58 protein-coding genes (1 of these 58 running past the window's edge) are annotated in these 57,671 nt (G+C 36.3%); 46 read left to right on the top strand and 12 right to left on the bottom strand.

Translation table 11 applies throughout. The features are described 5' to 3' along the window. The 13 genes from RCJ95_RS11010 to RCJ95_RS10950 all read left to right on the top strand — a co-directional run. A protein-coding gene (locus tag RCJ95_RS11010) for a hypothetical protein (RefSeq protein ID WP_446722281.1) crosses the window boundary here: on the top strand, positions 1 to 2,341 show its 3' portion. It extends 2,219 nt beyond the left edge of the window; only the last 2,341 of its 4,560 coding nucleotides appear in the window; the start codon falls outside the window, past its left edge; its stop codon occupies positions 2,339 to 2,341. 12 nt (positions 2,342 to 2,353) lie between these two features. Next, a complete protein-coding gene (locus tag RCJ95_RS11005) occupies positions 2,354 to 3,274 on the top strand; it encodes a phage tail domain-containing protein (RefSeq protein WP_446722280.1) in 921 nt (306 codons plus the stop codon). Positions 3,275 to 3,285: 11 nt separating this feature from the next. Then, a complete protein-coding gene (locus RCJ95_RS11000) occupies positions 3,286 to 5,112 on the top strand; it encodes a hypothetical protein (RefSeq protein ID WP_446722279.1) in 1,827 nt (608 codons plus the stop codon). A 15-nt stretch (positions 5,113 to 5,127) separates the two neighbouring features. Next, positions 5,128 to 5,463: a hypothetical protein gene (locus tag RCJ95_RS10995; RefSeq protein WP_446722278.1), complete on the top strand. Its 336-nt coding sequence runs from the start codon at positions 5,128 to 5,130 to the stop codon at positions 5,461 to 5,463. Further along, complete coding sequence (locus RCJ95_RS10990; protein WP_446722277.1) at positions 5,460 to 5,639, top strand: hypothetical protein; 180 nt, start codon at positions 5,460 to 5,462, stop codon at positions 5,637 to 5,639. The genes RCJ95_RS10995 and RCJ95_RS10990 overlap by 4 nt, the downstream gene beginning before the upstream one ends. A gap of 75 nt (positions 5,640 to 5,714) precedes the next feature. Further along, positions 5,715 to 5,873 carry a hypothetical protein gene (locus RCJ95_RS10985; protein WP_446722276.1) on the top strand — a complete coding sequence of 53 codons (159 nt, stop codon included), beginning with the start codon at positions 5,715 to 5,717 and terminating at the stop codon, positions 5,871 to 5,873. Between the two features lie 173 nt (positions 5,874 to 6,046). Beyond that, positions 6,047 to 6,301, top strand: a complete 255-nt coding sequence (locus RCJ95_RS10980) for a hypothetical protein (RefSeq protein ID WP_446722275.1) — start codon at positions 6,047 to 6,049, stop codon at positions 6,299 to 6,301. Positions 6,302 to 6,370: 69 nt separating this feature from the next. Then, complete coding sequence (locus RCJ95_RS10975) at positions 6,371 to 8,185, top strand: phage tail protein (protein WP_446722274.1); 1,815 nt, start codon at positions 6,371 to 6,373, stop codon at positions 8,183 to 8,185. 15 nt (positions 8,186 to 8,200) lie between these two features. Further along, positions 8,201 to 8,395 (top strand): hypothetical protein, encoded by a 195-nt coding sequence (locus tag RCJ95_RS10970; protein WP_446722273.1) that lies wholly within the window; start codon positions 8,201 to 8,203, stop codon positions 8,393 to 8,395. A gap of 127 nt (positions 8,396 to 8,522) precedes the next feature. Further along, a complete protein-coding gene (locus tag RCJ95_RS10965; protein ID WP_446722272.1) occupies positions 8,523 to 9,470 on the top strand; it encodes a hypothetical protein in 948 nt (315 codons plus the stop codon). Between the two features lie 140 nt (positions 9,471 to 9,610). Beyond that, the gene (locus RCJ95_RS10960) at positions 9,611 to 9,841 is read left to right on the top strand and encodes a hemolysin XhlA family protein (RefSeq protein WP_446722271.1); all 231 of its coding nucleotides are present in this window, start codon (positions 9,611 to 9,613) and stop codon (positions 9,839 to 9,841) included. A gap of 12 nt (positions 9,842 to 9,853) precedes the next feature. Continuing rightward, positions 9,854 to 10,114, top strand: a complete 261-nt coding sequence (locus RCJ95_RS10955) for a phage holin (RefSeq protein WP_446722270.1) — start codon at positions 9,854 to 9,856, stop codon at positions 10,112 to 10,114. Continuing rightward, complete coding sequence (locus RCJ95_RS10950) at positions 10,114 to 10,821, top strand: peptidoglycan recognition protein family protein (protein WP_446722269.1); 708 nt, start codon at positions 10,114 to 10,116, stop codon at positions 10,819 to 10,821. Before RCJ95_RS10955 ends, RCJ95_RS10950 begins: the two co-directional genes overlap by 1 nt. A gap of 83 nt (positions 10,822 to 10,904) precedes the next feature. Here RCJ95_RS10950 and RCJ95_RS10945 read toward each other — a convergent pair whose 3' ends face one another. The 4 genes from RCJ95_RS10945 to RCJ95_RS10930 form a co-directional block, all read right to left on the bottom strand. After that, positions 10,905 to 11,303 carry a hypothetical protein gene (locus RCJ95_RS10945; RefSeq protein WP_446722268.1) on the bottom strand — a complete coding sequence of 133 codons (399 nt, stop codon included), beginning with the start codon at positions 11,301 to 11,303 and terminating at the stop codon, positions 10,905 to 10,907. Between the two features lie 13 nt (positions 11,304 to 11,316). After that, a complete protein-coding gene (locus RCJ95_RS10940) occupies positions 11,317 to 11,520 on the bottom strand; it encodes a hypothetical protein (protein WP_312130128.1) in 204 nt (67 codons plus the stop codon). A 234-nt stretch (positions 11,521 to 11,754) separates the two neighbouring features. Continuing rightward, on the bottom strand, positions 11,755 to 11,898 hold the full coding sequence (locus RCJ95_RS10935; protein ID WP_312130126.1) for a hypothetical protein: 144 nt from the start codon (positions 11,896 to 11,898) through the stop codon (positions 11,755 to 11,757). A gap of 910 nt (positions 11,899 to 12,808) precedes the next feature. Continuing rightward, positions 12,809 to 13,411: a DUF3238 domain-containing protein gene (locus RCJ95_RS10930; protein ID WP_257522350.1), complete on the bottom strand. Its 603-nt coding sequence runs from the start codon at positions 13,409 to 13,411 to the stop codon at positions 12,809 to 12,811. Between the two features lie 159 nt (positions 13,412 to 13,570). Between RCJ95_RS10930 and RCJ95_RS10925 the strand changes: the two genes are divergently transcribed. Both RCJ95_RS10925 and RCJ95_RS10920 read left to right on the top strand, forming a co-directional pair. Beyond that, the gene (locus tag RCJ95_RS10925; protein WP_446722267.1) at positions 13,571 to 14,071 is read left to right on the top strand and encodes a sigma-70 family RNA polymerase sigma factor; all 501 of its coding nucleotides are present in this window, start codon (positions 13,571 to 13,573) and stop codon (positions 14,069 to 14,071) included. Between the two features lie 12 nt (positions 14,072 to 14,083). Next, complete coding sequence (locus RCJ95_RS10920; protein ID WP_446722266.1) at positions 14,084 to 14,296, top strand: hypothetical protein; 213 nt, start codon at positions 14,084 to 14,086, stop codon at positions 14,294 to 14,296. A 1,043-nt stretch (positions 14,297 to 15,339) separates the two neighbouring features. Here the strand turns inward: RCJ95_RS10920 and RCJ95_RS10915 are convergent. Further along, positions 15,340 to 15,867 (bottom strand): helix-turn-helix domain-containing protein, encoded by a 528-nt coding sequence (locus tag RCJ95_RS10915; RefSeq protein ID WP_025114450.1) that lies wholly within the window; start codon positions 15,865 to 15,867, stop codon positions 15,340 to 15,342. 163 nt (positions 15,868 to 16,030) lie between these two features. On the opposite strand from RCJ95_RS10915, the gene RCJ95_RS10910 reads away from it, so the two are divergent. The 3 genes from RCJ95_RS10910 to RCJ95_RS10900 all read left to right on the top strand — a co-directional run bounded on the left by RCJ95_RS10910 (position 16,031) and on the right by RCJ95_RS10900 (position 17,395). Then, positions 16,031 to 16,237, top strand: a complete 207-nt coding sequence (locus RCJ95_RS10910) for a helix-turn-helix domain-containing protein (RefSeq protein WP_446722265.1) — start codon at positions 16,031 to 16,033, stop codon at positions 16,235 to 16,237. A gap of 57 nt (positions 16,238 to 16,294) precedes the next feature. Beyond that, positions 16,295 to 16,903, top strand: coding sequence for a BRO-N domain-containing protein (locus tag RCJ95_RS10905; protein WP_446722264.1), 609 nt, complete (start codon positions 16,295 to 16,297; stop codon positions 16,901 to 16,903). A gap of 162 nt (positions 16,904 to 17,065) precedes the next feature. After that, positions 17,066 to 17,395 carry a hypothetical protein gene (locus tag RCJ95_RS10900; protein ID WP_446722263.1) on the top strand — a complete coding sequence of 110 codons (330 nt, stop codon included), beginning with the start codon at positions 17,066 to 17,068 and terminating at the stop codon, positions 17,393 to 17,395. Between the two features lie 38 nt (positions 17,396 to 17,433). Here the strand turns inward: RCJ95_RS10900 and RCJ95_RS10895 are convergent, their stop codons facing one another. Both RCJ95_RS10895 and RCJ95_RS10890 read right to left on the bottom strand, forming a co-directional pair. Continuing rightward, positions 17,434 to 18,387, bottom strand: coding sequence for an SHOCT domain-containing protein (locus RCJ95_RS10895; RefSeq protein ID WP_312130112.1), 954 nt, complete (start codon positions 18,385 to 18,387; stop codon positions 17,434 to 17,436). 644 nt (positions 18,388 to 19,031) lie between these two features. Further along, entirely contained in the window at positions 19,032 to 20,771 is a 1,740-nt protein-coding gene (locus RCJ95_RS10890; RefSeq protein WP_221679562.1) for a B12-binding domain-containing radical SAM protein, read from the bottom strand. A gap of 311 nt (positions 20,772 to 21,082) precedes the next feature. Here RCJ95_RS10890 and RCJ95_RS10885 point away from each other — a divergent pair, with 311 nt between their 5' ends. Beyond that, a complete protein-coding gene (locus tag RCJ95_RS10885) occupies positions 21,083 to 22,450 on the top strand; it encodes an ATP-binding protein (protein WP_446722262.1) in 1,368 nt (455 codons plus the stop codon). Between the two features lie 122 nt (positions 22,451 to 22,572). Next, on the top strand, positions 22,573 to 23,019 hold the full coding sequence (locus tag RCJ95_RS10880) for a MarR family winged helix-turn-helix transcriptional regulator (protein ID WP_004224579.1): 447 nt from the start codon (positions 22,573 to 22,575) through the stop codon (positions 23,017 to 23,019). Between the two features lie 84 nt (positions 23,020 to 23,103). Here the strand turns inward: RCJ95_RS10880 and RCJ95_RS10875 are convergent, their stop codons facing one another. The 3 genes from RCJ95_RS10875 to RCJ95_RS10865 all read right to left on the bottom strand — a co-directional run bounded on the left by RCJ95_RS10875 (position 23,104) and on the right by RCJ95_RS10865 (position 24,743). Beyond that, on the bottom strand, positions 23,104 to 23,796 hold the full coding sequence (locus RCJ95_RS10875; RefSeq protein WP_048391996.1) for a hypothetical protein: 693 nt from the start codon (positions 23,794 to 23,796) through the stop codon (positions 23,104 to 23,106). 61 nt (positions 23,797 to 23,857) lie between these two features. Then, entirely contained in the window at positions 23,858 to 24,475 is a 618-nt protein-coding gene (locus RCJ95_RS10870) for a CPBP family intramembrane glutamic endopeptidase (RefSeq protein WP_221679565.1), read from the bottom strand. 79 nt (positions 24,476 to 24,554) lie between these two features. Continuing rightward, positions 24,555 to 24,743, bottom strand: a complete 189-nt coding sequence (locus RCJ95_RS10865; RefSeq protein ID WP_004224583.1) for a YkvS family protein — start codon at positions 24,741 to 24,743, stop codon at positions 24,555 to 24,557. Between the two features lie 123 nt (positions 24,744 to 24,866). Here RCJ95_RS10865 and RCJ95_RS10860 point away from each other — a divergent pair, with 123 nt between their 5' ends. The 3 genes from RCJ95_RS10860 to RCJ95_RS10850 all read left to right on the top strand — a co-directional run bounded on the left by RCJ95_RS10860 (position 24,867) and on the right by RCJ95_RS10850 (position 26,494). Beyond that, positions 24,867 to 25,055: a hypothetical protein gene (locus RCJ95_RS10860; protein ID WP_016992451.1), complete on the top strand. Its 189-nt coding sequence runs from the start codon at positions 24,867 to 24,869 to the stop codon at positions 25,053 to 25,055. A gap of 92 nt (positions 25,056 to 25,147) precedes the next feature. Continuing rightward, positions 25,148 to 25,324 carry an aspartyl-phosphate phosphatase Spo0E family protein gene (locus RCJ95_RS10855; RefSeq protein WP_004224595.1) on the top strand — a complete coding sequence of 59 codons (177 nt, stop codon included), beginning with the start codon at positions 25,148 to 25,150 and terminating at the stop codon, positions 25,322 to 25,324. A gap of 303 nt (positions 25,325 to 25,627) precedes the next feature. Further along, positions 25,628 to 26,494, top strand: coding sequence for an NAD(P)-dependent oxidoreductase (locus tag RCJ95_RS10850; protein ID WP_221679569.1), 867 nt, complete (start codon positions 25,628 to 25,630; stop codon positions 26,492 to 26,494). 67 nt (positions 26,495 to 26,561) lie between these two features. Here the strand turns inward: RCJ95_RS10850 and RCJ95_RS10845 are convergent, their stop codons facing one another. Further along, positions 26,562 to 26,954 (bottom strand): DoxX family protein, encoded by a 393-nt coding sequence (locus RCJ95_RS10845; protein ID WP_221679571.1) that lies wholly within the window; start codon positions 26,952 to 26,954, stop codon positions 26,562 to 26,564. A gap of 156 nt (positions 26,955 to 27,110) precedes the next feature. Between RCJ95_RS10845 and RCJ95_RS10840 the strand changes: the two genes are divergently transcribed. The 6 genes from RCJ95_RS10840 to RCJ95_RS10815 all read left to right on the top strand — a co-directional run bounded on the left by RCJ95_RS10840 (position 27,111) and on the right by RCJ95_RS10815 (position 35,828). Then, entirely contained in the window at positions 27,111 to 27,431 is a 321-nt protein-coding gene (locus RCJ95_RS10840) for a winged helix-turn-helix transcriptional regulator (RefSeq protein WP_221679573.1), read from the top strand. A 204-nt stretch (positions 27,432 to 27,635) separates the two neighbouring features. Then, on the top strand, positions 27,636 to 28,958 hold the full coding sequence (locus tag RCJ95_RS10835; RefSeq protein WP_446722261.1) for an MFS transporter: 1,323 nt from the start codon (positions 27,636 to 27,638) through the stop codon (positions 28,956 to 28,958). Between the two features lie 65 nt (positions 28,959 to 29,023). After that, positions 29,024 to 29,926, top strand: a complete 903-nt coding sequence (locus RCJ95_RS10830) for a chemotaxis protein (protein ID WP_257521223.1) — start codon at positions 29,024 to 29,026, stop codon at positions 29,924 to 29,926. 165 nt (positions 29,927 to 30,091) lie between these two features. Further along, the gene (locus RCJ95_RS10825) at positions 30,092 to 31,639 is read left to right on the top strand and encodes a Ppx/GppA phosphatase family protein (RefSeq protein ID WP_446722260.1); all 1,548 of its coding nucleotides are present in this window, start codon (positions 30,092 to 30,094) and stop codon (positions 31,637 to 31,639) included. Next, positions 31,636 to 33,792 carry an RNA degradosome polyphosphate kinase gene (locus tag RCJ95_RS10820; RefSeq protein WP_221679578.1) on the top strand — a complete coding sequence of 719 codons (2,157 nt, stop codon included), beginning with the start codon at positions 31,636 to 31,638 and terminating at the stop codon, positions 33,790 to 33,792. Before RCJ95_RS10825 ends, RCJ95_RS10820 begins: the two co-directional genes overlap by 4 nt. 29 nt (positions 33,793 to 33,821) lie before the next feature. Then, a complete protein-coding gene (locus tag RCJ95_RS10815) occupies positions 33,822 to 35,828 on the top strand; it encodes an EAL domain-containing protein (protein WP_446722259.1) in 2,007 nt (668 codons plus the stop codon). A 46-nt stretch (positions 35,829 to 35,874) separates the two neighbouring features. Here the strand turns inward: RCJ95_RS10815 and RCJ95_RS10810 are convergent, their stop codons facing one another. Then, positions 35,875 to 36,486: a TetR/AcrR family transcriptional regulator gene (locus RCJ95_RS10810; RefSeq protein ID WP_313150252.1), complete on the bottom strand. Its 612-nt coding sequence runs from the start codon at positions 36,484 to 36,486 to the stop codon at positions 35,875 to 35,877. 235 nt (positions 36,487 to 36,721) lie between these two features. On the opposite strand from RCJ95_RS10810, the gene RCJ95_RS10805 reads away from it, so the two are divergent. From RCJ95_RS10805 to RCJ95_RS10725, 17 genes are all read left to right on the top strand, one after another. Beyond that, a complete protein-coding gene (locus RCJ95_RS10805; protein WP_446722258.1) occupies positions 36,722 to 37,615 on the top strand; it encodes an NAD(P)-dependent oxidoreductase in 894 nt (297 codons plus the stop codon). Positions 37,616 to 37,630: 15 nt separating this feature from the next. Then, complete coding sequence (locus RCJ95_RS10800) at positions 37,631 to 39,151, top strand: CoA-acylating methylmalonate-semialdehyde dehydrogenase (protein WP_446722257.1); 1,521 nt, start codon at positions 37,631 to 37,633, stop codon at positions 39,149 to 39,151. Between the two features lie 63 nt (positions 39,152 to 39,214). After that, positions 39,215 to 40,531 carry a GntP family permease gene (locus tag RCJ95_RS10795; RefSeq protein WP_221679589.1) on the top strand — a complete coding sequence of 439 codons (1,317 nt, stop codon included), beginning with the start codon at positions 39,215 to 39,217 and terminating at the stop codon, positions 40,529 to 40,531. A gap of 12 nt (positions 40,532 to 40,543) precedes the next feature. Further along, positions 40,544 to 41,305, top strand: coding sequence for a 3-hydroxybutyrate dehydrogenase (locus RCJ95_RS10790; RefSeq protein ID WP_446722256.1), 762 nt, complete (start codon positions 40,544 to 40,546; stop codon positions 41,303 to 41,305). Positions 41,306 to 41,320: 15 nt separating this feature from the next. Continuing rightward, complete coding sequence (locus RCJ95_RS10785) at positions 41,321 to 42,505, top strand: iron-containing alcohol dehydrogenase (RefSeq protein ID WP_337976208.1); 1,185 nt, start codon at positions 41,321 to 41,323, stop codon at positions 42,503 to 42,505. A 152-nt stretch (positions 42,506 to 42,657) separates the two neighbouring features. Next, positions 42,658 to 43,425, top strand: a complete 768-nt coding sequence (gene fadH, locus RCJ95_RS10780) for a 2,4-dienoyl-CoA reductase (RefSeq protein ID WP_257521231.1) — start codon at positions 42,658 to 42,660, stop codon at positions 43,423 to 43,425. Between the two features lie 63 nt (positions 43,426 to 43,488). Further along, positions 43,489 to 43,728 (top strand): short-chain dehydrogenase, encoded by a 240-nt coding sequence (locus RCJ95_RS10775; RefSeq protein WP_257521232.1) that lies wholly within the window; start codon positions 43,489 to 43,491, stop codon positions 43,726 to 43,728. 197 nt (positions 43,729 to 43,925) lie between these two features. Further along, on the top strand, positions 43,926 to 44,366 hold the full coding sequence (gene cbpB, locus RCJ95_RS10770) for a cyclic-di-AMP-binding protein CbpB (RefSeq protein WP_004224640.1): 441 nt from the start codon (positions 43,926 to 43,928) through the stop codon (positions 44,364 to 44,366). A 68-nt stretch (positions 44,367 to 44,434) separates the two neighbouring features. Further along, positions 44,435 to 45,322, top strand: coding sequence for a LysR family transcriptional regulator (locus RCJ95_RS10765; RefSeq protein WP_221679822.1), 888 nt, complete (start codon positions 44,435 to 44,437; stop codon positions 45,320 to 45,322). 161 nt (positions 45,323 to 45,483) lie between these two features. After that, positions 45,484 to 47,877 (top strand): DUF7408 domain-containing protein, encoded by a 2,394-nt coding sequence (locus tag RCJ95_RS10760; RefSeq protein ID WP_257521233.1) that lies wholly within the window; start codon positions 45,484 to 45,486, stop codon positions 47,875 to 47,877. Continuing rightward, on the top strand, positions 47,877 to 48,812 hold the full coding sequence (locus RCJ95_RS10755; protein WP_221679597.1) for an ABC transporter ATP-binding protein: 936 nt from the start codon (positions 47,877 to 47,879) through the stop codon (positions 48,810 to 48,812). Before RCJ95_RS10760 ends, RCJ95_RS10755 begins: the two co-directional genes overlap by 1 nt. Next, entirely contained in the window at positions 48,809 to 49,654 is an 846-nt protein-coding gene (locus RCJ95_RS10750) for an ABC transporter permease (RefSeq protein ID WP_221679598.1), read from the top strand. Before RCJ95_RS10755 ends, RCJ95_RS10750 begins: the two co-directional genes overlap by 4 nt. A gap of 12 nt (positions 49,655 to 49,666) precedes the next feature. After that, complete coding sequence (locus RCJ95_RS10745) at positions 49,667 to 51,088, top strand: hypothetical protein (protein WP_446722255.1); 1,422 nt, start codon at positions 49,667 to 49,669, stop codon at positions 51,086 to 51,088. 11 nt (positions 51,089 to 51,099) lie between these two features. Next, complete coding sequence (locus RCJ95_RS10740) at positions 51,100 to 52,095, top strand: AAA family ATPase (RefSeq protein WP_048391973.1); 996 nt, start codon at positions 51,100 to 51,102, stop codon at positions 52,093 to 52,095. Next, positions 52,092 to 52,967 (top strand): DUF58 domain-containing protein, encoded by an 876-nt coding sequence (locus tag RCJ95_RS10735; RefSeq protein ID WP_221679601.1) that lies wholly within the window; start codon positions 52,092 to 52,094, stop codon positions 52,965 to 52,967. Before RCJ95_RS10740 ends, RCJ95_RS10735 begins: the two co-directional genes overlap by 4 nt. 11 nt (positions 52,968 to 52,978) lie before the next feature. Further along, on the top strand, positions 52,979 to 54,724 hold the full coding sequence (locus RCJ95_RS10730; protein WP_221679603.1) for a vWA domain-containing protein: 1,746 nt from the start codon (positions 52,979 to 52,981) through the stop codon (positions 54,722 to 54,724). Further along, complete coding sequence (locus RCJ95_RS10725; protein WP_221679604.1) at positions 54,708 to 57,305, top strand: VWA domain-containing protein; 2,598 nt, start codon at positions 54,708 to 54,710, stop codon at positions 57,303 to 57,305. Before RCJ95_RS10730 ends, RCJ95_RS10725 begins: the two co-directional genes overlap by 17 nt. The last annotated feature ends 366 nt before the right edge of the window (positions 57,306 to 57,671 follow it).

The raw sequence follows: 57,671 nt of genomic DNA, 5'->3' as shown, positions 1-57,671 counted from the left end.
ATTCTTTACATCGGTTTTAAACGGTATCAAAACAGTTTTTACAAGTGTATGGCAAAGCATTGCATCCTTCCTAGATAATTTATTTTCAAGTATTTCAGGTCTTGTACGTGCTGTTTGGAATGGTATTAAGAGCGTAATTTCAAGTGTTTTAAATGCCATAGCTAATGTCGTTAAAAGCATTTGGAATGGAATAAAGAATTCAATTACGTCTATTCTTAATGGTATTAAGTCTACGATTACAAGTATTTGGAATGGCTTTAAAAATATTGTTTCAACAGCGATGGGTAATGTCAAAACTGCTGTTATTAATGGTTGGAATGCGGCTAAATCATTTTTAGAAAATATTAGTCTAGTGAAAATTGGCGAATACATTGTAGCTGGTTTAGTGAAAGGAATTAACAACTGGTTTGGTAAAGTAAAAGCAAAAGTTGCGGAACTTGCAGAACTATTGCCAGCTTGGCTACGTAAAAAGCTTGGCATTCATTCACCATCAAGGGAAATGGCCAAAGTTGCAAAGTGGATACCAGCGGGTGTTGCAACAGGTATTTACAATAATATGGACTATATTAAGAAATCTGCCGAAGCTATGTCCAAAGCAGCAATTCCGAACTTCCAGCAAACAGTACAAGCAACAACGAGTATGATGGATAGTGCGAAGAAAATCCTTGCTTCGAAAACCAACGAAATCGAAAAGGAAATCAAGGCAGTTGAAGCAGAGTATGCGAAGAAAAAAGCAGAGGCCACTAAGAAATCGAATAACAAGATAGCTGAAATCAATGCAAAAGCGAATGACAAAAAGAAAAAGCTAACAGCTGCTCAACAACGCCAAATCCTGAAATTGCATGATGATGAAAAATCAGCACTAAAAAAAATCGAAAAAGAAAAGGCCAAAAAGATTGATGCTATTCGTTCCAAGTCTGCAAAAGAGCAGTACGATAAATTGAAAGAATACGCTGAACATCAAGTAGGGTTGGAAAAGTGGTCTACTAAGGAACAAGCTGCTTACTGGCGGTATGCGACTAGTTTGTTCAAAGAAGGCACAGAGGAACGAATCAAAGCCCAAATCGAGTACAACAAATCGATGGCCGAGTTAACAACGGAGCAATTCAACAAAGAGAAGGACTACGTTGACCGTCGTAAGAAATACAACTTAATGTCATTGACGCAAGAGCTTGCTGCTTATGAAAAGTATGTTAAAGCTTACAAGGTTGGTAGTGAGGAACGTATCTACTACGAGGATAAAATCGCTGAGACAAAGCAAGCCATCCACGACCGATTAATGACGTTAAACGAGGAATACATTAGCAAAATTAAAGATGTACAACAGGCTGAAATTGATGGTATCAAGGAGCTCAAAAAAGCTTATCAGGATGCCGAGGATGCTCGCGCTAAAGAGATTGCTAATGCTATCAGTATCTTTGATGAATTTGAGCGTAAAACAGATGTATTTGGTTCTAAGCTAATAGAAAACCTACGCGGTCAAGTAGATGCAATGCGTGATTGGGCAAACGATCTTCAAATGCTTGCAGCGAAGGGTGTAGACCAAGGCTTGATTGCAGAGCTACAAGCAATCGGTCCGAGTGCCCAGGCTGAAATCGCGGCATTAAATCAGCTAAGTCTTGGAGAATTGAATGAGTACGAAAAACTTTGGAAAGAAAAAACGCAGATTGCTAGAGAACGTGCTCAATTTGAGTTAACAGGTCAACGTAAAGACATGGCAGATCAAATTGAAAAGCTACAAACAGAAACAAAATCTAAGCTAGAGCAATACCAAACTGAATGGGTTGAACAAATTAAACAAATTCGCGAAGGTACAAAAAATGAATTTAATCCAATGATCAGCAGCATGAAAGAGATTGGTATCAATGCTATTGAAGGCTTACGTAATGGACTAGCTAGCCAAGTACCAGCTTTACAAGCACAAGCCAATGAGATAGCAAATACGATCGACAAAACGATACGTAAAGCCTTACAAATCAAATCGCCATCAAGGGTCCTCGAAAAATCAGGAGTATTTTCTGGACAGGGCATTATTCAAGGCCTAGCAAGCACAAAAGGCATGTTAGAAAACACTGTAAGAAGCCTAACAGATATAATGCAGACTGATATTTCAGCAGCATCAATTGGACTGTCAACAGCTCTTAATGGTGGTATGGATTCACACTTATTAAACAGCTACGAATTAACATCAAGCCAAGATCAAATCGGAGTTTTAAAACAAATTGCTGCATTAATTAGCAAACTGGATTTTGTTGTGGAATTAGACGGTGACGCGATCAGTGAATATGTTGATAGAAACCAAAGTAACAGGGTTTCATCAAGAAGAACAATTCTAGGTTAAGGGGTGTAGTCAATGGATACATTAATCGAATACAGTACAGGGGCTACACTTTCCCTTGTCAAAGAGGGCTATATCACACAGGATTTATTAATCAGACCTATCGAACAAAAAGCATCAAGTGTTGATGTAGATGGACGACCAGGGATAGTACGAGAATCAGTAAATCATGGAACAAGGGTTATCATCCTATCAATTATGTATATAGCTTCAGATGAATTAGATTTTGCTCTAAGACGCGACAAATTGTTTTCAATTTTTAGCGACTTGGAGCCTTTTTATATCTACGAAGGACGACCGACCTATAAAACTAGTACTTATGAGTTTGAATTACCAGGGCAAACATGGGGCGAGAATCCTCAACTACCAACTAATATCGAAATACTTAAAGGTAAACGATACAAAGTGATTCGTACCAATATGAATGAGGTAGAACAAAGAGGGTTGCTAGGGAAGGTTGATGTTGAGTTTGAGACATATCAACTACCTTATGCTGAGTCCTCTGGTACCACATTAGATGAACGGACTTTTGATAAGGAGATATGGCAAACAGGACAGGGGTTAATTGCTGTGGATCCATCAACCTTAAAATATGTATTCCAAAACCAAACCTCTTTTCAGGTTTACAACGCTGGTGATGTGCCACTAAAAACTAACTTGCGAGAAATGCTCTTTGAGATTGAGTTTCGTGGAGCTAGCACTAACCTAAGCATTAGAAACGCAACGAACGGTACGCAATGGCAATACAACGGTTCAAGTGGCACTAATGATGTTATTAAGCTTGAAACACCTACTCGATTTACTAAAAACGGTAGCAGTATTTTCAAAGATACAAACCGTAAAGTCTTGGTATTGAATCCTGGCTGGAACACCATTCAAATTAGTGGTGCAACTCAGTTTCTACTATCGTTTAAATTCAAATTTTATTACAAGTGAGGAGGGCTACAATGGCACGTATGCGTGAAATCGGTGTTTCTTTTGATAAAGGATACCGAAACGATTTGAACTATAATTTCAGGCTGTTAGAAGCCTTAATAGGTGAAGCCAATGGTTTGACCGATAACTTGAGAGACGAAATGCTTGAAAAAATTAATAACCTGCAACAACAAATTGACATGCTGACTGGTGAAAATATCGGGGAATTACTAGAGCGTCTAAACGATTCCATTCAACAAGCATTAACAGCCGCACAAGAGGCTAGAACAGCTAAAACAGCAACGGAAGTAGCTACAGCATTAGCTACAGCAGCAACAGAATTAGCGAATGCTAGTGCTTTGCTTGCAGAAGAGAAAGCTAATTACGCTAACGAAAAAGCTGTACTCGCTCAAGAGGCAGCAGATAACGCCAATCTAGAGGCTTCTAACTTGTCGCAGTTAAAGGTTGATGTTGTACAAGCTACTCAAGATGCGAGTACAGCAACAGGTAATGCAAATCAAGCGACACAAGCAGCTCAAACAGCTACAAATGCAATAAACGTAGTCTTACCAAACGTAGAAGGGTTAGTAAATTTAAAAGAGTGGAACAACGAAACACAGTACAAAAAGAACAACTTTGTTACTTTAGAAGGTAACGGTTATATGGCCTTACGTGACAATAAAGGTGTTAAGCCACCTTCATTTCCTGTCCTGTCTAATGCTGATTGGGCGCTGTTTGTTCAAAAGGGAGAGAAAGGTGAGCAGGGTACTGGGGTAAGAATTTTAGGTACTTTGCCAGATGAAAGCTCGCTGCCTCCAATTGGTGAGCCAGGGGCTGCCTACTTAATTAATGGCGACCTATATGTTTGGTCAGATACAACAAATGACTGGACCAATGTTGGTACCATTAAAGGTCCTAAAGGTGATACAGGTCCTCAAGGCCCACAAGGTGAACAAGGCCTTCCTGGACAAGATGCCGATCTCACAGAAGTTAATCAAGAAATAGCAAATATCAAGCAAACTGTCAGTGACACCAAAACGGAAGTTACTGAACATTCGGCACAAATAGCGACTACAGAAAAATTGGGACATATCAAGCCTGATGATGTGACGATTAATGTTGATTCTGAAACGGGTGTAGCAAGTGTTATTGACCCAGCTTTTCCCTTAACAGATGGTGACCGAGTTAAAGTATGGAGTAATTTTGGAGACCCTTGGAAGACACAAGAATATAACTTAAACAATCTTACGAGGCAAGGTTTCTACTTTGCGTTTGACAACTACGGACCATCTGAAAACCCACAAAACTTCCCGTCTAAACAGGACAACAATAAATGGTTGATTCAAGTCACTAGTTTAAGACCAGAGGGTCCGATGACTGGTCAAAATTACATTCAACAATTAGCGCATGCTGTTGGGGCAAAAATTATGCCACAGTATGGTGGGTTATATAAAAGGACTTCTGATCATCAAGGCGGAAATTGGTCGCCGTGGGTGAGGGTAGATCTTGGAAACATTGATTCTGGATTCGTTACTTGTCCTGTATCATCACCATTCACAGCACCATTCGGAGCAGACCGTTGCAGGGTTAGGCGGCTGGGTCACATCGTTACGGCAGAGGCTTGGGTGCAGGTATCTGGCTCGCTACACAGTAACACAATATATTTACTGCCAAACGGATTTAGGCCCTATAGCGATTTTACATTCAGTATTCAAAGGCAACGAGGAAGTTCTTATATTTATCTAAATGGAAACTGCAACGGAAGTAATATGTTATTAGCATCAGAACACATGTCACAGGTAGTGAGCGGAGATTATTTAGTATTTAACGTCGCATTTGCCGCCGAGAAATCATCATAAGGAAGGTGAAATAACATGCTAGTAGGTGAGAAAACAAATCAAGAAATGAATGACGCCAAGTATGCTTATGTCATAGATCACAATGGGTTCATAATTGGAGCAGATATTCATTATAACGGAAACGAATTGCCAGATAACTTCGTTCTGGACTTCGTGCCACCAGAATTGGGGATCATAAGACCTAAGTGGAATGGTTCTACCTGGATTGAAGGTGAAACATTAGAGGAAAAATCAGAACGTGAAACACTTCAATTGCTAGAATCATTAAAACCTTCTTCTAATGAAATCGCCAATGCGGAACTAGAAATTAAGATATTAACCATGCTTAAAGAAGTGGAGGTTGTACAATGACAGAAGAAAAACATCTTGAGGGATTGACATTAGTACAAAAGCGATTGGTTAAAGCTTATGCTACAAGCGTCATGGGCGAAGTACGAACAGTTGAAGATGTTAAACCTGAAGAATTACAACCTTATGTTGAACTAGAAATAGCTGAACGTGAAATTACTGTTCTAGCAAGTGAATAATCGTTCCAAATTGCTCAATATACAAGAAGATATTCTTTTACTAAAAACAGATGCGAGTGAGGGAGGGATTTTATAATGATTAATCAAATTGTTGTAAGAATAGCAGCAGAGCGTATCATGTATGGTGGTCTTAATCCAAAGACAAATACTGTTTATGTGATTGATGATATTACAAATGAGGATTACCGTGTTGCTGTTGAGGATTATATCCTAGCAAATACTGAGGGTGTATAAACGCAGCATATGTTAGTTTTTTATTTTTGAATGAATTACTTGATTGGTGAACATAAAACACCTTAGACTATATAAATTAACAAATAGTTTTACATTAAACGGGGGAATAATTGGTATATATGAGATATTCTGATTATAATTGAGATATATGTTTTACAAAGTGAGGTGATATCATGAATGTCAATGATTTACTAGGTTATGAATTAACTTGCGTTATGTCTAAAGGCTTAAAAGAAGAGTCATATTATACTGAAAAAGAGTTCCAAGTAGCATTTAGTAAAAGTTCAGATGATGAATCTGGCTACACTGTAGTTGTAAGTGGTACTGATGATCAAGGCCAAGATTTTTCAGATAATCGGGATGCAGGTTTGGTATTTAACCACATCTTATTTGAGGATTGGATAATTAAAAATAAAAAGAGAATCTAGGTTCCATATTGTTCAGTAAGCGCTACTCACACCGAGTAGCGTATTTTTATTGCGAAAGAAGGTGATGCGATGCTATCAATCACTAACTACGAAGGTACTTTAACGGAGGCTTTGGTATGTAGAGGAAAGCCAGTAGTAAGAAAAAACATCGATGGTGTATTTGAACTGACCTTGGATGCAAGTGAGCGTGATAATCCTCATTCATTTCAACTGATCGCAGAGGAAAGTATTATCGAGGCTGGTGGCTTTCAGTTTAGGATAAAGCAACTACAACGGAAATCTAGAGGAAATGTGAAATCAGTCCTTGCACAACACATCTTCTTCGACAACATCTGGCGTAGGCAAGAAGGAACAAATGGAGGGCATAAAACCTTTAATGAATTTGCCACTTTCGCTTTACGAGATACAAATTGGACCTTTACAAGTGATTTTAACGAAGATGGCTTTATAGAGGCTTTTGGTAACGACAATATCGTTAAATTAGTGAATCAAATTTGTGAAGCTTTTGAATGTGAGTATGAGATCACATCAAACAGCAACATTCATTTTAGTAAAATGCTTGGCCCAGATAACGACTTCGTATACCAATACGGTGACAACATCGTTGAACTGTCTAAATCGGTTAATACTGACAACTTAAGGACTCGAATTAGTGCAAAGGGAAAAGATAACCTTGTTGTCCGATACACGTCACCGCAGGCTGCTAAATGGGGTATTCGTGATGCCGATGATATGAGCGATGAACGATTTTCAGATTCAGAAAATTTGATGGACAAGGCTCGAAAGTCGTTAAAAGATCAGCCAGAAATATCTATCGAGTTGGATTCAATCGAGTTGTTAGATAAACAGCTCGGGGAACGTATTTGGCTAATTTACGAGCCTTGGGATTATGAAATGCAGACTCGTATATTAGAGGTCACTCAAGTTATTGATGAAGAGACTGATGAATTTAAGACAGTGGCCGTGGTTATTGGTAATGCCATTCCTCAAACGTTATCGGACGAATTAACTGAAACACAAGAAATTTTAAAAGAGTCCATAAAGGAATATCGGTCATCCTTTACACAAACGGACTCTAATATTCGCTTAGAAGTGGAACGTATTGATAAAAGCATAGCTGCTATTGATATAAAAGCTGACAACATTAATTTAAGCGTTAACAATCGTATTACTAACGAGGTTGCTCAACTTAATATCCGAGCCGACAGCATAACAGCAGAGGTTACAAGGGTTGAACGTAAAGCTGATAGTACTCAAACACAAGTTTCGTCATTGTCTATTGAGGTTGGTCAAATATCAACGAGGGTATCTAATGTCGATTCAAGGTTAGGGACAGCCGAGAGTTCTATTGTCCAACAAGCTGGTCAAATCAGTAGTAAAGTCTCTCAAACGGATTACAACGGTAATACAATAGCATCCCTGATTAACCAAACATCAACGTCAGTCACTATCCAGGCTTCTAAGATTAACTTGGTTGGTGCTGTAAGTGTTCTTTCAGATATCAGTGGTAACTTAGGGACGATTTATGCTGGAAGGATTGAAGGTGCCACAATTGATATTAGCACTGATGCTACAGTAGGAAACAATTTGTATTTAGGTAAAAGTGGTGGTTTTAAGTCACTAGTATTCAATAATTCAAACCGTATCAACAGCTCTGGTTATGGCTTAGAATTAAACGCTCAAGAAATCAATTTAAGTTCTGCAGATATAACAATCGGAACAGGCGGTGGCATTACAGATTTTAATGGAACTGTAGATTTTTCATACGCAACTGTTCGAGGAGTCGCAAGAGCTAATTCGTCGGGGATTGGTATCTCTTACTCAAACGGAAGATTATATGTGCAAGTTGACGGTTCAACAAAAGGTTCTGTAGCACTAACATAAAAGGAGAATGATATTATGAATTATCAAGTACAACTAAACAACGGACATGCGATTAACTTAACAAATGCAGAGTTTGACGTAGCAACATTTACTGCAACATTAAATGATCAAAAGATTAACTTCGTAAATATCGGGGGAGCTATCATTAATAAACACATTATAATTAGTGTGTTGCCAGTATCGGCTACACAAACAGAAACGCAAGCATAGGCTTAGCGTTTTATTAAATCTATATTAATTGTAAAAATAATAATTCTAAAGTAATGAAATTAAAGGTTTTATAAAATAATTTGTCGAATATAACACTTTAAATATTTAAATTTGGAGTGAGGATTTTTTGGATAAAAAAATAATGGATACAGTCATCCCAGCAGCTGCATTAGGAATAGGTACTTTTTTACTTTCTTTATTGTTTAGTTATTTTTTTGGTTTTAATTCTATTATTAGTGTAGGAACTTCTACTGTTATCGAGAATAATAAGTATATAGTCCCGATAGATATAGAGACATATGGAAATTTACTTAAAGATGTTGAAATAGTAATTGAGTCTCAAATTACCAAGAATCAAATAAAAGCAAGTCAGCCAGTAGATATAAAAATTTCAAATGACAGTATTTCAACATCAAATACAACTAAATTAGAAATAAAACAAATATCTAAAGGACAAGTTATTAATTTATTTATTATTACTGACAAAAAGTTGTCGAAGGATGAAATAAATATCTATGCAAATGGTGGGAAAGTTGACATTTTATATGATTCTATAACAGTAGATCCCCTAAAAAATCAAATAAAGAGAGCTCTCTTAGTAGCGACAATTTATGCAGTATTTCAAGGCATATCTGCCTATTATTTAAATAAAAAAAGTGATGATAGATTAGCTAATTATAAAAAAGAAAGAGACCAATCATTTGAAGTTATGACTGAAAAGGTTAAAAATGCAGATGAAATCTCAGAACAATTGAAAATTGAAATTGAGAGAACACAAGCACAAATTGATGAAGTTAAAAACGAATTAACTAAAACCAAAAACAATTCAATGAAAAGACAGATTTTGTTGCGAGCTAGATTGAATGATTATAGTAAAGAACTCGGGTTTTGGAGAAATACTATTAGAAAAATCCTATATAATGAATCAAATAAGGGGGTAGATGTAGAAAAGTTATTCGAAATAGTATCTAATTCGTTAAAAACTTATCAAACTAAAGAAAAAAGTGAATTTAGTTTTGAAGAGTTAAAAGTATTATCAAAATTAATTAAAGATATTGATGAAGAGAATAAATGATATTTCTTATGCCTTCCATATTTTATAGGGAAGGCTTTTATTATTTGCTATGAGAGCAATCGAGATGGGCAACGGTACACTGTACTGAATCTCGATGCTTCTCATGGCTTTTTATTTTAGGGCAAAGGATTGGTGATGGTATGGAAAGTTCTTATGTAAGTGTTTCAGAACACAATATGTTGAAAGAAAAAGTAAATGATCATGAGGTTAGAATTTCTATTGCAGAAAATAACATAAAGGATATGAAAGATGATTTAACTGCAATTAAATCAAATACAACTTGGATTGTGCGTCTTATTATTGGTGGGATTGTTACTGGTGTCATTGCTGGAGCAATCGGAATAATTTTTGCAGCAAATAAAATATTATAGGAGGAAGTACAAATGAAAATCAACTGGAAAGTACGTTTAAAACACAAACCATTTTTAGTATCACTTTTCGCATTTTTGTTATTACTAATTCAGCAAGTAACAGCCGCATTTGGATACAATTTACCTGAAGCAGTTGGCGAACAAGTCACTGCTATTTTTAATACCATTTTAAGCATTTTGATTTTGTTAGGTATTGTCATTGATCCAACCACTAGCGATGTCAGTGATAGTGAACAAGCATTAAAATATGAAAAACCAAAGGATGATGAATAATGGCTTACACTTTCAAACAAATATTTCTACCAGCAAGCAAATATTCAATTAAGGCACCATACATAATGGTGCCTCAATATATCACAGTACACAACACAGCCAATGATGCTAATGCAGCAAAGGAAATTGAATATATGATTAATAACAATAATCAAGTATCTTATCATGTTGCTATAGATGATAAAGAGGTTATTCAAGCTATTCCATTTACACGTAACGCTTGGCATTGTGGGGATGGTGGAGGAAGTACTGACCCTAACGCCTTAAAGAAAGGTAATCGCCTTTCTATTGGTATCGAAATTTGCTTCAGCAAAAGTGGAGGTGTTCGTTATGGAGTTGCAGAAGAAAATGCCATTCAGTATATAGCGAAGTTACTAAAGCAATTTGGTTGGGGCATTGAGCGAGTGAAGAAACATCAGGACTGGAATGGCAAATATTGTCCACATCGAATATTGGCAGAAGAACGTTGGAATAGTTTTTTGAAACGAATTGAAGAAGCAATGAATGACAAAAATGATTTAATTGAAAAGGATGATGACATAATGAAATTTACAAATGAGACAACTAAAGCTGCTGTACGGGACTACCTTAAACAGGCGGTTGATAAAAAGCTTATTGATAGATCACACCTTGATAAATTTGATGCAGGTAAATTGACTAGTGGTGACTACGAGGGGTTAAAAATTATTATCAAGCAGCGTATGTAAACCAGTCAGTAGATAAATATAGTTTACTTAATGCACAATAAAGAAAAAACCGAGTAGACAAAAATTGTCACTCGGTTTTCAATTTACAAGTCTAAAATAAACTCTGGTATTTCATTTTTCACAACAGCCTTTATAAAATCTTTGTATGGTTCTGAAACCACTCTGCTATACACTCCAGTGTTTATAATTTTAAAATTTTCTCTATCAGATAGTTTGTCAGATAAAGACATTTGTTCTATAAATTTCTTTGTGTACTTAATTGCAATGTCGTGTTTTTTATTATGATAATCAATTAAATATATGAAATTTCTTTGTTCATTTGTTTCCGAATCTATATAAATCACAGCATATCCTATTACTTCTATATTTCTTCCATCCCATAATCCGTCGAAATTATCTGAATTATTTACTCCTAGAATAAAAAAGAATTCAAGATTGCTATTTAAAAATAAACGACTAAATGAATAGCATTCGTATTCCAACATAGTAACTCCTTTACATGCCGTCTTGGTCTATTTTCATTTCTAATAATACTTGTTTACGTTCTAAAATTAATTCCATAAATTCATCCAAATCTTCCTCTAACGCATGGTTTTTAATAAAACTACGAGCTCTTGATCGTGCGCTAATGTACTTTGAACGTTCTTTATTCTTCTCTTGCCAACGTTTATTAGCTTCAGTCTGCGAATTTTTCTCCATTTTAACCCTTCCTTTTTTTGAAATATACTATGACATTTAATATCACTAAGATCAAACAAAGTGAGTAAATGACAATCATAGATACATCGAAGAAGCCTGGTTGTTTCCAATTCACCATATTAATCAAAGCGTAAATAGCGAATGCAAAAGCAGCTACATATCCGATATTTTTCATAATACAATGGATGTGATAAGATTATAGGGAAGGAGGCGCTAACCTCCTTCTGTAAGCTTTTAGCGACGTTTACCTTTGCGAGAGGGGCGTCGCTTTTGTTTTGGCTTATTCTTCATATCGCTAATGTTTTTTGCTGAGCCTGTCAGCAAATTAATTACTGTAGCGACTGCTACTAGATAAGCTAAAACCTTATCATAATCCACTTTGTTCACCTCCTTTCTATACTTTAATTATACTAGTACTAGTATTTAGAGTCAACCGTTATTTACATTTATTTTCCTTAAAATAAAGCATCTACTAAAAATAAAGAACCATAGTACCCCAATCAAGATGAATTTGATTTTGAGGAAAATGAAAAACACATTAACCGAAGTAATCCGATGGTAGCTAGACGAGAGTATTCTCAATCAGGTACCAATCTATATAAAAATTTTTAGTTTTTAATTGGTTATTTTCGGGTAAAACAAATAAGAGGGGATATTTTGGTGTATTTAATTATTTTGAGGAAGTAATGAAACAATTTAATGTCTTTACAACAAATAAATTGATAAATAAAATTACCAAAATATGTAGTATTATGTTTTAATGTAAAGTGAGGGGTGGAAATGATTAATAAAATTTTTTGAATTATTTTTGTCTTATTCAATGATGTTAAGAAAAAAACAAGGGTTGTGAAAAGATGTTAAAAAATAAAATTATTTCAGCTATTATTACTATAATTATAGGAATATTTATCATACCATTATTTATTCAATATACATATCACCTATCATACGGCGTTTATGGTACAGCATTTACAGCACCAGCTATGTTAATAGCTATAGTGGTATCAATTCTTCTTGAAAAATACAGTAAAAATAAAAATCCTTTTCTTATGTATATTAAACATTTAATATGTACATTAATATTTGCACTACTATATAGTTTATTTAATTTCGATCTTTTCAAAGATACTTTCTATTTAACTTTTTCAATAGGGAGCATTTATATCACTATATTTGTTATTATTGATTATTTATTAAAAAATTTTAGGAAGAACCAGTAAAGATCTACAAAAACTTAAATGAACTGAAAAATTAGTGTTTAAAAAAAGACCGTGAAAACGGTCTTTTTTTAATTATTAACCCAGCTATCGTATGGTCGACCAACATCTACTAAACCAATGTCCATAGGAGGGAATAATTTATTAATTTCATCTAAGCTTTTTGGTTTGTGTACATAGATTGTTTCAGGACCTTTATTCATGCTATAGATATTACGCATAAATTCGTATCCAGGGAAACCATCATGATAGCCTTTAATACGAACACTACCAGTACGAGTTACTTTAAGTGTAAATTGATAATCAATATCAGGAGAGCCAGTAACTAACGGATTGTTAGAAGCACATTTACAGTTAATGTACAAAATGTCGTCAATAACTTCAGTAGCATACTTAATTGTATCCGTAGATTGTTGTTTTGATTTGATTTTTACCCATTTACCATTCTGTAATTCTTCTAATATCGTTACACCAGTATTTGAAGTTGCACTAGTAATATAATTCGCCTTAGAAGTGTCAATCATAAAACTTTGTGATGTTCGATATTTACTTGAATGCCATTCGCCACCTAAGCGGTCTTTACCATCGCCATGAAATCGTTGATTACTATTTAATGGATGTGGAGCGTAATCGAAAGGGAGAAAAGTTCGTAATCGTAATTCTAATTTTGCCATAATATAACCTCCAATATTTTTGTAAAATATGAATCTTACATATTGGATAGGTTATTTTTTAATTGAAAAAACAACCAAAAAATATAAAAAATAGGTTGTTATTTCCTCGGGAAAATCCACTTTATATTAAGAACGTACGTTCTTTTTAGGAGGGTTATCTTGGGAGAATTATATTTAAAATCAATACTGAATAGTTTCTTAACTATTGAACAGAATAAAAAATTGTATGAGGAATATAAAGTTAGTTTTGATAAAAAGAAGTTGTGTGTTTTAGATAATGAATTTGAAAAATTTTATTCAAAAATAGTTCTTGTTTCATATTTTTCAAAAGCACTTCATTTCGCTGCACAAAAGTATGACCAGGGAATTAGAAGATACAAATGTTTTGAAGAGGAATTGTTGGAAAGAAATGAGGATGTCATATACAGAGATAGTTACAATGTGCATGAGCCAGACAATATTGCAAACTATGTTGAAGATAAAGATATTAGTGAATCCATAACTAATCTTAAAGACAGACAAAAACAAATTTTATACCTACACTTTGTTAGAGAAATGACCGAAGCTGAAATTGCCAGCGTACTGAATATATCTCAGCAAGCAGTAAATAAGGCAAAAAATAAAGCTATTGATGAAATTAGACTAAATATTACTAAGTAAGGAGTTTCACCTATGGGAAATAAAATAGATCCGTTAGAAGTAATCGAGCTAATGCAACCGAAAATCAAGAAACTATTGTATCAAACGTCCATTGGTAATAGAGAAGATTTAGAACAAGAGTTAAATTTGTTAATTATAACTTCAATGAAAAAGATTAAATTTAAGAATTTGCCGAGCTTTTCTAAATTAATAAGTTTAGTGGAGTATGGTGAAAAAGTTAGCTGATATACTAATAACAACTTTACAAAAACATATTGTGTTTTTCCGAGAGAAGAATTATAATTCTATTAATTAAATTACGACCTACGAGAACACCTTGAGGATCTACTGGCTATAAATATATAGCCAGAGTCTTTGAGGTGTTTTTTGTGGTTTTAGATGGAAAACGAAAGGAAGGGATAAAGCTGAAAAATAGTTCATGTAAGTACTTAAAAATAAAGAAGAATTTAATATATGTATTCACGTAAAGACTTAATAGAGGAAAAATGGATGGATGCACAGTAATGGATATGCAGGCAATAGATTAAGAGTAATTTTCAGAGGGGTTGTTGCTTATATAAATACCCAAACAGTTAGAAAGTAAAAATAAAAAAACTTGACATATCTTTGGTTTTTCCAGTTGTTAAAGAGTTTCACTCAACAATTAATAAACATGTTTAAATATTTTTAAACAATTGAACACCATATTAAACACCAAAAAGCAGCAAATAAAATACTCTATTGGAATATAAATTAAAAATTTTCCATTTTTCTGTTTTGATAATATATGTTATACATGCAAAATTGGCATAAGGTAAAAAAGAAAAAACTATACTTGAAACCAAGCTTACATCGCGATAAGATATACATATATAAACATCTAAATCGCATATCTAAAAAGGGAACACCCCATTTGAGCTTGGTTATCAAGAGATAACCTTCCATTTGGGGTGTTTTGTTTTTATTGATTTAAGAAAAATTTAAATTTATGGTAGTAATCGGTTTGTTATTTATGTTAATATGTAATTGTAAATAGATTCAATTTTATTTTAATTACAATTAATTAAATAACAAAGGCGTGAGGAAAACCCTCATAGCTAATGTCTCAGTTGGAAGCACCAACGAGATCGTCTGATTATTATTTAGTAATAATCAACGTTTTCGTTTGGTGCTTTTTTTGGTTAAATAATTCCTCCATTAAGGAAGCGAACAAAAGACTGTATAGATACAACAAAAGATTGTTAGGAGTGATTAAAAATTTTTTCAAAATGACATTTATAGAAAATCACCTAGGTTAATGAAATTTCTAATGTGTTTTCATCTAAATCAAGTTCAACTACCAATGCAGCTTTAATTGCGTCTAGTAATTCTTGTTCTATACTAACTTTAAATGTGACAGGAATTGAATCCAGTAAGAATTGGATTTTATCAGGATAAGTAGGACTAATATAAATTTCTCTTATTTCATTAAATTCTTCCCATAGCTTAGCAGAGCATCCAAAAGTCATATCTAACAACTCGTTTTTATGTTGTATATCTGCTGAGATTGTTAGGTAGTAATTGCAGATACTTGGAGTATCACTTGTATTGATTTCAATTACTTCAAAATCGTATTCAAGTGGTTCTTGAACGAAAAGATCGTTTGGTTTTATTTTAAGATAATTACAAAGGGTATCAAAGGTATCAAACTGAATCCCTTTACTTTGGTTTTGATTTAGTGCTGTTAATGTGGTACGAGATATTCCAGTGCGTTTTGATAATTCACTAATTTTTATATTTCTCTCCGCTAATAAAACAGCTAGATTGCATTTAATCATTTTATCACCTCTTGTTGACTATTGTATTGTAGTCTGAACAAATTTTAAAGTTTTTTTAACTTTTGATGTTGACAGTTAAACAATGGTAGATTATATTAAATTTATCATATTGTTCAGTGTATTGGACAAATTTGATAAAAAAACTAAAAAAGGAGGTGATTTTGTGCGCAACAATTTTCGGGTGATTTTAGCTAAAAAAGAACTTACTATAACTGATGTCTCTAAAGCGACAGGAATATCAAGAACTACTTTAAACGCATTGTTCTATAAAAGAGCAAAGGGGATACAATTCCAAACGTTGTTAGTATTATGTAAGTTTTTAAACTGCGAAATTGGTGAAATATTCGAAATTGAAAAGGAGGCAGTATAGACGAATTTCACAGCTCAATTTTGAGCAATCAAATTACAAAGTGGGTGGAGGATTTTAATGGACATTAAAACAGAGAAATGGTTAGGTCATGAAATTCGTTTTGTGGAAATTGAAGATGAATGGTGGGGGATTGCTAAAGATATATCAGACGCTCTTTGTTACAGTAGTACAGCTGCAATGACAAGACACTTAAAAAGTAAATTTCTTACACATGTCAAATTGGCAGGGATGAATCAGAAGTTTACAGCTATATCTGAACAAGGGATTTATAAAGCAATAACTCGTTCACAAAGACCAGAAGCAGAGGAGTTTGAAGATTGGCTATTCGGAGTAATTAAAACACTCCGTCAGTCGAGTGGATTAGAAGGTTTTCAAATTTTTAGGATGTTAGACAAAGAGCATCAAAAGGAAACAATGGCTAAGTTACATCAATCATTACTTGAACCAACAAGAGTAAACTTTATAAAAGCAAATACAATTGCGAACAAAGCTGTATCCAGTCGTTACGGGCATAAAACAATGCTAAAAAAGAACCAAATGACACCTGAAATGTTAATAGAACGCGAGCCAATCTTAGCCGATACAGTTGACTTGATGATCGCAAAAGAAAAATTCCGCCTCGATTTGTCGGTCAGCAAGAAAGTGTACGAGAAGTATGTACAATAAAAAAATCACAATCTAAGCGCCAACTTAGATCGTGATACAAACCGAGTGACATCCACCCGTAAACCAACATTAATTATAACCGAAAACGGTTTAATATCAATATTATAATAAAAATCGGTGGTAATTAAAAGTGGATGTCCTCAATTCCAAGGAGGATAAATTATGCAAAATCAAACTATTGTGCAACAAGCTTTCATCAAAATTATGGAGGAACGTATTTTTAATGTAGCTTGGGAAACAGCTAAAAAAGATGAAAAGTATATTGAGTCAGAAAATAAAAGAAGCATTACATTTGATTTATTAAGCGAGTCTTTAACTACTGATAGACAAAAATATCTCTTAAATGAGTTAGAAGCAACTTGGGAGTTAGCTGAACGTTTTATGCAAGAGTATGTGTACCGTCAAGGTTTACAAGATAGTCAAATGATACATAGAGAGCTGAACTCATTTGGTATTGATGTAACCAAAGAAAGTATGAATAGTTCTTTATAAAGGATATAGAAAAGCCACTCTTTTGAGTGGCTAAAAAACTATATTCCAAGTAGCTGTTTCTTCTTTGCATCAAATTCTTCTTGTGTTAAAATACCAGCATCCATTAGTTCTTTTAATTTTATTAATTCATCAGTTGGTATAGATGATGTTGTTGAAGGAGGAGTGACAGCTGCTTGTGTAGTCTCTTCCTCTTCAGCAACAATCAATAATGAAAGCTTTTCAAGATCCTTCTTATCACATTTAATGACTAGAGGTACTTTTTCTCCATTTTCACGCTTCAAGAAAAGTGTGGCTACTGATTTATCTTTCCCGATGTTAGCTCCCATGGCACCAGCTATAGCCCCAGCATTTCCAAATTTACTACCGATTACTGTCCACCCAACTATACTAGAAGCGCTCTTTTGGACATTTTCTACACGCTCCCATTTAATTAACTTGAAGGTTTCTGGTTCTTTGTAGTCGACAACAATATCTACATAACCGTGTTTAGTTTGTTGTAAAACGTAATTAAAACCACTTTCTTTTAACTGTTCTTTTCCATTCAAGATGGTCATGTTTAGTTTGATTGCTTTAGGTTCTTTTTCTTTCTTTTGAGGTATTGTTTTTTCTGGAATACCAAAGATATTTTCAAGCTCAGTCGCGAAAGGTTTTGTTGCATTATCATTAGTTAGTTTGAGTTTAATCTCATTCTTTAAATAGGTGAAATCAACTTCTACAGCAAATATTTTTCTGTTAACGACTAAGTTACTAATTGCATTTACATCATAAGAAACAAAAGTTTTTACTTTTTTATCTTTTTCCAATGTAAGCAATCTTTTGGAAGTCAATAAGAATAAAAAGTACGTTAATTTTTTTGAACCTGTTGTTGCAGATTTTATCTGTTCATCATCCTCAATATGAGTTGACAAAATATCTATATCTTCTTCAACGAACGAAATAACTTGTTTACCAGCTGGCTTTAATAAATCTCTAATTTGTTCTTGTATATTCAAGTACATTTCCTCCTTCCTTATAGCTTGTTGGTAATACAATAAAATTGTATCAATACTGGTAGGTGTTGTCAGTATCATAATGACTTTCTTCTATTATATATAGATAATTAAGTGGGAATCTGTCGAATGGTGTCATTACAAGTGTATATACTCTGGACTACGCCCCCTGTTTTGCCCCCTATACTAAATTCGCATCTGATTATTAAAGAATTAAAGATTAGTAGATAGGTTAATATAGAAAACTCAAATGCAGCTAAAAACACATACAAATCCCACGCTAATAAGCGAGTAATTATTGGTTAAATTTTTAAAGTATGTGGGGCATTAAGTAAGGAAAATTCCATCGTATACCTCATATAAAAGTAAGAAATTATTATCTTGTCATAAAATATTCAAAAAATTTAAACTTTTATTTCCTGATTGGATAGAATGTTTTTTGGGTATTTTTTACAAAGTTCCACCAAACTTTGTTTGAGTAATTTGACCTATATTAGTAAGGCTGGCTATGAGTACTTAACTAACCGAACAATGTAGCGAAGAAAGAATAAATTTAGCAGTATTTATTGTTACTATGAGGATTTAAGAATCGTTTAAGTAATAAAAAAAGCTAGTCCTGATAGTTATCACAGGACTAGCGTTTCTTATTAGTTAGAGTAGATTGTTGCAAAGTAAGGTGCTTGACCATGTCGGAAATAGGTTAACAGATAGCCATTTTTTTGTACAATTTTGCCATTTGCAAACTCTTGGTAGTCAAGAGCATGAGGGATAATCAAGGTATGCTTAAACAACTCTTTTTCAGTTAACTTAAAGTTAGCAAATTCCTCACCTGCGATAGCTGGATCTTCTCGTAAAGCGTGATAAAGGGCTTTTTGTTGCTCTTCTGTAGGACGCTCATTCCACCACAGCTTCCGTGGTTGGAACTGCTGAGCCATTAAGTAATCAAGCTGCATTAAACTCTGGACAATGTTTAAATTCACATCATCAACCGTTTCTAAAAACATTAATAAACGACGGAATAAATCCTCTAGCTGATGGCCAATACGAGACCAACCTTTTGTTTCCCAATATGTTCCGAAGTTTTGGAAGAAATCAAATGGTGTATCAAAGACCTCTGTAACCAAGTATTCAATCGTATGATCCATGCGGTGATCATTCCAATACTTTTCAAGAACATCCTCTGCATGTTTAATGCGAACGATATCATCAAATGTTAGAACATTATTTGAAAAGATTTCGTAAGGAGATTGATCCACATAGGTATAGCCAAACTTTTCGGCTTCTAATCGAAGTCCTGTGCCGCGTAAAAGTTTCAAAAATCCAAGCTGTAATTCCTCTGGCCGCATTGCAAAAACGTCATTAAAGGTTTGACGAAAACTAGCGTAATCTTCCTCTGGTAAACCAGCAATTAAATCTAAATGTTGATCTATTTTTCCGCCATCTTTCACCATAGTTACTGTTCGCTTTAATTTTTCAAAGTTTTGACGACGTTTTACAAGAGTATTTGTTAAATCGTTCGTAGATTGAACACCTATTTCGAATCGGAACAAACCTTTTGGTGCATTATCATTTAAGAATTGAATAACTTCAGGGCGCATTATATCAGCCGTGATTTCAAATTGGAATACAACACCTGGTTTGTGTTCATCAATTAAAAATTGGAACATTTCCATTGCATAGCTACGACTGATGTTGAAGGTGCGATCCACAAATTTAATTGTTCGAGCTCCGTTATCCATTAAGAAACGAATATCCTCTTTTATTTTTTCACGGTTAAAGTATCGGACGCCAACTTCAATAGAAGATAAACAAAATTGGCAGCTAAATGGGCAACCTCGGCTTGTTTCAATATATTGAATTCGCTTACCTAGATAGGGTAGATCCTCCTCAAAACGAAAAGGACTTGGTAATTCGCGCAAATCAATTTTAGGTGGCATAGCGTGAATCTTGACTTTTTCGTCCTCTAAATAACAAATACCAGGAACATCTTCTAACAATATTTCACCGTGGAAGTAGCGCAGTAATTGCTTAAATGAAGTTTCTCCTTCGCCCATCACAATGAAGTCTACCTCAGGTATTCGACGTAACCAATGGTGACAATCATAAGAAACCTCAGGTCCTCCGAGCAGAATTTTAACATTTGGACAGACAGTTTTTAACATTTTGATAACGTGAATGGTTTCTTCGATATTCCAGATATAGCAACTAAATCCAACGATATCAGGTTTTTTTTGGAATAAATCTGATACAATATTAAAAGCAGGGTCTTTAATAGTATACTCTGCTATAATTGGATTAAACTCCGGTAAAGCTGCGCCTTTTAAATAGCGCAATGCTAAATTTGTGTGAATATACTTTGCATTCAAAGTAGTTAAAATAGTATTCATGCAATAATCTTCCTTTCAACATCCTATTGTATCAGTCAAGTATCTGACATACAATATAATTCTTTTTACCTATTTATTTTGTGAACGGTTCGTGAAATAATTTAAAATACTTAAATTTACTAAATTTTGTAATAATAGAATCGTGCTGTCATAAAGTATAGTAAAGGCTCAAAATTCGATTTTAGAGGTTTTTTACTCTTTTGAAAGGTTCGGTGAGAAAGTTGAAGCAAAATGATATTAATCAATGTTTTGGAAATCTTATGAAAAGTACTTCGTCACCAACACTTATACTCAATAAAGCAGGGAAAATTTTGAACGTCAATGAGGCTGCTATCAATCTTTTCAATCTTAATTTAACCTATATTGGCTATTTAGCTATGGACGAGCCATCTAATTTTAAATGGACTAAGTTCGTCAAACAGTTACAAAATGATTTACGTTCAGAGGAAATTTTCAATATTCGCACAGTTGGAAATGACTACGAAATGTTATCTTTTAAATGTTTTTACGATCCCAACACAGAGGAAATTGTTGCGCAAATTTCAACATTAAATGATGATGTTGCCCATAAGTTATATGTTAGCCAAGCACATGAGAGAGCGCAATCATTTAATGCCTACGATTACTTACCTTATGCTGTTATTGTTAGTGACGCTAGTGGTATTATTCTTGGGCTAAATAAATATGCCGAAATGTTTCTGAAAGTTGAAAATTCACAACTTCTTCATAAAGCGCATCAGCATATATTTGATTCATTTACATTGAAAAAAGGGCAAATTACAACCTACCTTTCTAAGTTAATGGGTGAAAAACATGCAAGCATTCATGTAGTCGATGAAACACAAGTTAGCAGAACTTGCTATTATGAAATTTCAAGTATTTTTGATGAATACAATAATATTATTGTCACTGTTATTAATGATGAAACAGAGAAAAAGCAACTTCAGCATAAAGTTGAGCATCAGCAGGCATTAAACGTTGTGGGACAGATGGCAGCGAGCATTGCTCATGAAATTCGTAACCCATTAACTTCTTTAAAGGGTTTTACAGAATTACTAAAATTAAATGCTGATGATGAATCACGCATGTATCTCTCTGTTATTGACAGTGAGCTTCAACGGATGGAACAAATTTTATCCGAATTATTAGTGTTGTCTAAGCCAACAACGATGAAAGTGGAATTATTAGAACTGGATCATATTGTAAAGCAAGTCATTGAGTTTATGCTACCAGATGCACTCATGAAAAATATTATGATTCAGTATATTTCAACCTCTAATCAAGTCTATATTGGCGGCAACGAGAATCGACTAAAGCAAGTGCTGATGAATTTAATTAAAAATGCAATGGAATCCATGAATAATGGTGGTACGATTACCGTCGAAATGGCAACAAATGACTGTGCGATTGTCGAACTTATGATAAAAGATGAAGGTATTGGCATGGACAGCACGACACTTCAAAACCTATTCCAGCCTTTTTACACGACAAAATCAACAGGGACAGGACTGGGCCTTGCTTTCGTGAAAAAGGTGATTGAAGAACATGAAGGAGTAATTGGCGTTAGTAGTGAACTACAGAAGGGGACATGCTTCCATCTGCAGTTTCCAATTTACACGTTTAATCAGATGGATACAATGGAAGTATCTACAAAAGATTCTGCTTATTTAGTAACATAAAGAAAGTAAAAATGGTTGCATAATAAACAACAAAAACTTCTAAATCATATATTGCTTTTGACAATGCTTTTCTAATGTCGCTATAATGTCATGTATAAAGAGCGAAGTGAGAGGAAAAGAATATGCCGTCAGAAGATCTAAAACAATCTTTAAAATTATATATTGTATTATCACGTGCACTAAAAGCAATTAATGAAACAACACATCAATTATTTCAGGATAATGGTTTAAACCCAACTGAATTTGCTGTTCTAGAACTTCTCTATCATAAAGGAAGACAGCCATTACAGCAAATTGGCAATAAAATTTTGTTAGCCAGTGGGTCTATTACGTATGTCATTGATAAGCTGGAGAAGAGAGGTTACTTATTACGAGTATCTTGTCCTGCTGATCGTCGTGTTACGTATGCAGAAATCACCCCTGAAGGTGAAGCTTTTATGGGAGAGCTGTTCCCAAAACACGAACAGCATTTGCATGAATTAATGAGTGTACTATCCCCAGAAGAAAAAGAACAAGCTATTACGTTATTGAAGAAAATTGGTCTTTCTATAAAGGACCTATCTTATTAAAAAAGTTGTCTCATTGATTTGAGACAACTTTTTTGTTATCAAATAGAAGGACGATAGACTATGTCTATCGTCCTTAGCATTTTATTATTTTTTAGATATAGTTGCTGCCATATTAAGCATAGCATCTGTTAAATCTTGTTCATCATTATCATGAATAGTTAATTTTGTAATGAGACCATCTTTCTCAAGGACAACCCCAATTACTTTCTCAGTGTCGAAGTCCACAACATAACCCTCGATATTTTGAACATCTTTGAATGCTGCTAATTCCTCAGCAGTTAGAGCGACTGTTTCACCCACTGCGTTCATATAATCTTGCATAGTTGTTTTTACTTCTTCAAAGCTCGATTGTGAAGCTTCAATTGTTTCAATACGCATAAACACTTCGTCATCATCATTTGACACTAACATGTCTTTACCAGGCTCTTCTTGTGTCAGTGTAAATCCAGGAAGTTGTTGTAGTTTATAGCTTTGATCAACACTTGCAGATTCAGTTGCCTTTTCTGTTTTATCTACACCATTTTGGACGTATTTTACATCTTGTTGAGGCTGTTTAGAAGCATCCTCTGTATTTGTATCATTTGATGCAGGTGTATCTTCTTCTTCCTCATTTGATTCACCTGCTGTATCATCTCCAGATGGTTTTTGATCGGCAGCAGTATTTGATGGCTCATTTTGCTGAGCATCTGAATCCCCTGTTTTATCAGATGTATTACAACCTACAACTAATACGGCTGTTAGTAATAATGCAAGAATAGAAACTAATTTTTTTTGCATAAAAAACCCTCCTTTTCTAAATTAAACGTTAGTAAAGATAAAATGTTTCCAAATATTAATGTTATGATGTTAAAGGTAACACTAAAAATAATAATAGTACAAAAACGACATGAGCTACAATAACAAGTGGCATACTTTTACGCCATTCATATAAGAAGCCCCAAATAATGCTTGTTACCAATGCAGCAATGACACCAAGCATAAATCCGCTAAGGGCAATTGATACAGCACATAATACTGCGGTAACTAAGACAGCCAGCGGTGGGCGCATAAAACGTTTTAACTGTTGTTGGATATAACCACGCCAAAATAATTCTTCACCTATAGCGACGATAAATACGAGTAAAACATAGTGCCAGATATTTTGTGGTCCGTAGCTTGCTAAAAATTTTTGAACGGATTGTACTAGATTATTATTAATATATGGAGCGAGCCAGTAACCAAAGCGAATAATACCATATGTGATGGTACCGTATCCAATACCAAAGAGTAAAAATTGCCATGTAGGTAATTGATCTTCAATGGATCCAGCTAAGATGGCAATGGCAATACATACTAGTAGAGTGAATGCATACATGTACCAAAATACAGCTTGGTTAGCAAAGGTAAAAGCAAGCATGCCATAAACGAATAATAAAGAAAGGAGAAATAGTATTGTTTGTTTCGAATTTGTTAGCATATTCGACCTCCATACCTTAATCTTATCAAAAAAATAGTCCCTTATCATCTATTAAGACAAATAGGGACTATTCAGACTATTAAGCTTCATTAGTATATAAGATTTTATATCGTTTATGATTGACGACCGTTTTTTCTTCAATTTCAAGGGAATCAAAATTCTCCATATATGTTAAATTAACGATCACCGAATTTTCATTTACCTTTTCTACAATACCTTGGAGACCATTTTTAAACTCGATAATATTTCCAACTTCAGCTATTTTCACAGACAGTCAGCTCCTTCATCGACTAATAATATACAGTTTGCATGAAAAATTGGTAAACGTAAAGCTTTTTTTAAATAATTCATAATTTATTACACAAATGAGGAAAAGAGAGGAATAAAGTTCATGGAAAAATACGAAAATATGCTTAAACAATTACAAAATGGGGAAAGAGAAAGTATTGAAATCCAAAAGGAAGAATTTTACGAATTTAGAGAAATACTTGTAAAACACCCATTATTTAAACATTTTAGAGGTGAGGCCAAGCAAAATGGGCGAATTATCTATACTTATACTGAAACACCAAGAAGTTAATTTGTCGAACATTGTCGTAAGTTAATGCTGTAAGAAATGAAATATAAATGTATAATAATGGTATGATTATTTGTGTGTGGAGGGTTGTATGAATGGTCAATCTACTCTTGAAACAAATGGAACAAACTCGTGAGATGATGATTCGCTCAGGTGTAGAAAACGGGTTACAAAATGCAAAAACCATTCAACTGAGTCGCAGATTAGATCAGTTAATGAATACTTATTATAGACAGATGGCATTTGAAGAAGAAAAAGACCAAGAAGACTAACAAAAGATTGTTCCAGTATTCAGAGTAAAAAAACATTTTAACATATATGTTTAAAATGCATTTCAATGGGGAATAACTTACTATGAACACAGCAACATTCTCATTTCCCCCTTTAGAGCAGTGATCCCCCAATCACTTGCTCTCTTTTTTTTGCTTATTCGGTATATATGCCCTACCTATAAATTTTAGTACAAGTTGTGGGAAGAGTTTGAATTATCCCATTCATTCACCTAAACTGAAAAGATATAGAGTTGAACTCTCATGGAGAGTGCAGACATTCTAGAACAAAGGAGCATTGTACATATGACAAAGAAACGTATTGCATTTATTGGAACTGGAGTAATGGGTGCTAGTATTATTAAGCATTTATTAAAAAATGGTCATGAAGTTACTGTCTATACTCGCACGCAAGAAAAAGCAGAACCTCTTGTTGCTTTAGGGGCATCATGGGCAAGCTCGCCTGCTGAGGCATTTAGAAACCATGAAATTGCTTTTACAATGGTTGGTTATCCTTCAGATGTAGAGGAAGTATATTTTGGGGAAAATGGCCTCTTCCAAACAGCAGAACAAGGCAACATTGTTATTGATATGACGACATCAGAGCCATCTTTAGCAAAGAAAATTTATATGCATGCTCAATCCATCGGAGTAGAGGCTTTAGACGCCCCTGTTTCAGGAGGGGATATTGGTGCACAAAATGGCACTTTGTCGATCATGATTGGTGGTGATCAAATCACATACGACAAGGTATTGCCAATTATGAAGCAGTTTGGAGGTAATATAATTTATCAAGGTGAAGCAGGAGCTGGACAGCATGCAAAAATGTGCAATCAGATTGTCATTGCCTCTGGTATGATTGGCGTGTGTGAATCATTAGCTTATGGACTAAAGGCAGGATTAGATTTACCTACCGTATTACAATCGATCTCTTCAGGCGCAGCAGGTTCATGGTCTTTAAGCAATTTAGCCCCACGTATGATAAAAGAAGATTTTGCACCAGGCTTTTATATTAAACATTTTGTAAAGGATATGAAAATAGCTTTAGATGAGTCAAACAAAATGGACATCACATTACCAGGACTTGCATTAGCCTATGAAATGTATGAGAAATTAATCGCAGCAGGCTATGGTGATAATGGTACACAAGCACTCTTGAAGTATTATAAATAATTTGCGATGCGATTATGAATAGGAAACCTGAAGGCTCCTTAATGGGAGACCTTCAGGTTTTTTTGTTTTACTCTTTCCCGAAAAGTTGAGAATCCAGTGAGAAGCTGGATGCGCCTGCGAGAGCAAAGTAAAGAGCTATTGCACCTAATGCTAAATCTAATTCATAACCAGCCAATCCATCTGCCCCGATAAAGCCGATGCTAAGCTTTGCTGTAAAGATCGCCACAATCATTGTAATCGTTAATAAAGCACCAAATATTCTTGTTGCTAAACCTAAAATAATGGCAATTCCACCAACTAACTCAATAATTGCCACAATATACGCCATAAATCCTGGTATACCTAGACTATCAAAGAAGTCAGCTGTATAGCTAATACCGCCTTGAAATTTTTGAAAACCATGCACTGCAAAAATAACGCCTAGAACGATACGTAAAATTGTTGAACCAATATTTTGCATAATAAAGTAACTCCTTTTCTTTTTGCTTACAATTCGTAACTTAGTTTATTTTTAAAAACAACTTTTGTCAAGTAACTTAATGTATTTTTAGAACAGGTTTTTTAAAAAAGTGATATACTGTTAAATAGGAACTAATCTACAAAGGGGGGAAGTCATTTGGATCAAAAAAATATTTGTCCACGATTTGAAAAAGCACTCATGATATTAAATCATCGCTGGAATACGCTACTTATTTATCAGCTACTAGATGGTCCGCAAAGGTATTCGACCATTAAAAATCAGCTGAATATTAGTAGCCGTGTATTAACAGAACGTTTAAAGGAGTTAGAGACTGAGCAAATAGTGCTACGTACAGTAATTCCCTCAACGCCAGTTGTCATTGAGTATGAATTGACGGAAAAGGGTTATGCTATTGCACCTGTGCTAAAAGCGATCGAGCATTGGTCCTCTGAATGGGTAACCATAGATATAGAATGATAAAAAGGTATTCAAGCGAGGGGCTTGAATACCTTTTTTTGGATTCACACAGAAAATAAGCGTTCAATTATCGACCATTTGGCAGTTATTTTTCAGTGAATTTACTGTTATATTGTAAATAATATTAATTTTCTTTAAAAAAAGGTGTTTTTTATTTCAGAGAGAAATTAATTGTTTATTATAGAGAATGGAGAGGAGGGTATTATGGAGAAGAGTACAGCTATAGACGTACAACATCGAAGTCAATTAGCCATTTATTTATCATTACCGATACTTTCATGGGCATTTTATGATTTTGCGAATACAATTTTTTCTTCAAATATAAATACAATATTTTTTCCCTTTTACATGGATGAGGTTTTAGGAACAAATGAAGTCATGCAACAAGTTGCGAGCACCTTTATATCTTATGCAAATGCCATTGCAAGCTTGTTGCTCGTTATCTTTTCACCCCTTTTCGGTGTGTGGATTGATAACACAGGTTATAAAAAGAGATTTATTGTATGGTTTGCATCCATATCTATTCTGTTTACGTTTATGATGGGAATATTTGCGAATGTACAAACCACTGTCAATTACTCTGGTGTGCCTCTTAGTTTATTTTTGGTAGTTGCAAGTTTTGTCATAGCGAAATTTTTCTTTAATTCAAGTTTAGTATTTTACGATTCTATGATGGGTGATCTAGGAACAAAAGAAGAGATGCCGCTCATTTCAGGGTATGGTGTTGCAATCGGATATCTTGGTACACTTTTTGGATTACTTGTTTACTTGTATGTTGGTAACAGCGATTTTCATCGAGCGTTTATTCCAACAGCCATTCTGTATCTACTCTTTTCATTGCCATTATTCTTAATTAATAAAGATACGCCGATCCCAAAGTCACAACGAAAGTCCTTAAAGTTTTTAGATGGTTATAAAGAAATCATTCAAACATTTAAAGATATGAAGCAATATAAAGCAATCTTTACCTTTATGGTTGCTTATTTCTTTCTAAATGATGCCATTGCTACAACGATTGCTATGATGGCTGTTTATGCGACAACAATTGTTGGCTTTAGTTCTGGACAATTTATCGTTCTTTATTTGGTCTCTACTGTCTCAACAATCATTGGGTCACTTGCGTTTGGGTATGTTACGAAATCAATAGGAGCTAAACGTGCCATTACAATTGTTGCACTTATTATGATTGTTGCTTTAATATTCGCTGTTTTTGCTTCAGCACAATGGATGTTCTGGCTTGCTGGTAGTCTATTTGGTATATCACTTGGCTCAATGTGGGTGACATCTCGGACATATATTATTGAATTATCACCGAACGAAAAACGTGGACAATTTTTTGGGTTGTTTGCTTTTTCAGGTAAAGTATCCTCCATTATTGGTCCAGCCATATATGGAACTGTTACATTGTGGATGAAGGATTATGGTACTATTGCTAGTCGTGTAGCATTATCAACGTTGATCGTTATGACGGTCGTTGGTCTATTGGTACATCTAAAAGTTAATGATAAAAATGGAAATAGCAAGTAGGAGAAATGTATTGCCTATGATACAATTGAATTATAAACAGATGTAGAGAAAGGAGCGGGGTTGCATTGGAACATAAAGGAATATTATTAGAAAGTGGAACAAATGAGCTAGAGATTGTTGAATTTGAAGTAGCAAACAATAAATTCGGCATCAATGTTATTAAAGTAAAAGAAATTATTCAACCGATCCCAGTAACGTTTATCCCACACGCGCACCCGCATGTAGAAGGAATCATTCAATTACGTGGTGAGGTATTACCTGTTGTAGATATGCTACGAGTATTAGGGATTCAAGGTGTTGAGCGTAATCCACAACAAAAATATATTGTAGCAGAATTTAATAAACAACGTGTCGTTTTCCATGTAGATAATGTAACACAAATTCATCGAATTTCTTGGAATCAAATCGAAAAGCCTTCAGATATGTATCAGGGAGGTACATCACAAGTAATCGGTGTGATTAAACAGAATGAGCAAATGATTCTATTACTAGATTTCGAAAGAATTATGGTGGATATCAATCCTGCGTCAGGAATTAGTGTGGAATCTGTGAAAAAACTCGGTAAACGTGAGCGATCTGGAAAGAGAATTTTAATTGCAGAAGATTCACCGTTATTACGTAAATTACTGTTCGATACAATGAATGAAGCTGGTTATGACAATGTTGAATTCTTTGAAAATGGCCGCGATGCTTATGAATACTTAGAGGGAATTGCGAAGAGTGGCAGTGACATAGCGGAGCATATTCAATTGGTGGTAACGGATATTGAAATGCCACAAATGGACGGCCATCATTTGACACGAAAAATCAAAGAGCATCCCGATCTTCAAAAGCTTCCTGTTATCATTTTTTCAAGTCTAATTACAGACGACCTTCGTCATAAAGGTGATCAAGTAGGGGCTGAGGATCAAATAAGTAAGCCAGAGATTGCAGAGCTCATTTTACGTGTTGACCAACTTATTCTGTAATCACCATGGCTTACATGATACTTCTCAATTTTAATAATGGGTATCCTGCAAGTATAAATAAATGAAAGTAAAGTCGGATGCCTTAATTAAGAGGGTCCGATTTTTTTGTATATGTCCTAATATTATGAACAAAATAAATGGTAGATGCTTGAAGGATGTGATTATTTGAATGAATTAAAAACAGCTATTATTGATATCGGCTCCAATACTATCCGATTAGTATTATATCAATATAATAATGAAGAGGGACTTCGTGAGCTTGGAAATATTAAGACGGTAGCACGATTGCGTACATATTTACAGCCCTCAGGAGAGATGTCTGACGAAGGTATTCAAGTGTTATCAGAAACTTTATTGACATTTAAAGCCATGCTTGAGGATTTTGAAGTAACAGATGTAATAGCTGCTGCGACTGCTGCTATTCGACAAGCCACTAATCGAGACAAAATTATTGAGGAAATGAAAGAACGGACTGGTATCCAAATACAGCTTTTATCAGAAGAAGAAGAAGCCTATTTTGGATACGTTGCTGTTGCTTATTCCATGGGTACGAAATCGGCCGTAACGATAGATATCGGTGGTGGTAGTACCGAAATTACGCTGTTTGAAAATAAAGAAATTCAGCAATCACATAGTTTCCCTTTTGGGACAGTTTCTTTAAAGCAACGTTTTGTAAAAGGTGAAATTATTAATAGTAGTGAGAAAAAAGAGCTTCTTGCCTTTGTCAAAGAGCAGTTCCAAACACTCCCTTGGATAAAAAATGTTGCTCTACCCATTATCGCAATTGGTGGTAGTGCGCGGAATATTGCTCAAATACATCAACAAAAGCATGATTACCCTATTGCCAGCGTTCATGGTTATGAAATGACGAAGGAAAATTTGGATGATTTAAGCTTATTTTTAGGGCAATTAAGCTTTCAGGAGTTGAAACAATTGGATGGGCTCTCATCTGACCGCGCAGATATCATTGTTCCTGCATTAGAGGTATTTAGAATATTGATGGAGGTAGTTGGTAGTGAGACCTTCCAACTGACCAAGCGAGGTTTACGTGAGGGACTCATTATTCAACGGATTTTGCAAACAGATCCACAGGCGTTTGATAAAGATAATGTATTTGAAGGAAATGCTAGAAGATTAGCACGTCAGTATGGTCGGAGTGAAATGGAAGTAGATTATTTAATGCATTTAGCAGACCAATTGTATCGTGAATGTTGTCATTTAGGCTACTTGCAATATCATCCAGAAGATTTGCATTTATTAGCAAAAGCGGCGAAGGTTTTTAATATAGGAGAGTATATCGAATTAAGCTCTTCAAGCCAACATACTTTTTATTTAATTGCGAATCAGTCCATTGATGGTTTAAATCATTTAGAACGAGTAAAACTAGCACTTCTTGCCTCCTATAAAAATAAAGATTATTTCGAACGTTTTGCTGCTCCATTTTCTACATGGATGAGTCGGGAGGAACATCGTAAAATAAGAGATTTCGGAGCGTTATTAAAATTTGTCTATGCATTAAATGTTTCAAAACGCAATATAGTACATGCTATTGAAATGCACACAGAAGAAGATCATGTTCAGCTTAATATTTATGTAAAAAAGAATGCTGCGGCTGAAAAATATCAAGCCAATCGACATAGAAAGCATTTAGAACGTGCATTAAAAATCCCAATGAAGATCAATTTTATTGAAGAAGGGTGGAACAATGGATGACAACTGAAGTAACGAAAAACGAGCTACATGGGGAAGAATTTTCCGAAAACTACAATCTATTGTTAGAGGAAATTGCAAAGCCTCAATATTATAATAATCGCGAATTAAGCTGGCTTGCCTTTAATGAGCGAGTGCTAGAGGAAGCAGAGGATATTAATAATCCTCTGCTTGAACGTTTAAAATTTTTAGCTATATTTAGTTCCAATTTAGATGAATTTTTCATGGTACGTGTTGCAGGCTTACAGGACCAGGTTCGTGCTGGTTTTCATAAGCCCGAAAACAAATCTGGCTTAACGCCGAAGGAACAGTTGGCCAAAATAGCAGAACGCACACAAGCATTAGTGCGTCGACAAACTGAGGTATATAGACATTTAATCTATGATTTACTGCCTCAACATAATGTACATATTGCGGACATGAAAGATTTAAATAGCAAGCAAAAATCATTTATCAATGAAATGTTTGCAGAAACTATCTTCCCTGTTTTAACACCTGTTGCAGTGGATGCGTATCGTCCTTTCCCAACTTTGCTTGGTAAAACTTTGAATTTACTAGTGCTGTTAGAACAGGATGAGTCAGATCTTGAAAGTCGTGAAAGAGTGGCGATTGTCCAGGTTCCATCTGTGCTAGATCGCTATATAAAAGTACCGTCCGAAGAAGGAAAGACAGTTGTAGTTTTATTGGAGGATGTGATAGTAGCACATATTGAAAAGCTGTTTTATGGCTATAGCGTAAAATCAGCACAAGCCTTCCGCTTAACAAGAAATGCAGATTTAACTATCCATGAAGAAGGGGCTCGAGATCTTCTCGTGGAGATCGAAAAAGAGCTGAAAAAGCGAAAGTGGGGAGTAGGAAGCCGTTTAGAAGTTCGAGTGGGAGAAATGAACGAGGAAGTGCTGCAATACTTACTAGATGAATTCGAAATAGAAGAATCCGATGTATTCCATATTGATGGTCCTTTGGATTTAACGTTTATGTTCTCTTTTGTAAAAGGTATTTCAGTAGGTCGTGAGCATTTAGAATATGAAAGCTTTATCCCACAGCCACCTTTAGATTTACAGTCTGACGAAAATATTTTCGAAAAAGCACTTCAACAGGATATATTTTTCCATCATCCATATGAATCTTTTGCCCCTATTGTTGATTTTATTTCTGAGGCCGCTGTCAACCCGAATGTGTTGGCTATAAAACAGACATTATATCGAGTAAGCGGGAATTCCCCTATTATTCAAGCGTTAAAACTTGCCGCTGAAAACGGTAAACAAGTAACGGTATTAGTGGAACTAAAGGCACGTTTCGATGAAGAAAATAATGTACACTGGGCAAAACAATTAGAACAAGCAGGTTGTCTTGTAATTTATGGGATGAATAATTTAAAAACACACTCAAAAATTACGCTAGTCGTTAGTCGTCGTAACGGCAAAATTGAACGTTTTGTCCATTTGGGTACCGGAAATTATAATGATGCTACTGCAAAAATTTATACGGATATGGGCATAATAACGACAGATAAAGAGTTTGGCATTGATGCGACAAATTTCTTTAACTACTTAAGTGGCTATACAGAAAAACCTACCTTTAATCATTTAGTCGTTGCACCATTTGATATACGAGATGAGTTTATTCGTTTAATGGATGAGGAAATTGCCTGTCATAAAAAATATGGAAATGGTTTTATCCGTGCAAAAATGAATTCATTGACAGACAAAGATTTAATGATGAAGCTTTATGAGGCATCCATTGCGGGTGTAAAGGTCGAACTTATTATTCGTGGTATATGCTGTATTAGACCAGGAATCCCAGGTATTAGTGAAAACATTACCGTAACAAGTATTGTTGGTCGTTTCCTTGAACACTCTCGTATTTATTGGTTCCATCATAATGGGGAAAATAAAGTTTATTTATCCTCTGCAGATATGATGACACGTAATATGATTAAACGTGTAGAAATTTTATTCCCTGTATATGCAAGTGAAGCAAAAACTCGTATTATTGACATAATGAATGCACAATTAATGGATACTGCGAAAGCCCGTATTCAAGACTCTAATGGTAAGTATCATTATAAAGAGTTTGATCGTAGCGAAGATCCATTAAATAGCCAGGAAATTTTCTTGAAGGATGCATTAAAGCCTACGCTAGACGAAGAATAGAGCAAACACGCTACTTAGTGAGGGATAGAATGAAAAAATGTAGAGAAAATGTAGCGCCATTTGCAGAATATCAACAGCTCATGCAACTAAATCCATTTGATGCAATTATTTGTTTGAGACAAGTTGATAACATAGTGTTTGAGGTCGTTGAATTTAATGAAAAGCTATCTTCAATGATGGAGCTGGAGGATATAACAGCCAAAAACGCTGAGAACTTTTTTACTAAGCAATGCTGGCTGCAATTATCGGGATTTCTAATTGAGGAAATCAATAAACAGCATACTCTAAAATTAGGTAACGGTCTTCAAGAGAAAACATTTGTGCTTCATGTTCAGCACTTTTCTGAATCAATCGTTGCCATTATTCTTCGAGCGATAACATTTGAAGAAAATCCCTATTTACAGTTCATTGAACAACACATAAGTCCAGTGTTAACGACAGATTTACAAGGTCGAATAATTCATCAAAATATTGCTGCTACTGCTACACTATCGAGAGAGCAGCACAGTCTAATTGGACTAGATATTTTTTCATTACTAGAAAGTAAATACCTCAATGAATTTAAATTATTATTTACCAAAACAATCGAAGGTTCAGCGTTTGGCATGCCTAAATGCTTATTGAAAGGTGATTTACTAAGTAAAGAGCCCTTTTATTTAAGAACGCATCCAACCTATTATAATGGTGAAGTTGTGGGTGTTCACCTATTTGTTAAAGATGCGAATTCATTTATGAATGATCATGAAGCATTCTATTACCTAGCACTAATGGATGAATTAACAGGTATTTGGAATCGAAAAGCTTTTAAGGAGCATTGGCTACAGCATTTAAATGATAAAAAGCAAGAGCATAAGCAAGCCGCTCTTATTTTAGTTGACATTGACCGTTTTAAAAAGTTTAATGAATCCCTTGGCGAGAGCAAGGGAGATGATTTGATGCGTATGTTTAGTCATAGGTTACGGGAGCTTTGCTACTCAAAGTGTTCGCTATATCGATATAATAGTGACGAGTTTATTTTTGTGCTCAAAGATGCAACCATCCAAAAAATTGAACGAACTGCAAACTTGATTATGGACGTATTAAAACAGCCATTTATGATAGATGGACAGGAATATTTTATAAGTGTATCGATTGGGATTTCACTTAGCCCAGCAGATGGTAAAGATATCGAGACACTTGTACGGAAAGCAGATAAAGCTTTATTTTCTGTTAAAGAACATGGTCGTTCACATTACCGCTACTACCGTGAAGATATGACGGCTATTTTTCCAAACGAAGCATTGATGGAGGCACATTTACGTCGTGCAATCGAATTTAATGAGCTAAGTCTCCATTTACAACCGCAAATGGATTTAGCAAATAATAGCATCAATAGCTTTGAAGCATTATTACGATGGAATAACCGTAAATTTGGTTTTGTATCACCAGCACAATTTATTCCTATTGCAGAAGCCTCAGGGTTGATTATTGAAATTGGTGATTGGATTATTGATGAGGTATGTCGTTACCAAAAAGAATGGCAATCGAAGGGATATCGTCCTGTACGGATTGCAGTCAATATATCTCCAAAACAGTTTCGAAAAGAAAATTTTGCCCGAAAAATTAAAACAGCTTTAAAGAAATATGGTGTACCACCTGAATTATTAGAAGTAGAAATTACCGAAAGCTCTATGACAAATGTTCATGAAACATTTTCGATTCTTACAGAACTGAAGCAATTAGGTGTTTATGTGTCTGTGGATGACTTTGGGACAGGCTATTCCTCATTAAGTTATCTCAAGCGTTATCCGATTGATATTATTAAAATTGATCAGTCATTTATTGCAGATATAGCAAAGGATGACAAAAATGAAGCCATTATAAAAGCCATTATTTCGATGTCTCATAATTTAGGATTAGAGGTCATTGCTGAGGGAATTGAAGAACCAATACAAGTCGATTTTCTCAAACGCCATCGTTGTCAAAAAGGGCAAGGCTATTTGTATAATAAACCATTACCAGTAGAAACGATTGTACAACAATATTTTGTAAGCTAGAAAACGGGTAGCACTTTCATCATAAAATAGATGAAGTGCTACTTTTTTATTTGCCGTTTTTAAGACCGTTTAAGACAATTGCTGTAAATTGCGCCATCTCAGAGGCTAGGTCAAAGTCTTCACTATGTATCAACCAATCATAGACATTGGCACGCATACAGCGCTGAATAAGTGTTTGTATGGTAGCAGCAGAAACATCTTGTCTAAATTCCCCATGTTGAATTCCTTCCTCGATATATGTATTCATTATCTGAAAAATCTTACGTTGTGGATTGATTAAATAATGATCCTGTTTTACTTGGTTTGTCATAGCAGCCGTATACACTGTACGTAATAAATCCTTCCCCACAATATTTGTTAAATATTTCATTTGCTCTTGATATACTAAAAGAATTTTTTCACTTGCTGGTAATGAGGGATCAATATTTTTTTCAACTGTACTATAAAAATTATCAAGCTCCTTAAATTTTTCTAAAATAACATCATATTTAGATGGGAAATGTGTATAAAATGTACCCTTTGAAACATTACATGCCTTCGTAATTTGTTCAACAGAAACATGTTCATAACCATGCTTGTTAAATAAATCTAAAGAAGCTTTTAATAATTTTTCACGTGTTTCTAATGCCTTTTTCTGTCTGCTTGTGAGTGTTTCCATCGGTAGCTAATACCTCCTGTTTAAAATATTGTAAAATATCTTTTGTGAAAAATATTCTGAAAATATTAAATTTTTAATTGACGAGATGGATTTTGATTGATTATGATTTAAATGACCGAAGTCAATGACTGTGGTCAATGAGGTTATCTCGTTATTAATGTTACTTTAAAAAATGAAAGTTGGCTAGTATATCATCAAGTTTTCCGTTGTATTTTCAAGGAATGGGGAGGTCACAATGAAGGGAAAATTAGGTTTTATTGGCTTAGGGAATATGGGTTTACCGATGGCTATTAACTTATTAAGGGCAGATTATCAGGTGTATGGTTTCGATACGAATGTGAAAGCAATGGATCAATTCGCAGCAGCAGGTGGTTTCGGCCTTGAGACAGCTATGGATATTGCGAAACAATGTGATGTTATTATGACAAGCTTGCCTACCCCTCAGGTTGTAGAATTGGTTTATCAGTCAGAGCAAGGAATTTTACAACATGCAAAGAAAGGATGCCTACTGATTGATTTTAGTACTGTTAATCCCGAATTAAATGATACGTTACATACAGAAGCTATAGCTTTGGGATTACGTTATTTGGGAGCTCCTGTCAGTGGGGGTGTCATTGGGGCTATCAATGCGACATTAACTATTATGGTTGGTGGTGACACAGAAGATTATAAAAGTGCCAGTGAAATATTCGGAATAATCGGTAAAAATATTTATCATTTGGGTACATCTGCAAGTATAGGGACGCGGATTAAATTACTCAATAACTTAATGATTGGCTTTTACACAGAGGCAGTCGCTGAAACGATTGTACTTGGTGAAAAAATGGGTATTCAGGCAGACACGCTCTATGAAGTATTAAGTAATAGTTATGGGCAAAGCCGTATTTATGAACGTAATTATTTGGAATATATGAAAAATGATAATTATGAGCCGGGCTTTTCGACAAATCTACTATTAAAAGATTTGAAGTTAGCTAAGGAAATGGCTGATGAAGCAGGCGTATCGCTGCGAATCGGCGAAAAGTTAGTGGATCTTTATAGTGGAATTGCTCAGCAGGGCTATGGAGAAAAAGATATGTCTGCAGCTTATTTAAGCTTAAAAGAAAAATGTAAACTAGAACAATTTTAAGAGGAGGAAATGGATATGACAACAGCACAAGATGTTAAAACATTAACACATTTTATTGGTGGCAAATTGGTTGAAGGAAAAAGTGGACGATTCGGTTCGGTATTTAATCCAACAACAGGTGAAGTCATTGCTAAGGTACCCCTTGCAACAGTAGAGGAAACACAAGATGCAATCGAGCAAGCTCAAGCAGCATTTCCAGCTTGGCGTGATACGTCAGTGGCTAAGCGTGCAGAAATTGTACTAAAGTTCCGTAACCTTATCACTGAAAATATGGAAGAGCTATTACAAATCATTTGTACTGAAAGCGGTAAAACGATTGAAGATGCCAAAGGTGAAATTACACGAGGACTTGAATCTGTTGACTTAGCCATTGGTGCGCCCCACTTAATGAAAGGAGAATACTCTGTAAATGTTGGAGGTCAAATAAATGCTTATTCTGCAAAGTATCCATTAGGGGTTGTGGCAGCAATTTCTCCATTTAACTTCCCCATCATGGTGCCTCTAGCACAAACGAGTATGGCCATTGCTGTAGGAAATGCGGTTATTTTAAAAGCATCCGAGCGTGTGCCAATGACTGCATTGTATGTTAGTGAGCTTTGGAAGAAGGCGGGATTGCCTGATGGTATTTGGACAGTAATCAATGGTGATAAAGATGCTGTCAATGAACTTTTAGAAAACCCTGCTGTGCAAGCGATTTCATTCGTTGGATCAACACCAGTTGCGAAGTATATTTATGAAACTGGGTCAAAATATGGAAAGCGTGTTACTGCACTTGGTGGGGGTAAAAATAATATGGTTGTAATGCCTGATGCGGATCTTGAACAGGTAGCTAATGCCTTTATTGGAGCAGCGTATGGGGCAGCCTCACAACGCTGTATGGCGATATCTACCATTATGCCTGTAGGAAAGGATACTGCAGATCGTCTAGTGGAGATTCTGAAGGATAAAATCGCCAATCTGAGGGTTGGCCCTTATACAAATCCTGATTCAGATTTTGGCCCTGTTATTTCTCAACAATCGAAAGAAGCAATTCTTACTGCAATTGATCGAGGGGAAGCCGAAGGAGCTTCAGTAATTTGTGACGGACGAGAGCTTGACATTGTCAAAGAGTCTAAAGGGTTTTATGTAGGACCTACATTATTAGATCATGTAAAACCAGAAATGGAAGTTTACGAGCAAGAAATATTTGGTCCAGCTCGCAATGTTGTTCGTGTAGATTCCTTAGAGGAAGCTATTACACTTATAAATAAGCATGAGCTAGGCAATGGTGTCACAATCTTTACGAATGATGGATTAGCAGCTCGAAAATTTACAACAGAAATTGATGTTGGCATGGTTGGTGTCAATGTACCAATTCCAATTCCTGTTGGCTACCATAACTTCGCAGGCTTTAAAGGCTCTCGTTTTGGTGAGGGGCATATGTTTGGCCCAGATCAAGCACGATTCTTTACAAAAACTAAGACAATTTCAGAGCGTTGGATGGCTGGTAATGCCTCCCCAGCATCCACATTTGCATTCCCAAGCAATAACGACTAATAAAACCTAGAGCTGTAGAGCTATACAGCTCTTTTTCTAAAAAAGGGGATGGGTGGGGTGTAAATGTTAGAGTATATTGGTCTTTTTGGTAGTTTAGCATTATTAGTTTATTTAACAATGAAGGGTGTAAATCTACTTATTTCAGCACCGTTAACGGCGCTGTTAGCAGCTTTAACAAACGGTCTTGCATTTTTTCCTCAAACAGCTGATAAAGATCAGCCCAACTTTCTAACGAGCTATATGGATGGGTTCACAGGATTTGTTGGTTCTTGGTACTTAATGTTCATGGCGGGCGCCATTTTCGGTAAAGTCATGGAGGACACAGGCGCTGCAGATAGTGTCTCTAAATGGATTGTAGAAAAAATAGGGGTGAAATATGCCACATATGCTGTAGTCTTAGCTGCAGCAGTACTCACATATGGTGGTGTTTCAGTTTTTATCGTAGCCTTTTCTGTTTATCCAATGGCTATTAGTTTATTTAAACAAGCAAACTTTCCACGACGTTTTATTCCTGCTGCACTGGGCCTAGGTTCTGTCACATTTACGATGACATCAGCAGGCTCACCTGAGATTCAAAATTGGATACCGATTCCATATCTTGGTACAACTCCATATGCTGGTTGGCAAGTTAGTATTGTCGTGGCTATTTTTATGGCCGTTGGTGGCTCGCTTTGGCTGAATTGGATGATTAAACGCGCTGTAAACAATGGGGAGATTTTCATTGAGCGCTCCACTGATCCAGTTGCTGATAAAACACGTAAGCTACCGAGTCCCCTTTTGAGTCTCGTACCATTATTAGTTGTTTTAGTCATTTCTTATATTTTCCATAATTCACTTGGAACCTCTGCTTTAATTGTAGCCTTAACTAGTGGCTGTATCGTGGCTTATTTAGTGAGTTACAAATATGCAAAGTCAGTTGGCGCAACATTAGCAGCAGGTGCGATGGGTGCTATTATTGCCATTGCAAATACGGCGGCTGTTGTCGGCTTTGGTGGGGTAGTCAAAGCAACACCATCCTTTGTTGCAACTGTTGATGTAATGACCAATATCCCTGGCAGTCCGCTGATTGGAGGAGCCTTAGCTATTGCGGTTATTGCTGGTTTAACAGGTTCAGCATCAGGGGGACAAACAATTGCAATGCCCTTACTAGCACCGCATTATATCGAGATGGGTGTAGATACAGAGGCATTGCATCGGACAATCGCTATAGCATCTGGTTCCCTAGATTCATTGCCACACGGAGGATATGTTGTGACAACCATCAATTCAGTATGTAATGAAAAGCATAAGGATGCATATATGCCATTTGGAGCTTTGACGGTTATTATCCCTATCATAGGTACAATACTTGCAATCATATTATTCTCATTAGGGATGTAGGAGGGATGAAGTATGCAAGGGAAAACGGTTTTTATTACAGGGGCAGCTCGTGGTATTGGTCTTGCCATAGCACAAGCATTTGCTGAGCAAGGGGCTAATATTGTGATAACAGATAAAAATGAACAGCTTCTAGAGGAAGCCGTCGCACAATACCCCTCTTTAACTTCCTATATATGTGATGTGACAGAAGAACAAGCCATAAGAGAAGCCATCGATTTTACGATTAATAAATTCTCAACATTAGATATTTTAATCAATAATGCAGGATTTCAACATGTGTCGCTTATTGAGGATTTTAAGACAGAAATTTTTGAGTCAATGCAAAAAGTGATGGTCGTTGCTCCCTTTGTAGCGATGAAGTATGCGTTACCACATATGAAGAAAAATCAATTTGGTCGTATTATCAATATGGCCTCCATCAATGGCGTCATTGGGTTTGCTGGGAAGGCAGGCTATAATGCAGCAAAGCATGGTGTGATTGGGCTTACTAAGGTAACGGCACTAGAGGTGGCGACAGATGGAATTACGGTAAATGCTATTTGTCCAGGGTATGTTGACACGGAATTAGTACGTAATCAGTTTATGGATTTAGCACAGACACGGGGTATTCAAGTGGAGGAAGTACTTGAACAAGTGTTATATCCACTTGTACCGCAAAAACGTTTACTTGATGTCTCGGAAATTACAGGACTTGCATTATATTTAGCAAGTGATATAGCAAAGGGGTTAACCGGTCAGGCCATTCTATTAGATGGTGGCTATACAGCTCAGTAGCTTAGGAGGGAAAATATGATTCAAACAAAAACCATTTTTACTGTTCATTCACCAGGGACGATTGTATATGGTCGTGATTCATTTGAAGAAGTAGGAGAGTATGCGAAAAAACTAGGTTCTAAGGCATTAATTATTAGTGATCCAATGATGGATAGTTTAGGATTTGTGAATAAATGCCATACACTGTTAAAGACCCAAGGGATAGAAGTCGTTTCATATATAGGGGTGATAACTGAGCCGGATGATACGTATGTAGCAGAGGGATTACAGCTTTTGCAGAAGGAAAACTGTGATGTCATTATATCTGTTGGTGGGGGTAGCTGTATTGATACGGCGAAGGCGATTGCAGTAGTGGCTACAAATGGCGGCTACATAGGAGATTATATGAAAATGGCAAAAGTTGCAGCTGTTGCACCAATTCCACACATTGCAATACCAACAACAGCAGGTACAGGCTCTGAAGCCACAGATGCAACTGTTATTACCAATACAAAAAGTGATGTAAAAATGATGATTAAGCAACCAGCTTTTATGCCAACTATGGCGGTTGTTGATCCTATTTTAACCATTACTTCACCTCCAGCAATTACCGCAGCAACAGGAATAGATGCATTGAGCCATGCCATTGAGAGCTATTTATCGCGTTTAGCTCATCCTTATTCGAATGTGCTCGCCTTATCTGCTATGGAATTAATTGTGAATAACATCATAAAGGTTTTTGAACATGGAGATGATGTTGATGCTAGGGAAGCGATGTCATTGGGTTCGATGCAGGCAGGGCTGTCATTTTCAAATGCTTCTGTTGCCCTCGTACATGGAATGTCGCGTCCCATTGGTGCACTTTTTCACGTACCACATGGCATCTCCAATGCGATGCTTTTACCAGCTGTACTAGACTATTCAAAAGATGCTTGTATAGATCGATTGGCAGATTTGGGACAATTTTTTAATAAAACAAAAGAATGTCTATCACAAGAGGAGCTTGCTCAGCTTGCTATTACGTCCATTAAAGACATGTGTAAGTATATGAAAATTGGCAATTTAAAACAGTGGGGAATAGAGGAGCAAGCTTATTATCAGGCCATTCCTAAAATGGCTGAGGATGCACTTGCAAGTGGAAGCCCTGACAACAATCCGAAGATACCAACTTTAGAAGAGTTAATGGAGCTATATAAAATTGCCTATACGTATGAGTTTTAATTATATTGGAGAGCTATTCATTCGGATGAATGGCTCTTTTATATTTTTTTAGAAAATAAACTCGCATTCTATAGAATTAATATGACATATTCGAGAATATATAGTAAACTTTTAGTGAATCATCATTCATTTTTAACGAAGGGGGAAATGGAATGTTGCAAAGGAAGACGATTATTATTACGGGTGGATCAAGTGGCATGGGGCTGTATATGGCAAAGCAGTTCGTGACTGAGGGAGCTAATGTTGTCATAACAGGTCGTAATGAAGAACGATTAGCAGAGGCAAAGAAATTTATAGCTGAGGCTGGTCCCTCTATTGAGACATTCCAAATGGATGTACGTGTACCTGAGCATGCTGAGGCTATGCTCGCATTTGCTATTGAAAAATTTGGTCAAGTGGATGGGCTTGTGAATAATGCAGCAGGTAATTTTATTGTACGTGCAGAGGATTTATCACCGAATGGCTGGAAGGCTGTCGTAGATATTGTATTAAATGGTACATTCTACTGTTCTTCAGTAGTAGGCAAGTATTGGATTGAACATAAGATCAAAGGGTCTATATTAAATATGGTAGCGACGTATGCTTGGAATGCAGGAGCAGGTGTGATCCATTCTGCTGCAGCAAAAGCAGGGGTACTATCATTGACGAGAACGCTAGCTGTTGAGTGGGGGAAACAGTATGGGATTCGGGTTAATGCTATTGCACCGGGTCCAATCGAGCGTACTGGTGGAGCCGATAAGCTTTGGGAATCAGAAGCAGCGGCAGCTCGTACACTAGATTCTGTTCCACTAGGCCGAATAGGAACACCAGAAGAAATTGCTGATTTAGCTACATTTATGATGTCTAACAAAGCAAGTTATATGAATGGCGAATGTGTAACTTTGGATGGTGGGCAGTGGCTCAATCAATATCCATTCTAAAAAAGTTTGCATAACGAATAGCTGGGTTGACGCATACTAAGGGTAAAGAAAGGAGTTTTGCCGATGGGTATGTGGTTAATACCAGCTCTAATTGCTATGATAATTATTTGTGTAATTTCCTTTGTATACACGTTGAAAATTGCAAAGATGACTTCTGAACGGAAGTCTGAAAAGGATACTCCGATTTCAGAAACGGTTGAAGAGTATGCAACGATTTTGAACCCAATTGTTTGGGTCTATGCAATTTTTTTGCTTTTTTTAGGGATCATGATTTTTTACTACTGGAGTAAGGCTGGCTATTAGTTAAGAACCATCTTCATTCGGTCACGAAAAACTTGACTGGATGAAGATATTCTAAGTTTTTGCTGTAAAGGCTAAAATAATTCATTGTTCATGAAAAACTCTTCTCGGCCTGGTCATGGTCATACATAGAAAAGTTGTGATATGATGAAAGGGAAGGACTGTTCTACACAGTGAGGACAGAAAAGGAGAAGAAGTTCATGATTTCAACTAACAGCAAAGACTTATTAGCAATGCCAATTAGTGATTTTATCATTTCCTCTGAAAAAGTTGCGCATGTACAAAGTGGAAATAGTGCGGAACATGCACTCCTTGTACTAACACGTACAGGGTACTCGTCCATACCTGTATTAGATTTGAAATATCGACTTCAAGGTTTACTTAGCATGAAAATGATTACCGAATCGATTCTTGGACTTGAGCATATTGAATATGAAAAGCTACCTGATATTAAGGTTGACTCTATTATGGAAAAAGAGATCGCTGTATTGAAGCTGACGGATACTTTCCAGCGTGCTTTGGATTTAGTTATTAACCACGCCTTTTTATGTGTAGTGGACGAAGATGGTACATTCGCAGGGATATTAACAAGACGTGTTATTTTAAAGCAATTGAAAAAATATATTTATCAAAAAGAGTAGTAGCTTAAGAGGGAACTCAGATGAAAATCATGAGGCCCTCTTTGCTTGTATTGGAGGTTTACAGATTGATGGCAACAGAGGCAGAAATTTTAAAAATCTTAGCTGAAGAACGCAATATGCGGAAAGCAGCAGAGCGTCTATTTTTATCCCAACCAGCTCTTTCACAACGATTACAAACAATTGAGAAAGACTGGGGTGCCCAATTATTTATTCGTTCACAAAAAGGTTTAACAGCAACACCTGCTGGTGAACAAGTTATTGCTTATGCAAAGGAAATGCTAGCCAAAAAGGAAGAAATATTTGAAACGATTCAATCCTTAACGACAAAGGTAAATGGGACATTGAAAATTGCCTGTGCATCCATTGTTGGTCAGAACTGGCTACCAAAAATTTTGAAGGATTTTGTGTCAAAATATCCAGAGGCTAAAATATCACTGATGACGGGCTGGAGTTCTGAAATTGTGAAAGCTCTTTATGAGGGCGAGGCACATGTAGGTATTGTACGAGGCCAAGTTGACTGGAAAGGAGAAAAGATCCACCTTTTCAGAGATACTCTTTATTTGGTGGACAAAGAGGTTAAAACAATTGAAGATGTGTTAAAGACAGACCGTCCATTTATTCAATATAAGAGTGATTCCAACTATTATCAAGAAATTCAACAATGGTGGCAGCAGCATTTTGCTTCAAATCCAAGAAAACAAATTTTAGTGGATCAAATTGAAATTTGTAAGCAAATGGCTTTAAATGGTATCGGTTATGCGATCTTACCTTCTATTACGTTAAATGACCACGATGCCATTCATAAAATCCCTCTATCAAATGATGAAAAAGAGTTTGGTCTTACACGCGATACTTGGCTAATTGGTTATGAATCCTCTTTTGAATTAAGACAAGTAGAGGCGTTTGTTGAAGTAGTGCAGGATCATGCACGGTGTTTGTTTGATTATACTAAATAGAATATCAGGCAGCTCTAGGGTGTTTTGGAGTTGCCTTTTTGCATTGTAGAATTCTTAAGAGTTTATGAATATTAATGAAGATAACATAAGAAATGGAACAAAATGCAATATAAATCGTATAATTATGTAACCATCTATTTACATAAAAAGGGGTTGAGCTTTTGAAAAAGACAAAATGGACGGCACTGACCTTACTAGTCATGCTTGTAATGAGCTTTATCTTGCCTACAACTCAGGCGAGTGCTGCTGCTACGCTAGAGGTGAAAGCAACAGCTGGTGTTTCTGGTAAAGCGAAATATCAATCAGTAGTACCACTCCAAGTTACAGTGAAAAATAATGGAGCTGACTTCTCAGGAGATATGGCGATTAATTCATCAAATTCTTATGAGGCAGCTTCAGCACTTGTCGTTCCAATTGATATAGCAGCAGGAGAGGAAAAGACATTTTCTTTCTATCTTGATGGTTTAGCTGACTATAGTTATTCGGACACAGATTTATTTGCCTTTTATGAGGGAAACATTGAAAAAGGAAAAAAGATTGCCTATAAGGGAACTAAACGTCTGCAATCAAATTTTTTAGACCCCTCATCAACATTCATTTATACATTAACAGATAAAAGTGATCGACTTTCAGCACTATTACGTTTATCAACATTTGTAGCTCAAAGTAATGTGGAAGTATTTAATATCAATCAATTAAAAGATTATACACTTCCAGAAGACTCGCAGGGACTTGCGATGGCCAATGTCATTGTTGTAGATGAAGTGGCTATTGCTGATTTAACACAGAAACAACAAGAAGCATTACTAAAATGGGTACAGGATGGTGGTACCTTGCTTCTAGGGGCTGCTGACCAAATCAATGCTACAGCAGGGATTTTTAAAGAGTATTTACCTTTGTCATTATCACATGAAATGACTGCGATTTCTGCAGAAGCTTTAACTAAATTGTCAGGAGGCGGCATTTTTACACAGCCGATTTCAGTTTACGCAGCTACTAGTAGTGAAGGAAGTTTACCTGTACTAACAGAAAATAATGCAGTGTTAGCAGCAAAGAAAAAAGTGGGTAGCGGGGAAGTGATTCAAACAACTTTCTCTTTAGGTGATCAACCACTTGCTTCTATGGACGGCTACGGAGCACTTTTAGCCAAAGTGATGAATATTCAAAGTATTTCCCAGCAAGGAATGATGAGACAGGGACAATCTCCTCTTGATCAAATATCTTATGAACTTCGTACCATTAATGAACTATTTCCATCTTTCGAAGTATCAGTAAGCTATATGCTTATTGTCATTATTCTTTATATTTTAATAATCGGGCCAATTCTTTATTTTGTCTTGAAAAAAGCGGACAAGCGTGAGCATGCATGGTGGATAATACCTTCTATCTCTGTTGTTCTTTCCATTGTTCTTTTTATTGTCGGAGCGAAGGATCGTATTGTTCAGCCACAAGTTCAGCAATCTGCATTCTATAAAGTAAATGAAGACAATAGTGTAAATGGCTATTATGTAGAATCCATTTTAACGAATCGCAGTGGGGATTTTGTGGTCAATGCTGACCAAAATACAACTGCCGTTGCATTAAGAAATTATAATAACTTCACAGGCACGATGGGACCATTACATGAATCTTCTTATGTAAAAGAAAATGCTAGCGGTTCAACACTAACATTACGTGATTTAAGCTACTGGTCTGTGCAATCCTTTGGTGGAAAAACATCAGCACAAAATATCGGAAAGATGGATATAGATATAACACTGAAAAATGAACATCTAACAGGAACAGTTAAAAATAATTTCCCGTTCGCATTAAAAGATGTCACATTAATCTCTGGTGTGAAAGAAGTAAAACTAGGTGATATTGAAGCAAACGGAACATTACAGGTAAATAAGGAACTGAAAACAACAGTTCTTCAAAAACCATCTATTTTCAATAATTATAATTATAGTTACCCATCGAAAAAGGATGAGGTAAACCCAATGCGGATTGAGCGAATGAAAACTTTAGCATTGCCGCTTATCGAAAAGGATAACCAGCCAATACTTACAGCTTGGACAGATCAAGCTGTGGTAGGTGTTGAATTAGAAACAAGTGCCAATATGTCACCAATTACGATGCTTGTTCAACCATTTAAAGGAAAAGTTGAACTAACAGGACCATTTACAATGAAGCGTAATAACTTCTCGTATTCAGTAGAGCCACTATCAGCTAATGGATATTATGAAAAGATCGAGGAAGAATTGAATAAATGGTACCTATCTGAAGGATTGTACGAAGTAACGATGACCATGCCAGATCAATTTATGGATGCCGTTGAATCACTCAATGAGCTGACAATTTCTAATAAGGATGTCTCACGTATGCAGCTATCCATTTGGAATAATGAAACGAATATATATGAGCCTTTAGTCGATACAAAGCAAGTGTTTACAGACAAGGTTTCAACATACTTTAATCAAGATGGAGAGCTTCGAATTGAAATCAAATATGGTCCCGACCCATCAGGAGAACAAACGAAGTTACCAGACATAGAGCTGAAAGGAGTGGCAAAATAATGATTGAAATTCGTGATTTAACGAAACGATATGGCTCCTTTACAGCATTAGATCATTTAAACTTATCTTTAGAAGAAGGCGTTGTATTTGGATTTGTTGGCGCAAATGGAGCAGGGAAATCAACGACATTCTCTATTTTAGCTACACTATTGTCACCGACTTCAGGAGATGCTCTGATAAATGGCAAAAGTGTTGTGAAGGAACCAAAAGAAGTTCGAAAGCAAATTGGTTATATGCCCGATTTCTTTGGTGTATATGATCAGTTAAAAGTAGACGAATATTTAGATTTTTATGGAGCGAGCTACGGTCTCCAATTAGCAGAGCGTCAAGTGTTAATTCCACAACTATTAGAACTAGTGAATTTAACAAGTAAACGCTATGAATATGTTGATTTATTATCACGTGGTATGAAGCAACGCTTATGTTTAGCTCGTGCACTTATCCATGATCCAAAGGTACTGATTCTAGATGAACCTGCATCAGGACTAGATCCACGTGCTCGTGTGGAAATGCGAGATATTTTACGGAACTTAAAGTCTATGGGAAAAACAATTTTAATTTCGTCGCATATTTTGCCTGAGCTTGCTGAGATGTGTGATGAAATCGGTGTTATTGATAATGGTAAATTAATTGCACATGGAAATGTAGCCGCGATTCAGGCCCAGCTACAAGGAGAAAAGCGTATTGTGTTGAAAGTGACAGATCAATTGGATGTAGTACGAGCGTTTTTAGAGGAAGATCCGCATATTTCATCAATTGATGTCATTGAAAATCGTTTAGAAATAGCCTTTAACTATCGAGGAACAAATGCTGAGCAGGTGGCATTGCTAAAAAAAGCTATGCTTACAGATTTACCAATCTACGCATTAAGTGAAGAAGAGAAGGATTTAGAGGATGTCTTTATGGCGATTACGAAGGGAGCGGACAATCAATGATGGAAAGATTTCACAATCCAGTACTTGTTAAAGAATTGAAGTTACGCTTCCGTTCTTTTAAAAGCTTTTCAGGTTTAATGTTTTATTTAGCGGTACTGTGTATTTTCATTGCAGGGTTTTTATTGCTTACAACTGAATTTACTGGCAGAGGCTTCTTTAAACCAGAGACAAGCTTTATGATGTTTGCTGTGCTAACCATCTTGCAAATGGCATTAGTTCTTTTCATTACACCAAGTTTGACTGCAGGTGCTATCAGTAGTGAGCGTGAAAAGCAAACATTAAATATTTTATTAACAACGACACAAAGTTCTACACAAATTGTTATTGGAAAATTACTATCCTCCGTAGCATTTCTAGTATTGATGCTGGTAGCGGGATTACCACTATACAGTCTAGTGTTTCTATTCGGTGGTGTGTCGCCTTCACAGCTTATTTCTATATTTTTATTTTATTTAGTCACTGTAGTAGCAATAGGTAGTATAGGTGTGATGTTTTCTACGATTACTAAGAGAACTATTGTTGCCATGATTGCCACATATGGCTCAATCATTTTCTTAGGAGGTATTACAGCATTCTTCTTCTTTTTAACAATGGCCTTTCATCAAATGGGTAATGCCATTGGAACAGGTACCTCCTTTATGACCTATTTCTGGGCATCTATTAATCCAGGTGCCTTGATGCTGACCCTTATTTCTCCAGAGATGGGAGATACGTTAGCAGAGCTTTCGGGTGTAGAACTACCTGTATGGATTACTTATTTAATTGCCTATGTATTCATCATTGTACTTTGTTTAACCATTGCGATTAAAAAATTACGTGCCAACATGAAAAGTAACCGATGAGGAGGAATTGGTATGGAGCGTCGTAAGCAATTACGAAAATATATTCAGCGTGCAAAATCGAGATTAACTCTTGAAAGAAGCATTCCCATTGCACAATACGGTTTGTTTTTGGCATTGCTTTCGAGTGCTTCTCTCGTACTTATTTCCCGACTATTTATCTGGCCATATTATCGCCAAATAGCATTAGGTGCCTTTATTACCGTTATTATTGCAACTATAGCTTATATTTGGTGGAAGCGGGTCAAAGAGAAAGAGGCATTGCATAAACTGGATCATTATTTCTCACATAATGAATTAGTGACAGCTTTATCATTTAAAGATGATCAGGATCCTCTTGTTCAATCATTATTATCGAAAGCGATGCAAAATGCTGAAAAAGCTTTCGCAGACTTTAAGGCTCGAAAGAAAAATCTATTTCGTCCAAAGGCGTTTATCGGATTGTTTATTACAACAGTTGTTCTAGCTATTCTTTATATGTTCCCAGCAACTACGCAAATTGAAGCAATAGAGGTTGAAAAGGAGCAGGCAGTTATCGAAGATATGAAGAAGGAAATCGCTAAATTAGAGAAAAAGGCGGAAACAAAAGAAGTAAAGGAGCAATTGCAAGAACTTCAAAATACTTTAAAAGAGGCTGAAACAGCAGAAGAAGCTTTACGAGAAGTTGTCAAAAAGCAAAAGGAGTTAGCATTAAAGGAGCAGCAATTAAAGGATAAACAAACGGCTAGTCAAGATGGCACAACAGAAGGCAAAGGTTTAACGAAGGAAGAGGTTGAGCAGCTAAAAGAGCTTGCCCACATGCAGCAAGGGCTCACAGAAAATGCAAATGCCACACAAACTGCTATGAGTAAACTTGGTAAACCAGCAAGTAACTCCTTACAAAATGCAATTGCGAGTGCCAATAATGCAAGCAGTCACAATCAAAACAGTCAACAGTCATCTGGTAATTCCCAACCTAGTAATCAACAAGGCCAGTCTAGTCAAAATAATGCGCAAAGTGGTTCCCAACAGCAAAAGGGTAGTAGCCAGAGCAATGGTCAAGGCCAAGGCCAAGGACAGGATCAAGGCCAAGGACAGGGTCAAGGTCAAGGACAGGGTCAAGGACAGGGACAAGGACAGGGACAGGGACAAGGACAAGGACAAGGTCAAGGTGGTCAAGGAGCAGGAAGTGGCCAAGGCGGTCGGAATTTGTTAACGACACCGAATCGAATTGGTGGGGCAAGTGAGACATCAGTAGATGGTGGCAATTTAGGAGATGGTTCCCATGTATCTGAGCAACAAGGAAATGGTCCGATAACAAAAGGTTCTATTCGACCATATGAAGAAGTAATTGGCTCATATAAAGACAGCTATTTAGAGAGTTCAGAGCGTTTACAATTACCGAAGGATTTACAAAATGTCGTGCAATCTTATTTCACGTCAATTGAGTCGCAGTAGGAGGAAAAGAAATGGCCTTTACAGAGCAACAGTATGTAGATATGAGTACGAAATTACAACAAGTTAAAGAAGAAATTCATCGCTTCATTGTTGGACAGGAAGAAGCAATTGATTATACCCTGTATGCAGTATTAGCGGATGGTCATGCATTGTTAGAAGGTTTACCTGGCTTAGGAAAAACGATGTTAATTCGTACCATTTCAGAGGTACTGGATCTGTCGTTTTCACGTATTCAATTTACACCAGATCTTATGCCAGCAGATATAACAGGAACGAGCATGATTGAACGTACACCCGATGGGAAGCAGCAATTTACCTTTCAACCTGGGCCAATCTTTAGTCAAATGGTATTGGCTGATGAGATAAATCGCGCAACACCTAAAACCCAAAGTGCCTTGTTGGAAGCAATGGGTGAAAAAACGGTAACAATATTAGGGGATACAAAAAAAATGGCGAGACCATTTTTCGTGTTGGCAACTCAAAACCCTATTGAAATGGAAGGAACATACCCATTACCAGAGGCACAGATGGACCGTTTCCTTTGTAAAATTCTTGTACCCTATCCTGAAAAAAGCGAACTTATGGAAATTATGAAGCGAACGACAGGTGCCCAGGAAATTGGTTTACAGAAGCAGATGGATACGGATGCTCTCATTCAAGCTCAGCAAATGGTAAAGGAAGTGATGGTTGCTGATGAAATGCTAGAGTATGCAACTGATCTAGTGGTGGCTACGCATCCTGAAAGAACCGATGCGCTTGATGAGGTTAAACAATATGCTATGTATGGCAGTGGTCCACGTGGTTTGCAGAGCTTAATCAAATTGGCAAAGGCAAGAGCTTTAATGAATGGTCGTTTTCATGTTTCTGTAGCGGATATTAAATCTGTTGCTAAGCCTGTTTTACGTCATCGCATGCTGTTGAATTATGAAGGGGAGGCTTCAGGAAAAACAGCAGACGATGTGATTGATGTTATTTTAGAAAAAGTTCAGCAAGGTATTAGCAAGTGACAGCAAAATACTTATTGCCCCAAGACTGGTTAGCGAAAATCAGTCGCTTCCAAGTAGCGACGGCCTCCAAATTACGCGGACAACATAAGGGCTCGCACCGTTCTCAACGCTTCGGGGCATCCCTTGATTTCTCGGATTTTCGAGAATACCATTTAGGTGATGATGTACGCCAAGTGGATTGGAACGTCTTTGCTCGTACAGATAAATACTTTATTAAAAGGTTTTTAGATGAGCAAGAGATGCGTGTACATATTCTACTTGATGCTACCAAATCAATGGGGCAACATGCTAAGTGGTTATTTGCTCGTCAAATTGTGGCCTCCCTCGGTCTAATGGTATTAGGTCGAGATGATCGTCTATCCTTTTCTTTTGTCCAAGATGAAGTGAAGCCACCATTTCGACGGAAGGGTACCATGTATCGCCGAGCTTTTTTACAGCTAGTAACAGATATAGAGGAAGCTAATTACTCTAATCGTTTTGCCAAGGATGCACTTAAAGCTTTACCTAAAGATAGTACCGTATTATTCATTGTTACAGATGGATTAGAGCCAATTGAGGAATGGGAACAGCTATTAAAAAGGCTACCACGCTACGCTGGAGATGTTCGTATTTTGCAAATTGTAACGCAAGAAGAACTGTCACCAAATTATTCGGGTGATGTACGTCTCCTTGATCGTGAAACAGGTAATGATGTGAATGTGACGATGTCCTCTAAAGTACTGGAGTCCTACCATGCAAGACGCATACTACATGAAGAAGAATTTGAAGCCATTTGCCGTCGCTTTGGTGTTCAAAAATTACAATTGAAAGTCGAAGATGGATTGCAACATGCGATTTTCCAGCAATTATTAAAAGCACATTGGATTAGGTGAGGTGAGCCGTATTGGGCTTTAGTCAAATTATATTTAGCTGGACGGCCATCATCCCGGTCATTGTCCTACTTTATTATTTCTTTCGAAAAAAATATACAGAACAAACTGTTTCTTCGACACTTTTTTGGTCGGAGATTATGCAGGAAACTCGAGTATCGCCTTATTTAAAGCATTTACAAAAAAATGTCCTACTATATTTACAGCTGCTTGCTTTACTGCTACTTGTTTTGGCATTAATGAATCCTTATATAAAAAAATCAACCATTGTAGGTGCACAAACCATATTTATTGTAGATACTTCAGCCACAATGCTGGCAGGCAAAGAGCAATCAACCTTTGACGCTCATAAACAGGAAATGCTGAACTTGATGGATGAATTGAATGGTCGACCTGTCACATTAATTACAACTGGCGCTACACCAAAAGCTGTTTTACAGCAAGAAACCAACACGAGTGAAATAAAAAAAGCTATTCAAGATTTACAAGTAACCTATGAAACTGCTGAAATGAATAAGGCGCTGGATGTAGCACAGGCATTTGTGAGCGATACACCAACTTCTATCTATGTTTTTACAGATACACTTGATAAAAAGCAATTACCGATGGACAAGGATTCTGTGAAATGGCTAGTAAGAGGTGCTACAAAAGACTTAACAAATATCGCTATTACACGCTTTGCTGCTACGACAGATGGACAAGCTACGCTGGCACTTGTACAACTCCATAATGATACAAATACCGAGCAAAAGGTAACACTCGCATTGAATAATGCAGAGGGTGAGGAGCTGGTAGCAGAAAGTGTCGTTGTGCCTCCAAATGAAGCCATTACGAAAACATTTAAAGATTTGCCTTTAGCAAAATCCATGACAGCTATTATTGATGCAAAAGATGATTATGACATAGACAATCAACAAACAGTATTACTACAAACGACTACGTCAAAAATTATTGTTGATCAAGGCTTGCATCAACTGATACAAAAAGGTTTTCAAACAGTTAGTAGTGGCGTAAAAATCGTCCCTTCCTTGCAAGTAGCTGACAATCAAGATGCTACAATAATCACAAACCAATCAGCCTTATTGGAAAAGATGGACAACCCCCTCGTATTATTTGGTCGTGATGATGCAGAAAAAGTAGATGCGAATGGGACGGTAAGCACTAGAAGTGATGCATTATTTGCATTTAGTGAACTAAAGGATGTTTATGTTAGTGCTGTTTATCCTGGCTTTGCGGACTATGAAACGATTGCTTCTGTTGGAGAAGAGCCATTCATCCAACGCTCCCCTAAAGGAGATATCGTTGTTTTAGCGGATATTGCTGATACAGATTGGCCCTTACATCCATCATTCCCACTATTTTTATGGAGTACAGAACAGCAGCTAACAGAATCAGTTGGGTCACTTGGGATTTTTTCACCCAATGAACAACGTGCAGTTGCTTTAGCGCAAGGAGACTGGAATGTTTATTCGCAGGAAGACGAATTTCTTTCGTCTGTTACCAAGGGTATGCTAACTGCGCCCAAACAGCCAGGCATTTATATGGTACGCTCAAATAATGAGGAAAAACAATTGATTGTGCAATTGCAAGCCCAAGAACGTGTTATTGAACAAGGAACAAGCTTTACAATAGGTGATATCTCAGACAACGGAAAGGAAGAAGTTTCGATGACCTCTTTCGTGCCTTGGCTAATTGTGATTATTTTACTATTGCTTGTTTCAGAGTGGGAGGTGCAACGACGTCGTGGATTTACGAATTGATATGCCGTTAGTATTGTTGTTACTCCTTCCTTTATTTTTGTATTTTGGATGGACATACTTTCATGAGCGGCAGCGACTCAAAAGAAGTCATATTGTTGTACTTACTATTCGCATAGTGGCAGCAGGCTGTTTAGTTTTTGCACTCGCAGGTCCCTATCTATTATTACCAATAAAAGAAGAACAAATTGTTTATTTAGTAGATCGTTCTGCTTCTATGAATGGTACGGAAGATGAGATGGTTCAGTTTATACAGGAGAGCCTACAATCAAAAAAAGAACCACAACTTGCGGGCATTTATTCATTTTCCTCTACTTTACAAACAGAAGCTATTTTGTCTAAAACATTAAAGGAAGTACCAAAACTAACTGAAATCAAAGCTACCGATCAAACGAATATAGAACAAAGTTTACAGCTTGCTTCAGGGATTATAGATCCTAAAAAAGCAACTCGTCTTGTGCTATTAACAGATGGTAATGAGACAAAGGGAGATGCTTTAGAATTTGCTACGAAGTTGAAAGGTTCCAATATTAGTGTTGATATTAAGCCTTTTAGTCAACCAGTTGTCAATGATGTATCACTAAAAAGCTTTGTATCCCCTCAAGTGGCTTATGTTGGAGAGCAACAACAATTAGTGACAGACATACATGCAACCTCAGCAGGCCAAGGTGAGCTGTTATTATATGAAAATGATGAGCTTATTCATCGAGAGGCAGTTGAGCTGACAGAAGGCACGAATGTGTTTACCTATAAACATGCAGCAACAGCTGAAGGACTTGTAAAATATGAAGCCGTTGTTCAAGTTGGTCAGGATGCTATTTTTGAAAACAATAAGTTAACTAGTGTCACAATGGTTCAAAGTGAACCACATTTATTAATCGTTAATGGTTATGAAACAGCTTCACCCATCGCAGCAGCACTTGGTAGTCAATCCATTGCCTATGATGTTGTAGCGCCTAACAGTCTACCAAATGAACTATCCAGCTATTTGCAATATAATGCTATTATTTTCGACAATGTACCAGGTCATTTAGTGGGTGAAGCAAAAATGAGTGTTATTGAGCAAGCAGTCAAAAACTTTGGAGTTGGTTTTACAATGGTTGGTGGAGAAAATAGTTTTGGTCTAGGCGGCTACTTTAAAACACCGATCGAAACCTTATTGCCAGTGGAAATGGAAATTAAGGGCAAAGAGCAATTACCTTCCTTAGGATTAGTGATTGTACTTGACCGATCTGGCAGTATGCAAGGCTCGAAGCTTGAGCTTGCTAAGGAAGCAGCGGCACGTTCTGTTGAGATGTTGCGAGACGAGGATACATTAGGATTCATCGCCTTTGATGATCGTCCATGGGAGATTATAGAGACAGGGCCTCTTAGCAGTAAAGAAGAGGCTGTGGATACTATTTTATCAGTAACACCTGGTGGGGGAACAGAAATCTATAGTTCATTAGCTAAAGCCTACGAGAACCTTGCTGATTTAAAGCTCCAACGTAAGCATATTATTCTCTTAACAGATGGGCAGTCACAGGCAGGGAACTATGAGGATTTAATTACTGAAGGAAAAGAAGATGGTATAACCTTATCGACAGTAGCGATTGGACAAGATGCCGATGCGAACTTATTAGAAGCGCTTAGTGACATGGGCAGTGGACGTTTCTATGATGTCATAGATGAGCAAACCATTCCTTCTATTTTATCTCGTGAAACTGCTATGATTTCCCGCACCTATATTGAGGACAATCCATTTTACCCTGCAATTTATAATGCAGCAGGATGGAACGTACTGTTTGCTAATGGTGTCCCACAAATGAATGCATACATTGGGACAACGGCAAAACAGGGGGCTACTGTCGTAGCAGAAAGCGAAAAGGAAGATCCTGTGTTAGCGCAGTGGCAATATGGTCTTGGTAAAACATTTGCCTTTACATCTGATTCAACGGGTAAATGGACAGGAGATTGGGCAAGATGGCAAAATTGGGGAGTATTTTGGCAAACACTTATTTCTCAAATGCTACCAAGCTACAATGATGTAGCCTATGATGTAAGATTGGAAGCAGATGGTTCCTTTATGATTACAGACCCTACAAATGAAGCTGCATTTTTAGACATTGTTGCAGTAAATGAAGCAGGGGAGGAGCTAGAAACACAACTTGAAACCATTTCCGCATCCCAAGTTCGAGCTGTAGTACAAGCTGAACCTGGATTAATTTTCTTCCGTGTAGCAGATGAAAAGCAGGCCATCTATCAGGCAGGGCTAAGTGTTCCTTATAGTGCTGAATACGAACTACTCCCTGTAAATAACCAACTGATAGAAGAGTTAACTCAGCGAACAGGAGGCACTGTTTTAAAGGAACCACAAGATGTCTTCCGTGACTTTACGACAAAAGGAGCAGATCGGCAAAATATTGCCACATGGCTACTCTTAGCGAGTATGCTTCTTTTCTTTATTGATATTACCATAAGACGTTTTGGTTGGAATTTCCTAACGAATACGAAGAAAAAAGAGCCGCTGGTTGAGGAAAAAACTCTACAGGCAGAAGACACAAATGTAGCACATTTGTTAAAAGGCATGAAAAAACGATCTTAAAATAGAGGAAGCAGCAGTGCAAACTTAATAGTTTTGCACTGCTTTTTTATATTGTTTGAATAGAGAGTTGTCCCCTTTGTTAGAGCGGGTAAGATGATCTAAAAAGTGGGCTCTTTGCTCATAAGGAGAGAAAGGCGCTCTAAGTTGAGTCATTGCCGCTCATAAAGAGTAGAAAAGCGCTCCAAGTAGAGCCATTGCCGCTCATAAAGTGGAAAAAGGCGCTCTAAGTAGAGGTATTCTGGCTGTTAGTATAAAAAATGGACACGAACTTAAGAGAGACTTATGATGAAGGAACAAAAAGGACGTGTCGAAAATGGAAAAGCAAACAAGAAAAAGATTATCGCAAGAAACCAAAGATTATATTGT

Source organism: Lysinibacillus sp. BSL11 (assembly GCF_052928325.1).
This window is presented reverse-complemented; position numbering and strand designations above follow the sequence as displayed.

Excerpts from the sequence above, each read along its gene's own strand:
- RCJ95_RS11005 (WP_446722280.1), top strand. The coding sequence starts at position 2,354 with ATGGATACATTAATCGAATACAGTACAGGGGCTACACTTTCCCTTGTC.
- RCJ95_RS11000 (WP_446722279.1), top strand. The coding sequence starts at position 3,286 with ATGGCACGTATGCGTGAAATCGGTGTTTCTTTTGATAAAGGATACCGA.
- RCJ95_RS10995 (WP_446722278.1), top strand. The coding sequence starts at position 5,128 with ATGCTAGTAGGTGAGAAAACAAATCAAGAAATGAATGACGCCAAGTAT.
- RCJ95_RS10990 (WP_446722277.1), top strand. The coding sequence starts at position 5,460 with ATGACAGAAGAAAAACATCTTGAGGGATTGACATTAGTACAAAAGCGA.
- RCJ95_RS10985 (WP_446722276.1), top strand. The coding sequence starts at position 5,715 with ATGATTAATCAAATTGTTGTAAGAATAGCAGCAGAGCGTATCATGTAT.
- RCJ95_RS10980 (WP_446722275.1), top strand. The coding sequence starts at position 6,047 with ATGAATGTCAATGATTTACTAGGTTATGAATTAACTTGCGTTATGTCT.
- RCJ95_RS10975 (WP_446722274.1), top strand. The coding sequence starts at position 6,371 with ATGCTATCAATCACTAACTACGAAGGTACTTTAACGGAGGCTTTGGTA.
- RCJ95_RS10970 (WP_446722273.1), top strand. The coding sequence starts at position 8,201 with ATGAATTATCAAGTACAACTAAACAACGGACATGCGATTAACTTAACA.
- RCJ95_RS10960 (WP_446722271.1), top strand. The coding sequence starts at position 9,611 with ATGGAAAGTTCTTATGTAAGTGTTTCAGAACACAATATGTTGAAAGAA.
- RCJ95_RS10955 (WP_446722270.1), top strand. The coding sequence starts at position 9,854 with ATGAAAATCAACTGGAAAGTACGTTTAAAACACAAACCATTTTTAGTA.
- RCJ95_RS10950 (WP_446722269.1), top strand. The coding sequence starts at position 10,114 with ATGGCTTACACTTTCAAACAAATATTTCTACCAGCAAGCAAATATTCA.
- RCJ95_RS10940 (WP_312130128.1), bottom strand. The coding sequence starts at position 11,520 with ATGGAGAAAAATTCGCAGACTGAAGCTAATAAACGTTGGCAAGAGAAG.
- RCJ95_RS10930 (WP_257522350.1), bottom strand. The coding sequence starts at position 13,411 with ATGGCAAAATTAGAATTACGATTACGAACTTTTCTCCCTTTCGATTAC.
- RCJ95_RS10920 (WP_446722266.1), top strand. The coding sequence starts at position 14,084 with ATGGGAAATAAAATAGATCCGTTAGAAGTAATCGAGCTAATGCAACCG.
- RCJ95_RS10915 (WP_025114450.1), bottom strand. The coding sequence starts at position 15,867 with ATGATTAAATGCAATCTAGCTGTTTTATTAGCGGAGAGAAATATAAAA.
- RCJ95_RS10905 (WP_446722264.1), top strand. The coding sequence starts at position 16,295 with ATGGACATTAAAACAGAGAAATGGTTAGGTCATGAAATTCGTTTTGTG.
- RCJ95_RS10900 (WP_446722263.1), top strand. The coding sequence starts at position 17,066 with ATGCAAAATCAAACTATTGTGCAACAAGCTTTCATCAAAATTATGGAG.
- RCJ95_RS10890 (WP_221679562.1), bottom strand. The coding sequence starts at position 20,771 with ATGAATACTATTTTAACTACTTTGAATGCAAAGTATATTCACACAAAT.
- RCJ95_RS10880 (WP_004224579.1), top strand. The coding sequence starts at position 22,573 with ATGCCGTCAGAAGATCTAAAACAATCTTTAAAATTATATATTGTATTA.
- RCJ95_RS10875 (WP_048391996.1), bottom strand. The coding sequence starts at position 23,796 with ATGCAAAAAAAATTAGTTTCTATTCTTGCATTATTACTAACAGCCGTA.
- RCJ95_RS10870 (WP_221679565.1), bottom strand. The coding sequence starts at position 24,475 with ATGCTAACAAATTCGAAACAAACAATACTATTTCTCCTTTCTTTATTA.
- RCJ95_RS10860 (WP_016992451.1), top strand. The coding sequence starts at position 24,867 with ATGGAAAAATACGAAAATATGCTTAAACAATTACAAAATGGGGAAAGA.
- RCJ95_RS10855 (WP_004224595.1), top strand. The coding sequence starts at position 25,148 with ATGGTCAATCTACTCTTGAAACAAATGGAACAAACTCGTGAGATGATG.
- RCJ95_RS10850 (WP_221679569.1), top strand. The coding sequence starts at position 25,628 with ATGACAAAGAAACGTATTGCATTTATTGGAACTGGAGTAATGGGTGCT.
- RCJ95_RS10845 (WP_221679571.1), bottom strand. The coding sequence starts at position 26,954 with ATGCAAAATATTGGTTCAACAATTTTACGTATCGTTCTAGGCGTTATT.
- RCJ95_RS10835 (WP_446722261.1), top strand. The coding sequence starts at position 27,636 with ATGGAGAAGAGTACAGCTATAGACGTACAACATCGAAGTCAATTAGCC.
- RCJ95_RS10820 (WP_221679578.1), top strand. The coding sequence starts at position 31,636 with ATGACAACTGAAGTAACGAAAAACGAGCTACATGGGGAAGAATTTTCC.
- RCJ95_RS10815 (WP_446722259.1), top strand. The coding sequence starts at position 33,822 with ATGAAAAAATGTAGAGAAAATGTAGCGCCATTTGCAGAATATCAACAG.
- RCJ95_RS10810 (WP_313150252.1), bottom strand. The coding sequence starts at position 36,486 with ATGGAAACACTCACAAGCAGACAGAAAAAGGCATTAGAAACACGTGAA.
- RCJ95_RS10805 (WP_446722258.1), top strand. The coding sequence starts at position 36,722 with ATGAAGGGAAAATTAGGTTTTATTGGCTTAGGGAATATGGGTTTACCG.
- RCJ95_RS10800 (WP_446722257.1), top strand. The coding sequence starts at position 37,631 with ATGACAACAGCACAAGATGTTAAAACATTAACACATTTTATTGGTGGC.
- RCJ95_RS10795 (WP_221679589.1), top strand. The coding sequence starts at position 39,215 with ATGTTAGAGTATATTGGTCTTTTTGGTAGTTTAGCATTATTAGTTTAT.
- RCJ95_RS10790 (WP_446722256.1), top strand. The coding sequence starts at position 40,544 with ATGCAAGGGAAAACGGTTTTTATTACAGGGGCAGCTCGTGGTATTGGT.
- RCJ95_RS10785 (WP_337976208.1), top strand. The coding sequence starts at position 41,321 with ATGATTCAAACAAAAACCATTTTTACTGTTCATTCACCAGGGACGATT.
- fadH (WP_257521231.1), top strand. The coding sequence starts at position 42,658 with ATGTTGCAAAGGAAGACGATTATTATTACGGGTGGATCAAGTGGCATG.
- RCJ95_RS10775 (WP_257521232.1), top strand. The coding sequence starts at position 43,489 with ATGGGTATGTGGTTAATACCAGCTCTAATTGCTATGATAATTATTTGT.
- cbpB (WP_004224640.1), top strand. The coding sequence starts at position 43,926 with ATGATTTCAACTAACAGCAAAGACTTATTAGCAATGCCAATTAGTGAT.
- RCJ95_RS10765 (WP_221679822.1), top strand. The coding sequence starts at position 44,435 with ATGGCAACAGAGGCAGAAATTTTAAAAATCTTAGCTGAAGAACGCAAT.
- RCJ95_RS10755 (WP_221679597.1), top strand. The coding sequence starts at position 47,877 with ATGATTGAAATTCGTGATTTAACGAAACGATATGGCTCCTTTACAGCA.
- RCJ95_RS10750 (WP_221679598.1), top strand. The coding sequence starts at position 48,809 with ATGATGGAAAGATTTCACAATCCAGTACTTGTTAAAGAATTGAAGTTA.
- RCJ95_RS10745 (WP_446722255.1), top strand. The coding sequence starts at position 49,667 with ATGGAGCGTCGTAAGCAATTACGAAAATATATTCAGCGTGCAAAATCG.
- RCJ95_RS10740 (WP_048391973.1), top strand. The coding sequence starts at position 51,100 with ATGGCCTTTACAGAGCAACAGTATGTAGATATGAGTACGAAATTACAA.